Source organism: Acinetobacter tandoii DSM 14970 = CIP 107469 (genome assembly GCF_000400735.1).
Taxonomy (GTDB): Bacteria; Pseudomonadota; Gammaproteobacteria; order Pseudomonadales; family Moraxellaceae; genus Acinetobacter; species Acinetobacter tandoii.
The window spans coordinates 1-55549 of sequence record NZ_KE007371.1 but is presented as its reverse complement, the minus strand read 5'-3'; the positions used below and the strand labels follow the sequence as shown (position 1 = coordinate 55549).

67 protein-coding genes, 4 tRNA genes and 1 pseudogene (1 of these 72 cut by a window edge) are annotated in these 55549 nt (G+C 41.6%); 49 read left to right on the top strand and 23 right to left on the bottom strand.

Annotation, left to right across the window (positions count from 1 at the left end; all coding sequences use genetic code 11):
- From rplW to I593_RS15840, 26 genes and pseudogenes are all read left to right on the top strand, one after another.
- Positions 1 to 227, top strand: the 3' portion of a protein-coding gene (gene rplW / locus I593_RS15965) for a 50S ribosomal protein L23 (RefSeq protein ID WP_016168600.1). 94 nt of this gene lie to the left of the window's left edge; only the last 227 of its 321 coding nucleotides appear in the window; its start codon lies off the left edge, out of view; its stop codon occupies positions 225 to 227.
- Positions 228 to 238: 11 nt separating this feature from the next.
- On the top strand, positions 239 to 1063 hold the full coding sequence (gene rplB / locus I593_RS15960) for a 50S ribosomal protein L2 (protein ID WP_016168599.1): 825 nt from the start codon (positions 239 to 241) through the stop codon (positions 1061 to 1063).
- 13 nt (positions 1064 to 1076) lie between these two features.
- Positions 1077 to 1352, top strand: coding sequence for a 30S ribosomal protein S19 (gene rpsS / locus I593_RS15955; RefSeq protein ID WP_004641066.1), 276 nt, complete (start codon positions 1077 to 1079; stop codon positions 1350 to 1352).
- An 11-nt stretch (positions 1353 to 1363) separates the two neighbouring features.
- Positions 1364 to 1693, top strand: coding sequence for a 50S ribosomal protein L22 (gene rplV / locus I593_RS15950; protein WP_001982638.1), 330 nt, complete (start codon positions 1364 to 1366; stop codon positions 1691 to 1693).
- 1 nt (position 1694) lies between these two features.
- A pseudogene (gene rpsC / locus I593_RS15945) lies at positions 1695 to 2514 on the top strand (30S ribosomal protein S3).
- Positions 2454 to 2867 carry a 50S ribosomal protein L16 gene (gene rplP, locus I593_RS15940; RefSeq protein WP_016168597.1) on the top strand — a complete coding sequence of 138 codons (414 nt, stop codon included), beginning with the start codon at positions 2454 to 2456 and terminating at the stop codon, positions 2865 to 2867. Before rpsC ends, rplP begins: the two are co-directional and overlap by 61 nt.
- Positions 2867 to 3064, top strand: a complete 198-nt coding sequence (gene rpmC, locus I593_RS15935; RefSeq protein WP_004650482.1) for a 50S ribosomal protein L29 — start codon at positions 2867 to 2869, stop codon at positions 3062 to 3064. The genes rplP and rpmC overlap by 1 nt, the downstream gene beginning before the upstream one ends.
- On the top strand, positions 3061 to 3318 hold the full coding sequence (rpsQ, locus tag I593_RS15930; protein ID WP_016168596.1) for a 30S ribosomal protein S17: 258 nt from the start codon (positions 3061 to 3063) through the stop codon (positions 3316 to 3318). Before rpmC ends, rpsQ begins: the two co-directional genes overlap by 4 nt.
- Before the next feature lie 89 nt (positions 3319 to 3407).
- Positions 3408 to 3776, top strand: coding sequence for a 50S ribosomal protein L14 (gene rplN, locus I593_RS15925; protein ID WP_001982634.1), 369 nt, complete (start codon positions 3408 to 3410; stop codon positions 3774 to 3776).
- A 9-nt stretch (positions 3777 to 3785) separates the two neighbouring features.
- Complete coding sequence (gene rplX / locus I593_RS15920) at positions 3786 to 4103, top strand: 50S ribosomal protein L24 (RefSeq protein ID WP_016168595.1); 318 nt, start codon at positions 3786 to 3788, stop codon at positions 4101 to 4103.
- Positions 4104 to 4118: 15 nt separating this feature from the next.
- On the top strand, positions 4119 to 4655 hold the full coding sequence (rplE, locus tag I593_RS15915; protein ID WP_016168594.1) for a 50S ribosomal protein L5: 537 nt from the start codon (positions 4119 to 4121) through the stop codon (positions 4653 to 4655).
- 9 nt (positions 4656 to 4664) lie between these two features.
- Positions 4665 to 4970 (top strand): 30S ribosomal protein S14, encoded by a 306-nt coding sequence (rpsN, locus tag I593_RS15910; RefSeq protein ID WP_004754234.1) that lies wholly within the window; start codon positions 4665 to 4667, stop codon positions 4968 to 4970.
- A 13-nt stretch (positions 4971 to 4983) separates the two neighbouring features.
- Positions 4984 to 5379: a 30S ribosomal protein S8 gene (gene rpsH / locus I593_RS15905; RefSeq protein WP_016168593.1), complete on the top strand. Its 396-nt coding sequence runs from the start codon at positions 4984 to 4986 to the stop codon at positions 5377 to 5379.
- Positions 5380 to 5392: 13 nt separating this feature from the next.
- Positions 5393 to 5926, top strand: a complete 534-nt coding sequence (gene rplF / locus I593_RS15900; protein ID WP_016168592.1) for a 50S ribosomal protein L6 — start codon at positions 5393 to 5395, stop codon at positions 5924 to 5926.
- 14 nt (positions 5927 to 5940) lie between these two features.
- The gene (gene rplR / locus I593_RS15895; RefSeq protein ID WP_016168591.1) at positions 5941 to 6291 is read left to right on the top strand and encodes a 50S ribosomal protein L18; all 351 of its coding nucleotides are present in this window, start codon (positions 5941 to 5943) and stop codon (positions 6289 to 6291) included.
- A 2-nt stretch (positions 6292 to 6293) separates the two neighbouring features.
- A complete protein-coding gene (gene rpsE / locus I593_RS15890; RefSeq protein ID WP_004657688.1) occupies positions 6294 to 6791 on the top strand; it encodes a 30S ribosomal protein S5 in 498 nt (165 codons plus the stop codon).
- Positions 6792 to 6797: 6 nt separating this feature from the next.
- On the top strand, positions 6798 to 6974 hold the full coding sequence (rpmD, locus tag I593_RS15885; protein ID WP_000849088.1) for a 50S ribosomal protein L30: 177 nt from the start codon (positions 6798 to 6800) through the stop codon (positions 6972 to 6974).
- Positions 6975 to 6977: 3 nt separating this feature from the next.
- Positions 6978 to 7418, top strand: coding sequence for a 50S ribosomal protein L15 (gene rplO, locus I593_RS15880; protein WP_016168590.1), 441 nt, complete (start codon positions 6978 to 6980; stop codon positions 7416 to 7418).
- 45 nt (positions 7419 to 7463) lie between these two features.
- Positions 7464 to 8783, top strand: coding sequence for a preprotein translocase subunit SecY (secY, locus tag I593_RS15875; protein ID WP_171069615.1), 1320 nt, complete (start codon positions 7464 to 7466; stop codon positions 8781 to 8783).
- 20 nt (positions 8784 to 8803) lie between these two features.
- Positions 8804 to 8920: a 50S ribosomal protein L36 gene (gene rpmJ, locus I593_RS15870; protein WP_000867907.1), complete on the top strand. Its 117-nt coding sequence runs from the start codon at positions 8804 to 8806 to the stop codon at positions 8918 to 8920.
- Between the two features lie 107 nt (positions 8921 to 9027).
- Positions 9028 to 9384 (top strand): 30S ribosomal protein S13, encoded by a 357-nt coding sequence (rpsM, locus tag I593_RS15865; protein ID WP_016168588.1) that lies wholly within the window; start codon positions 9028 to 9030, stop codon positions 9382 to 9384.
- A 19-nt stretch (positions 9385 to 9403) separates the two neighbouring features.
- The gene (rpsK, locus tag I593_RS15860) at positions 9404 to 9790 is read left to right on the top strand and encodes a 30S ribosomal protein S11 (protein ID WP_004281491.1); all 387 of its coding nucleotides are present in this window, start codon (positions 9404 to 9406) and stop codon (positions 9788 to 9790) included.
- A 12-nt stretch (positions 9791 to 9802) separates the two neighbouring features.
- Entirely contained in the window at positions 9803 to 10426 is a 624-nt protein-coding gene (gene rpsD / locus I593_RS15855; protein WP_016168587.1) for a 30S ribosomal protein S4, read from the top strand.
- Between the two features lie 17 nt (positions 10427 to 10443).
- Positions 10444 to 11451 (top strand): DNA-directed RNA polymerase subunit alpha, encoded by a 1008-nt coding sequence (locus I593_RS15850; protein ID WP_016168586.1) that lies wholly within the window; start codon positions 10444 to 10446, stop codon positions 11449 to 11451.
- An 18-nt stretch (positions 11452 to 11469) separates the two neighbouring features.
- Entirely contained in the window at positions 11470 to 11835 is a 366-nt protein-coding gene (gene rplQ, locus I593_RS15845) for a 50S ribosomal protein L17 (protein ID WP_016168585.1), read from the top strand.
- 195 nt (positions 11836 to 12030) lie between these two features.
- Positions 12031 to 13521: a flavin-containing monooxygenase gene (locus tag I593_RS15840; protein WP_016168584.1), complete on the top strand. Its 1491-nt coding sequence runs from the start codon at positions 12031 to 12033 to the stop codon at positions 13519 to 13521.
- Positions 13522 to 13568: 47 nt separating this feature from the next.
- Here I593_RS15840 and I593_RS15835 read toward each other — a convergent pair whose 3' ends face one another.
- On the bottom strand, positions 13569 to 14741 hold the full coding sequence (locus I593_RS15835) for an acyl-CoA dehydrogenase family protein (RefSeq protein ID WP_016168583.1): 1173 nt from the start codon (positions 14739 to 14741) through the stop codon (positions 13569 to 13571).
- A gap of 184 nt (positions 14742 to 14925) precedes the next feature.
- On the opposite strand from I593_RS15835, the gene I593_RS15830 reads away from it, so the two are divergent.
- The 5 genes from I593_RS15830 to I593_RS15810 all read left to right on the top strand — a co-directional run bounded on the left by I593_RS15830 (position 14926) and on the right by I593_RS15810 (position 20229).
- Entirely contained in the window at positions 14926 to 15183 is a 258-nt protein-coding gene (locus I593_RS15830; protein WP_016168582.1) for an FAD assembly factor SdhE, read from the top strand.
- Complete coding sequence (locus I593_RS15825) at positions 15176 to 15559, top strand: hypothetical protein (RefSeq protein ID WP_016168581.1); 384 nt, start codon at positions 15176 to 15178, stop codon at positions 15557 to 15559. Before I593_RS15830 ends, I593_RS15825 begins: the two co-directional genes overlap by 8 nt.
- 517 nt (positions 15560 to 16076) lie before the next feature.
- Positions 16077 to 17141 (top strand): hypothetical protein, encoded by a 1065-nt coding sequence (locus tag I593_RS15820; RefSeq protein WP_016168579.1) that lies wholly within the window; start codon positions 16077 to 16079, stop codon positions 17139 to 17141.
- Between the two features lie 58 nt (positions 17142 to 17199).
- On the top strand, positions 17200 to 17781 hold the full coding sequence (gene rrtA, locus I593_RS15815) for a rhombosortase (protein ID WP_016168578.1): 582 nt from the start codon (positions 17200 to 17202) through the stop codon (positions 17779 to 17781).
- Between the two features lie 162 nt (positions 17782 to 17943).
- Positions 17944 to 20229 (top strand): TRAP transporter large permease subunit, encoded by a 2286-nt coding sequence (locus I593_RS15810; RefSeq protein ID WP_016168577.1) that lies wholly within the window; start codon positions 17944 to 17946, stop codon positions 20227 to 20229.
- A gap of 36 nt (positions 20230 to 20265) precedes the next feature.
- On the opposite strand, the gene I593_RS15805 is transcribed toward I593_RS15810, so the two are convergent.
- Genes I593_RS15805 through rnr form a run of 6 tightly spaced genes read right to left on the bottom strand, consistent with a single transcriptional unit; the run spans position 20266 to position 27384 of the window.
- Positions 20266 to 21141 (bottom strand): DMT family transporter, encoded by an 876-nt coding sequence (locus tag I593_RS15805; RefSeq protein WP_026441158.1) that lies wholly within the window; start codon positions 21139 to 21141, stop codon positions 20266 to 20268.
- Positions 21142 to 21199: 58 nt separating this feature from the next.
- The gene (locus I593_RS15800; protein WP_016168575.1) at positions 21200 to 21643 is read right to left on the bottom strand and encodes a hypothetical protein; all 444 of its coding nucleotides are present in this window, start codon (positions 21641 to 21643) and stop codon (positions 21200 to 21202) included.
- Between the two features lie 16 nt (positions 21644 to 21659).
- Entirely contained in the window at positions 21660 to 21866 is a 207-nt protein-coding gene (locus I593_RS15795) for a YheV family putative metal-binding protein (RefSeq protein WP_016168574.1), read from the bottom strand.
- 38 nt (positions 21867 to 21904) lie between these two features.
- Complete coding sequence (locus I593_RS15790) at positions 21905 to 23944, bottom strand: M3 family metallopeptidase (protein WP_016168573.1); 2040 nt, start codon at positions 23942 to 23944, stop codon at positions 21905 to 21907.
- A gap of 58 nt (positions 23945 to 24002) precedes the next feature.
- On the bottom strand, positions 24003 to 24890 hold the full coding sequence (locus I593_RS15785) for a VanW family protein (RefSeq protein ID WP_016168572.1): 888 nt from the start codon (positions 24888 to 24890) through the stop codon (positions 24003 to 24005).
- Between the two features lie 52 nt (positions 24891 to 24942).
- Positions 24943 to 27384: a ribonuclease R gene (gene rnr / locus I593_RS15780; protein WP_016168571.1), complete on the bottom strand. Its 2442-nt coding sequence runs from the start codon at positions 27382 to 27384 to the stop codon at positions 24943 to 24945.
- Positions 27385 to 27649: 265 nt separating this feature from the next.
- Here rnr and I593_RS15775 point away from each other — a divergent pair.
- The 7 genes from I593_RS15775 to I593_RS15745 all read left to right on the top strand — a co-directional run bounded on the left by I593_RS15775 (position 27650) and on the right by I593_RS15745 (position 30213).
- Positions 27650 to 27739: transfer RNA gene (locus I593_RS15775), tRNA-Ser, on the top strand.
- Positions 27740 to 27753: 14 nt separating this feature from the next.
- A tRNA-Arg gene (locus tag I593_RS15770) sits at positions 27754 to 27830 on the top strand.
- 48 nt (positions 27831 to 27878) lie between these two features.
- Positions 27879 to 27955: transfer RNA gene (locus I593_RS15765), tRNA-Arg, on the top strand.
- Positions 27956 to 28027: 72 nt separating this feature from the next.
- Positions 28028 to 28642 (top strand): HAD-IB family hydrolase, encoded by a 615-nt coding sequence (locus I593_RS15760; protein WP_016168570.1) that lies wholly within the window; start codon positions 28028 to 28030, stop codon positions 28640 to 28642.
- Between the two features lie 100 nt (positions 28643 to 28742).
- Positions 28743 to 28819: transfer RNA gene (locus I593_RS15755), tRNA-Arg, on the top strand.
- A gap of 210 nt (positions 28820 to 29029) precedes the next feature.
- A complete protein-coding gene (locus I593_RS15750) occupies positions 29030 to 29533 on the top strand; it encodes a YcxB family protein (RefSeq protein ID WP_016168569.1) in 504 nt (167 codons plus the stop codon).
- A 32-nt stretch (positions 29534 to 29565) separates the two neighbouring features.
- Complete coding sequence (locus tag I593_RS15745; RefSeq protein WP_265596870.1) at positions 29566 to 30213, top strand: fumarylacetoacetate hydrolase family protein; 648 nt, start codon at positions 29566 to 29568, stop codon at positions 30211 to 30213.
- Between the two features lie 43 nt (positions 30214 to 30256).
- Here I593_RS15745 and I593_RS15740 read toward each other — a convergent pair whose 3' ends face one another.
- The gene (locus I593_RS15740) at positions 30257 to 31063 is read right to left on the bottom strand and encodes an AraC family transcriptional regulator (protein ID WP_016168567.1); all 807 of its coding nucleotides are present in this window, start codon (positions 31061 to 31063) and stop codon (positions 30257 to 30259) included.
- Between the two features lie 117 nt (positions 31064 to 31180).
- On the opposite strand from I593_RS15740, the gene I593_RS15735 reads away from it, so the two are divergent.
- A complete protein-coding gene (locus tag I593_RS15735; RefSeq protein ID WP_016168566.1) occupies positions 31181 to 32116 on the top strand; it encodes a DMT family transporter in 936 nt (311 codons plus the stop codon).
- A gap of 64 nt (positions 32117 to 32180) precedes the next feature.
- Here I593_RS15735 and I593_RS15730 read toward each other — a convergent pair whose 3' ends face one another.
- The 4 genes from I593_RS15730 to I593_RS15715 all read right to left on the bottom strand — a co-directional run bounded on the left by I593_RS15730 (position 32181) and on the right by I593_RS15715 (position 36476).
- On the bottom strand, positions 32181 to 32666 hold the full coding sequence (locus I593_RS15730) for a hypothetical protein (protein ID WP_016168565.1): 486 nt from the start codon (positions 32664 to 32666) through the stop codon (positions 32181 to 32183).
- A 77-nt stretch (positions 32667 to 32743) separates the two neighbouring features.
- Positions 32744 to 33793, bottom strand: a complete 1050-nt coding sequence (locus tag I593_RS15725; protein WP_016168564.1) for a linear amide C-N hydrolase — start codon at positions 33791 to 33793, stop codon at positions 32744 to 32746.
- Positions 33790 to 34953 (bottom strand): DUF389 domain-containing protein, encoded by a 1164-nt coding sequence (locus I593_RS15720; RefSeq protein WP_016168563.1) that lies wholly within the window; start codon positions 34951 to 34953, stop codon positions 33790 to 33792. Before I593_RS15720 ends, I593_RS15725 begins: the two co-directional genes overlap by 4 nt.
- A 272-nt stretch (positions 34954 to 35225) precedes the next feature.
- The gene (locus tag I593_RS15715; protein WP_016168562.1) at positions 35226 to 36476 is read right to left on the bottom strand and encodes a YihY family inner membrane protein; all 1251 of its coding nucleotides are present in this window, start codon (positions 36474 to 36476) and stop codon (positions 35226 to 35228) included.
- Between the two features lie 112 nt (positions 36477 to 36588).
- Between I593_RS15715 and wrbA the strand changes: the two genes are divergently transcribed.
- On the top strand, positions 36589 to 37191 hold the full coding sequence (gene wrbA / locus I593_RS15710) for an NAD(P)H:quinone oxidoreductase (protein ID WP_016168561.1): 603 nt from the start codon (positions 36589 to 36591) through the stop codon (positions 37189 to 37191).
- A 62-nt stretch (positions 37192 to 37253) separates the two neighbouring features.
- Here the strand turns inward: wrbA and I593_RS15705 are convergent, their stop codons facing one another.
- The 5 genes from I593_RS15705 to I593_RS15685 all read right to left on the bottom strand — a co-directional run bounded on the left by I593_RS15705 (position 37254) and on the right by I593_RS15685 (position 41440).
- The gene (locus I593_RS15705) at positions 37254 to 37622 is read right to left on the bottom strand and encodes a hypothetical protein (protein ID WP_016168560.1); all 369 of its coding nucleotides are present in this window, start codon (positions 37620 to 37622) and stop codon (positions 37254 to 37256) included.
- A 251-nt stretch (positions 37623 to 37873) separates the two neighbouring features.
- Complete coding sequence (locus I593_RS15700; RefSeq protein WP_016168559.1) at positions 37874 to 38938, bottom strand: sensor domain-containing diguanylate cyclase; 1065 nt, start codon at positions 38936 to 38938, stop codon at positions 37874 to 37876.
- Between the two features lie 273 nt (positions 38939 to 39211).
- Positions 39212 to 39787 carry a xanthine phosphoribosyltransferase gene (locus I593_RS15695; protein ID WP_016168558.1) on the bottom strand — a complete coding sequence of 192 codons (576 nt, stop codon included), beginning with the start codon at positions 39785 to 39787 and terminating at the stop codon, positions 39212 to 39214.
- Positions 39788 to 39876: 89 nt separating this feature from the next.
- On the bottom strand, positions 39877 to 40590 hold the full coding sequence (locus tag I593_RS15690) for a DUF3108 domain-containing protein (protein ID WP_016168557.1): 714 nt from the start codon (positions 40588 to 40590) through the stop codon (positions 39877 to 39879).
- A 166-nt stretch (positions 40591 to 40756) separates the two neighbouring features.
- Positions 40757 to 41440 carry a hypothetical protein gene (locus I593_RS15685; protein WP_016168556.1) on the bottom strand — a complete coding sequence of 228 codons (684 nt, stop codon included), beginning with the start codon at positions 41438 to 41440 and terminating at the stop codon, positions 40757 to 40759.
- 229 nt (positions 41441 to 41669) lie between these two features.
- Here I593_RS15685 and I593_RS15680 point away from each other — a divergent pair, with 229 nt between their 5' ends.
- Positions 41670 to 42551, top strand: a complete 882-nt coding sequence (locus I593_RS15680; RefSeq protein WP_016168555.1) for an energy transducer TonB — start codon at positions 41670 to 41672, stop codon at positions 42549 to 42551.
- On the opposite strand, the gene I593_RS15675 is transcribed toward I593_RS15680, so the two are convergent.
- From I593_RS15675 to miaB, 4 genes are all read right to left on the bottom strand, one after another.
- Positions 42548 to 42853, bottom strand: coding sequence for an antibiotic biosynthesis monooxygenase family protein (locus I593_RS15675; protein WP_016168554.1), 306 nt, complete (start codon positions 42851 to 42853; stop codon positions 42548 to 42550). The genes I593_RS15680 and I593_RS15675 overlap by 4 nt on opposite strands.
- Positions 42854 to 42931: 78 nt before the next feature.
- Positions 42932 to 43414, bottom strand: coding sequence for an rRNA maturation RNase YbeY (gene ybeY, locus I593_RS15670; RefSeq protein WP_016168553.1), 483 nt, complete (start codon positions 43412 to 43414; stop codon positions 42932 to 42934).
- 18 nt (positions 43415 to 43432) lie between these two features.
- On the bottom strand, positions 43433 to 44509 hold the full coding sequence (locus I593_RS15665; RefSeq protein WP_016168552.1) for a PhoH family protein: 1077 nt from the start codon (positions 44507 to 44509) through the stop codon (positions 43433 to 43435).
- 39 nt (positions 44510 to 44548) lie between these two features.
- Positions 44549 to 46006, bottom strand: a complete 1458-nt coding sequence (miaB, locus tag I593_RS15660; RefSeq protein WP_016168551.1) for a tRNA (N6-isopentenyl adenosine(37)-C2)-methylthiotransferase MiaB — start codon at positions 46004 to 46006, stop codon at positions 44549 to 44551.
- A gap of 411 nt (positions 46007 to 46417) precedes the next feature.
- On the opposite strand from miaB, the gene I593_RS15655 reads away from it, so the two are divergent.
- From I593_RS15655 to I593_RS15635, 5 genes are all read left to right on the top strand, one after another.
- Positions 46418 to 48313, top strand: a complete 1896-nt coding sequence (locus I593_RS15655; RefSeq protein ID WP_016168550.1) for a lytic transglycosylase domain-containing protein — start codon at positions 46418 to 46420, stop codon at positions 48311 to 48313.
- 37 nt (positions 48314 to 48350) lie between these two features.
- Positions 48351 to 49016, top strand: a complete 666-nt coding sequence (locus I593_RS15650; protein WP_016168549.1) for a ribonuclease T2 family protein — start codon at positions 48351 to 48353, stop codon at positions 49014 to 49016.
- A gap of 171 nt (positions 49017 to 49187) precedes the next feature.
- The gene (locus I593_RS15645) at positions 49188 to 50174 is read left to right on the top strand and encodes a malate dehydrogenase (RefSeq protein ID WP_016168548.1); all 987 of its coding nucleotides are present in this window, start codon (positions 49188 to 49190) and stop codon (positions 50172 to 50174) included.
- Between the two features lie 163 nt (positions 50175 to 50337).
- The gene (locus tag I593_RS15640) at positions 50338 to 50595 is read left to right on the top strand and encodes a DUF2789 family protein (RefSeq protein ID WP_026441153.1); all 258 of its coding nucleotides are present in this window, start codon (positions 50338 to 50340) and stop codon (positions 50593 to 50595) included.
- A 145-nt stretch (positions 50596 to 50740) separates the two neighbouring features.
- A complete protein-coding gene (locus I593_RS15635; protein ID WP_016168546.1) occupies positions 50741 to 50992 on the top strand; it encodes a DUF2789 family protein in 252 nt (83 codons plus the stop codon).
- Between the two features lie 84 nt (positions 50993 to 51076).
- On the opposite strand, the gene I593_RS15630 is transcribed toward I593_RS15635, so the two are convergent.
- Positions 51077 to 51604, bottom strand: a complete 528-nt coding sequence (locus I593_RS15630; RefSeq protein WP_016168545.1) for a hypothetical protein — start codon at positions 51602 to 51604, stop codon at positions 51077 to 51079.
- A gap of 59 nt (positions 51605 to 51663) precedes the next feature.
- On the bottom strand, positions 51664 to 52266 hold the full coding sequence (locus tag I593_RS15625; protein WP_016168544.1) for a 2OG-Fe(II) oxygenase: 603 nt from the start codon (positions 52264 to 52266) through the stop codon (positions 51664 to 51666).
- A 115-nt stretch (positions 52267 to 52381) separates the two neighbouring features.
- Here I593_RS15625 and I593_RS15620 point away from each other — a divergent pair, with 115 nt between their 5' ends.
- Genes I593_RS15620 through I593_RS15610 form a run of 3 tightly spaced genes read left to right on the top strand, consistent with a single transcriptional unit; the run spans position 52382 to position 55215 of the window.
- Positions 52382 to 53239: a 23S rRNA (adenine(2030)-N(6))-methyltransferase RlmJ gene (locus I593_RS15620; protein WP_016168543.1), complete on the top strand. Its 858-nt coding sequence runs from the start codon at positions 52382 to 52384 to the stop codon at positions 53237 to 53239.
- 46 nt (positions 53240 to 53285) lie between these two features.
- Entirely contained in the window at positions 53286 to 54110 is an 825-nt protein-coding gene (gene pssA, locus I593_RS15615; protein WP_016168542.1) for a CDP-diacylglycerol--serine O-phosphatidyltransferase, read from the top strand.
- Positions 54111 to 54141: 31 nt separating this feature from the next.
- Entirely contained in the window at positions 54142 to 55215 is a 1074-nt protein-coding gene (locus I593_RS15610) for a DUF6670 family protein (protein ID WP_016168541.1), read from the top strand.
- The last annotated feature ends 334 nt before the right edge of the window (positions 55216 to 55549 follow it).

Below are 55549 nucleotides of genomic sequence, written 5' to 3'. Positions count from 1 at the left end.
AGGTTGCACTTGATGCAAACAAACTTGAAATCAAAAAAGCAGTTGAACAACTCTTTGGTGTTCAAGTTGTTAAAGTTAACACAACGATCACTAAAGGTAAGTCTAAGCGCTTTGGTAAAACATTAGGACGTCGTTCTGATGTTAAAAAAGCATACGTCACCCTGAAAGCTGGCCAAGATGTAGAAATGGCTGACTTGGGCGATACCGCTGAAAGCGCAGCGGAATAAGGACGAAAATTATGCCGATTCAAAAATGTAAGCCAACGTCTCCTGGACGTCGCTTTGTAGAGAAAGTCGTTCACGACCATCTTCATAAAGGCGCTCCGTATGCTCCGTTGGTTGAAGCTAAAAAACGTACTGGTGGTCGTAACAACAACGGTCACATCACGACTCGTCACGTTGGTGGCGGTCACAAGCAGCACTACCGTCTTGTTGACTTTAAGCGTAACAAAGATGGTATTCCTGCTGTAGTTGAACGTATCGAATACGATCCTAACCGTACTGCACACATCGCTTTGTTGAAGTATGCTGACGGTGAGCGTCGTTATATCATCGCACCTAAAGGTTTGCGTGCTGGCGATAAAGTACAATCTGGTAACGATGCTCCAATTCGTCCAGGTAACTGCTTGCCACTTCGCAATATGCCTATCGGTTCTACACTTCACAACATCGAACTTAAAATCGGTAAAGGCGCGCAATTAGCTCGTTCTGCTGGTGCTTCTGTTCAGTTGTTGGGTCGTGACGGTTCTTATGCAATCATCCGTCTTCGTTCTGGTGAAATGCGTAAAGTTCATGTTGAATGTCGCGCTGTGTTGGGTGAAGTTTCTAACCAAGAAAACAACCTTCGTTCACTAGGTAAAGCTGGTGCAGCACGCTGGCGTGGTGTTCGTCCTACCGTTCGTGGTATGGCGATGAACCCAGTTGACCACCCACACGGTGGTGGTGAAGGGCGTAACAAAGGTATTCAACCTGTAAGCCCATGGGGTCAAAAAGCTAAAGGGTACAAGACACGTACCAACAAGCGTACGACTAAGATGATTATTCGCGATCGTCGCGTCAAGTAAAGGAATCTGATTAATGCCTCGTTCATTGAAAAAAGGTCCATTCGTCGATGCGCACTTGTTCGCTAAAGTTGAAGCGGCTATTGCTGCTAACAACCGTAAGCCGATCAAGACTTGGTCACGTCGTTCGATGATCCTCCCGGATTTTGTTGGTTTAACAATCTCTGTACATAATGGCCGTAACCACGTTCCAGTAATTGTTACTGAACACATGGTTGGTCACAAACTAGGTGAATTCGCGCCAACTCGTACCTATCGTGGTCACGGTGTTGACAAGAAGTCTAAACGTTAATAGGTGCTATGATGGAAGTAACTGCTAAATTACGCGGTGCCGCTATCTCGGCACAGAAAGCTCGTTTGGTTGCAGATCTTATCCGTGGCAAATCAGTTGCTCACGCGCTTAATATCTTAAACTTCAGCAACAAAAAAGCTGCAGTTTTAGTTAAAAAAGCATTGGAATCTGCAATTGCGAATGCTGAACACAATAACAGTTTAGATGTAGACGACCTTAAAGTTTCTACGATTTACGTTGATGAAGGCATGAGCCTTAAACGTATTATGCCACGTGCTAAAGGCCGTGCAGATCGTATTACTAAGCGTACTTGTCACATCACCGTTAAGGTAGGGGTTTGATATGGGTCAGAAGGTTCATCCAATCGGTATCCGCCTAGGTGTTGTGAAACGTCATAACGCTAACTGGTATGCGAATCCGAAACAATACGCTGAATACTTGCTTAAAGATTTGCAAGTTCGTGAGTTTTTAACTAAAAAACTTAAGAATGCAATGATCAGCAATATTCTTATCGAACGTCCAACAGGCGCTGCTAAAGTAACTATTAGCACTGCTCGTCCTGGTATCGTTATCGGTAAAAAAGGCGAAGACATTGAAAAATTACAGCGCGAACTTACCAGCATTATGGGCGTTCCAGCGCAAGTAAGCATCAACGAAATCGATCGCCCAGACTTAGACGCTCGTTTAGTTGCTGAAGCAATTGCTTCTCAATTAGAAAAGCGTGTTATGTTCCGTCGTGCTATGAAGCGTGCGGTTCAAAACACTATGCGTGCTGGTGCTAAAGGTATCAAAGTTGAAGTTTCTGGCCGTTTAGGTGGTGCAGAGATCGCTCGTACAGAATGGTATCGTGAAGGTCGTGTACCTTTACATACGCTTCGTGCGGACATCGACTACTCAACTATGCGTGCTGAAACGACTTACGGTACGATTGGTGTTAAAGTTTGGATCTTCCGTGGCGAGATCTTGGGTGGCATGAAACAAGTCATGAACCCAGCTCCAGCTGAAGAGCGTCCAGCTAAACGCGGTCGTGGTCGTGGTGAAGGTCAAGAGCAACGTCGTGGACGTCGTAATGACCGTGCTGCTGACAAGGGAGAATAATCCATGTTGCTACCTAAACGTACCAAATTCCGTAAAGTGCAAAAAGGCCGTAACACTGGTCTAGCGCACCGTGGTAGTACAGTATCATTTGGTTCAATCGCGCTTAAAGCAACTGAACGTGGTCGTATGACTTCACGTCAAATTGAAGCTGCGCGTCGTACCATTAGCCGTCGTGTTAAGCGTGGTGGTAAGATCTTTATTCGTGTATTCCCAGACAAACCAATTACTGAAAAGCCATTAGAAGTTCGTATGGGTAACGGTAAAGGTAATGTGGAGTACTGGGTTTGTGAAATCAAACCAGGTAAGATCCTGTACGAAATGGAAGGTGTGAACGAAGAATTAGCACGTGAAGCATTTACGCTTGCTGCTGCTAAGCTTCCGTTTAAAACCACTATCGTGACTCGGACGGTAATGTAATGAAAACTAAAGATCTACGTGAAAAGTCGGTAGAAGAGTTGACAGCTTTGCTTGATGAGCAACAGCTTAACCAATTCCGTCTTCGTATGGCTAAAGCAACTGGTCAATTGGGTAAATCGCACGAAGTTGCACTTACTCGTAAAACTATTGCTCGTATTAAGACCCTCCTTACCGAAAAACAGGGGAACGGACAATGAGTGAAAAAACAGTCCGCACGTTAACCGGCAAAGTCGTAAGTGACAAAATGGACAAGTCTATTGTTGTACTTATCGAACGTCGTGTTCAACACCCGTTGTATGGCAAATCAATCCGCCGTTCAACTAAATTACATGCTCATGATGAGAACAACACAGCTAAATTAGGCGACGTTGTGACAATCAAAGAAAGCCGCCCAATTTCTAAAACTAAGTCTTGGACATTAGTTGAAGTTGTTGAAGCTGCTGCTGAGTAATTAAACGTTCTTGCATCATCGGTCAATTTCGAGTACTCTTTGAGCCTTTCGAAATTGCGACCGGTGATGCACGGTTTTGGAGTAGGGCAATGATTCAAACCGAAACTATGCTCGACGTAGCAGACAACAGTGGTGCCCGCCGCGTACAATGTATTAAAGTACTTGGTGGTTCGCATCGTCGTTATGCTTCAGTTGGCGATATTATTAAAGTTACTGTAAAAGAAGCTATTCCGCGCGCACGTGTTAAAAAAGGTGACGTGATGAATGCTGTTGTAGTTCGTACAAAATTCGGTATCCGTCGTCCAGATGGTTCTGTGATTCGTTTCGACGATAACGCAGCTGTTATTTTGAACAACAACAAAGCGCCGATTGCAACTCGTATTTTCGGACCAGTGACTCGTGAACTTCGTACTGAACAGTTCATGAAAATCATTTCATTGGCTCCTGAAGTTCTATAAGAGGCAATCATGGCTAAGATTAAAAAAGGCGATCAAGTAATTGTGATCGCAGGTAAGGAAAAAGGCAAACAGGGTACTGTTCTGTCTGTTTCTAATGACCGTGTTATGGTTGAAGGCCTTAACTTGGTTAAGAAGCATCAAAAGCCGAACCGTGCAACAGGTGCTGAAGGCACTATCGTTACACAAGAAGCTTCGCTTCATATTTCTAATGTGGCAATTTTTAATGCTACAACCCAAAAGGCTGACCGTGTTGGTTACCAAGTGATTGAAGGCGTGAAAACTCGCGTTTACAAGTCAAATGGTGAATCAGTGGCGGTAGCGAAGTAATAGGTTGAGAAGGCAATGGCCAGACTTAAAACGCGTTACAATGACGAACTTAAAGCTCAATTACAAGAGACTTTAGGCGTTAAAAATGTGATGGATATTCCACGCATCACTAAAATCACGATCAATATGGGTGTTGGTGCAGCAGCTGCTGACAAAAAACTCCTTGATGGTGCTCTTGCTGATATGCAAGCAATTGCTGGTCAAAAACCAGTGCTTACATTAGCTCGTAAATCAATCGCTGGTTTCAAAATCCGTGATGGTTGGCCGATCGGTTGTAAAGTTACTTTACGCGGCGAACGCATGTACGAATTCTTAGACCGTTTGATCTCTATTGCGATCCCTCGTATCCGTGACTTCCGTGGTTTCTCTTCGAAATCATTTGATGGTCGTGGTAACTACTCTATGGGTCTTAAAGAGCAAATCGTTTTCCCTGAAATCGATTTCGATAAGATTGATCGTATTCGTGGTATGGATATTACCGTTACTACGACTGCTCGCACCGATGACGAAGGCCGTGCGCTTATGCGTGCATTCGGCTTCCCGTTCAAATAAGAGGTCGATATGGCTAAGAAAGGTATGATTAATCGCGAATTGAAACGCGAAAAGACAGTTGCTAAATTTGCTGCAAAACGTGCTGAATTAAAAGCTACGATTGCAAATGTAAATGCAAGCGACGAAGAGCGTTTCGAAGCGATGATGAAGTTACAAGCATTACCACGTAATGCGTCTCCAGTGCGTCTTCGTAACCGTTGTGGTTTAACTGGTCGTCCTCATGGTTACTTCCGTAAGTTCGGTTTAAGCCGTAACAAATTACGTGACACAGTAATGCAAGGTGATGTACCGGGCGTTGTTAAGGCAAGCTGGTAAGGAGCGACTATAAATGAGTATGCAAGATACCGTTGCCGACATGTTAACTCGTGTTCGTAACGCACAAATGGCTAAGAAACAAGCAGTTTCTATGCCTAATTCTAAGTTGAAGGTTGCAATTGCTAACGTACTTCAACAAGAAGGTTATGTTTCAAACGTAGAAGTTGCTGAAGTTGAAGGCAAAGCTACTTTGACCATCACTTTAAAATATTTCGAAGGCAAGCCAGTTATCGAAACTGTGAAGCGCGTAAGCCGTCCAGGTCTTCGCCAATATCGCGGTAAAGATGCACTTCCGAGCGTTAAGCAAGGTTTAGGTATTGCAATTGTTTCTACAAGCAAAGGCATCATGACTGATCGCGCTGCACGTGCTGCAGGCGTTGGTGGTGAAGTTATTGCTTTTGTTTCTTAATAGGTGATTCCTCATGTCTCGTGTGGCTAAAGCCCCAGTAACTGTACCTAATGGTGTTACAGTTACTCAGAACGGCCGGCAGGTCGAAGTGAAAGGCAGTAAAGGTACATTGTCTTTCAACCTGCATGCGCTGGTCGAGCTTAAACAGGAAGACGGTATTGTAGCTGTTGCTCCAAAAGCTGAGTCGAAAGACGCTTGGATGCAAGCTGGTACTGCTCGCGCTGTTCTTAACAACCTTGTAAAAGGTGTTAGCGAAGGCTTCGAACGTAAGTTACAACTTATCGGTGTTGGTTATAAAGCTGCGGTTAAAGGTAACGTTGTTAACCTTAACCTTGGTTTCTCTCACCCGATCGACTATACGCTTCCTGAAGGTGTAACTGCTGAAACTCCTACAGCTACTGAAATTATCCTTAAATCTGCTGATAAAGCACGTTTAGGTCAAGTTGCTGCAGATATCCGTGGTTACCGTCCGCCAGAGCCTTATAAAGGTAAAGGTGTTCGTTATTCTGACGAAGTTGTACTTCGTAAAGAAGCTAAGAAGAAATAAGGCGCGAGGTTCTTATGAACGAAAAGAAACAATCCCGTTTGCGTCGTGCGAAAAGCACACGCTTGCACATTCGTGCATTGGGTGCGACTCGTTTGTGTGTAAACCGCACTCCGCGTCACATCTATGCTCAAGTTATCTCAGCAGATGGTGGCAAAGTTTTAGCGCAAGCTTCAACTTTAGATGCTACTTTACGTGCTGGTGCAACTGGTAATATTGAAGCAGCGACTAAAGTAGGTGCTTTAATCGCAGAACGTGCTAAAGCAGCTGGTATTACTAAAGTTGCGTTTGACCGTTCTGGTTTTAAATATCATGGTCGTATCAAAGCCTTGGCTGATGCTGCTCGTGAAAACGGCTTGGAGTTCTAATCATGGCTAAAGTTGAACAAAACGAAGGTCTTGTTGAAAAGCTGGTTGCCGTTGATCGTGTAGCCAAAGTTGTTAAGGGTGGTCGTATCTTCTCTTTCACAGCATTAACTGTTGTGGGTGATGGTAACGGTCGTGTAGGTTTTGGTCGTGGTAAAGCGCGTGAAGTTCCAGCTGCTATTTCTAAAGCACTTGAAGCTGCACGTCGTAACATGATTACTGTAGACCTTGCTGGTACTACTTTACAACACCCTGTGAATGCACGTCATGGTGCGAGCCGTGTGTACATGCAACCTGCTTCTGAAGGTACTGGCGTAATCGCTGGTGGCGCTATGCGTGCCGTTCTTGAAGCTGCAGGCGTACATAACGTACTTGCTAAATGTTACGGTTCTACAAATGCTGCGAACGTTGTAAATGCAACTTTCAAAGGTTTGCGTGATATGACTTCTCCAGAGAAAGTAGCTGCTAAACGTGGTCTTTCTGTAGAACAAATTCAAGGGTAATCAATCATGAAAACGATTAAAGTTACCCAGACTAAATCTTCTTCTCATCGCTTGAAAAATCACAAGCTTTGTTTACAAGGTTTAGGTCTGCGTCGTATTGGTCATACTGTAGAAGTGCAAGATACGCCTTCTAACCGCGGTATGATCAACAAAGTCTACTATATGGTTAGTGTAGAGGAATAAGCCATGACTCTGCGTTTAAATGAACTTGCACCTGCGGAAGGTGCGAAGCGTGATAATCTTCGTCTAGGCCGTGGTATTGGCTCTGGCGTAGGTAAGACTGGTGGTCGTGGTATCAAAGGTCAAAACTCACGTAAAAGTGGTGGTACTCGTCCAGGCTTTGAAGGCGGTCAAACTGCGTTATATCGTCGTTTACCTAAATTCGGTTTCACTAGCCAAATCGCTTTAAAAACTGCTGAAGTACGTTTATCAGAGCTTGCTAAAGTTGAAGGTGATATTGTTTCACTTGAAACTTTAAAAGCGGCGAATGTTGTACGTAAAGATATGCTTCGTGCTCGTATCGTACTTTCTGGTGAAATTACTCGTGCATTCACTGTACAAGGTGTTGCATTGACTAAAGGCGCTAAAGCTGCTGTTGAAGCTGCTGGCGGCAAAGTCGAGGAGTAATCGCGAGTGTCTATGTCTCCTAGTTCTTCAGGTCATGTTCACATGATGAAAGGGCAACCATTTTACGTGAAATATCGTGAAATTATTCGCCGAATGACATTTCTCTTCGGTGCATTGTTGGTTTTTCGACTAGGAGCGCATATTCCAGTACCGGGCATTAATAATGCTGCACTTGAAAACCTTTTTAATGCAAACCAGGGCACAATCCTTGGTTTGTTTAATATGTTTTCAGGTGGTGCCTTAGAAAGAATGTCAATTCTTGCCTTGGGGATTATGCCGTATATTTCTGCATCAATTATTGTGCAGTTAATGTCGACTGTGATTCCATCACTCGAAGCTTTGAAAAAAGAGGGAGAGCAAGGGAAGCGTAAGATTAACCAATATACACGTCAAGGTACGTTGCTTTTAGCTTTGGTACAGGCAACTGGGATGTGTGCAGGTTTGATCAGTCAAGGGATTACCCTTTCAGCTGGTTTAGCCTTCTATGTTCCTGCTGTAACCTCACTGGTTGCAGGTACTATGTTCTTAATGTGGTTGGGTGAACAAATTACCGAACGCGGAGTGGGCAATGGTATTTCCATGATCATTTTCGCGGGTATTGTTGCTGGATTGCCTAATTTGATTATGCAATCTATTTCATCCGTAGATAATGGGCAAACCAGTCTGATTGGCTTGGTTATTTTTGGCTTATTGTCTCTCGGTGTATTATCAGCAATTGTGTTTATTGAGAAAGCGCAGCGTCGTATTCCAGTAAATTATGCTCAAAAACAACAAGGTCGTCGTGTCTTTACTGCACAACAAACGCATTTGCCATTAAAAATTAATATGGCAGGTGTAATCCCAGCAATCTTTGCCAGTTCTTTGCTTTTGTTTCCAGCGAGTTTAGGACAGTGGGTAGGTAGCTCAGATCCGAGTGCAGGTATAATCAAACGCAGTCTTCAAGATTTGGCTCTTTTATTGTCGCCTGGACAGCCGTTGTATTTGGTGCTCTTTGGTGCGTTAATTATCTTTTTCTGTTATTTTTATACGGCGCTAGTATTTAGTCCTAAAGAAGTATCAGAAAACTTAAAACGCAGCGGAGCTTATGTGCCTGGTATTCGCCCAGGTGAGCAAACTGCTCGTTATTTAGATCATATTCTCAATCGTTTGACGTTTATTGGTGCGATTTATATTGCGATCGTGTGTTTAATGCCGATGATTTTGCAAAGTTCTTTTGGTATTCCATTCTATCTGGGTGGTACATCTTTGCTAATTGTTGTTGTTGTTGTTATGGATTTCATGGCGCAACTGCAAGCACACCTCACATCTCATCAATACGATAATCAAACGTTAATGAGAAAAACGACTGCTCATCCGAAGGGATAAGCGCACTTAGAGGTTTCATCATGAAAGTACAAGCTTCTGTAAAGAAAATTTGTGGTAGCTGTAAAGTTATCCGTCGTAATGGGGTTATTCGCGTAATTTGCAGCGCAGAACCTCGTCATAAGCAGCGTCAAGGTTAATCTGATCAAGACCTGTTGATTTCAGTAGGCTAATTAGGTTATTATCCGCCCCTCAAGATTTTTGTGGGGCGGTTGATTATCTCTACTGCCTTTTTGGAGAAAATTGAATGGCTCGTATTGCCGGTGTAAACATTCCGGATAACAAGCATGCTGTTATCTCTCTCACTTATATCTTTGGTATTGGTCGCCACACTGCTAAGAACATCTTGGCTGCTGTTGGTATCGCTCCAACAACAAAGATTCGTGAATTAGATGATGCTCAGCTTGATGCGATTCGTGCAGAAGTTACCAAGGTTCCAACCGAAGGTGATTTACGTCGCGAAATTTCCATGAACATTAAACGTTTAATGGATTTAGGCTGCTACCGCGGTCTTCGTCATCGTCGCAGCTTGCCTGTCCGCGGACAACGCACTAAAACTAACGCACGTACCCGTAAAGGTCCGCGCAAACCTATTAAGAAATAAGATTTCTGGAAGCTAAAAGATGGCTAAAGATACTCGCGCACGCAAGAAGGTCACTCGTACCGTCTCTGAAGGTGTCGCACACATTCACGCTTCTTTTAATAACACCATTGTAACGATCACTGATCGTCAAGGTAATGCATTGGCTTGGGCTACTTCAGGTGGACAAGGCTTCCGTGGATCACGTAAATCAACTCCGTTCGCTGCTCAGGTAGCTGCTGAAGTTGCTGGTAAAGCTGCTTTAGATTACGGTTTGAAAAACTTGGACGTCCTTGTAAAAGGTCCTGGTCCTGGTCGTGAGTCTGCGGTTCGTGCATTAGGTGCAGTGGGTTATAAAATTAACAGCATTACCGATGTGACTCCAATTCCGCACAACGGTTGCCGTCCACCTAAAAAACGTCGCGTGTAAGGAGAAACATTCATGGCTCGTTATATTGGTCCAAAATGCAAACTCTCTCGCCGCGAAGGGACAGACCTGCAATTAAAATCTGGCGTTAAACCATTTGACGTTAAGACTAAAAAACATGCTAAAGCTCCTGGCCAACATGGTCAAAGCCGTGCAAAACAATCTGAGTATTCACTACAATTACGTGAAAAACAAAAAGTACGTCGTATGTACGGTGTTTTAGAGCGTCAATTTAGTAACTACTATAAAGAAGCTGCTCGTGTTAAAGGCGCAACAGGTGAAAACTTGTTGAAATTGCTTGAAAGCCGTCTAGATAATGTTGTTTATCGCATGGGTTTTGGTTCTACACGTGCAGAAGCTCGTCAGCTTGTATCTCACCGTTCTATCACTTTAAATGGTCGTCGTGTTAACATTGCGTCTATCCAAGTTAAAGCTGGTGACGTGATTGCAGTTCACGAAGGCGCTAAGCAACAATTGCGTATTAAAAATGCAGTTGAATTAGCTGCTCAACGTGGTATTCCTTCTTGGATGGAAATTGACCATTCTAAGTTGGAAGGTACATTTAAAGCTGCACCAGATCGTTCTGATTTACCTGCTGAAATCAACGAAAGCTTGATTGTAGAATTGTATTCTAAATAATCCTTGAGGTAGCAATAATGACGCGTACTGCAAATGAGTTTCTAACTCCGCAAGCGATCAAGGTCGAAGCGGTTAGCGGGACCTCGGCAAAAGTTATTCTAGAACCCTTAGAGCGTGGCTTTGGTCATACTCTTGGTAATGCTTTACGTCGCATCCTTCTTTCTTCTTTACCTGGCGCAGCTGTGGTTGAAGTTGAAATTGAAGGTGTTGAGCACGAGTACAGTACTTTGGAAGGCTTGCAGCAGGACATCGTCGAGCTCTTGCTGAACCTAAAAGGATTGTCTATTAAGCTGTTCGATCAAAATGAAGCTTATTTGACATTAGAGAAACAAGGTCCTGGCGATGTTACTGCTGCTGACCTTCGTTTACCTCATAATGTTGAAGTGGTTAACCCTGAACACTTGATCGGTACATTAAGTGCAACTGGTTCATTAAAAATGCGCCTTAAAGTTGCTCAAGGCCGTGGTTATGAAACTTCTGATTCACGTTTCCCAGAAGGCGAAACTCGCCCAGTGGGTCGTTTACAGTTAGATGCTTCTTATAGCCCAATCAAACGTGTGTCTTACATCGTAGAAAATGCGCGTGTAGAACAACGTACTGACCTTGATAAACTGATCATTGATCTTGAGACAAACGGTACAGTTGATCCTGAAGAAGCAATCCGCAAAGCGGCGACAATTTTGCAACAACAAATTGCAATTTTTGTTGACCTTCAGAAAGATCAAGCTCCTGTTGCTCAAGAACCTCGTGAAGAAGTTGATCCAATTTTGCTTCGTCCAGTAGATGATCTAGAGCTTACTGTTCGTTCTGCGAATTGTTTAAAAGCAGAAAATATTTACTACATTGGTGATCTTGTACAGCGCACTGAGGTTGAGTTACTTAAAACTCCTAACCTTGGTAAAAAATCGCTTACTGAGATCAAAGATGTTCTGGCTTCTAAAGGCTTACAGCTCGGCATGCGTTTAGAGAACTGGCCACCAGCTAGTCTCCGTATGGACGATCGTTTCGCCTATCGTAGCCGTTAATTAAGTAGGACTATCACCATGCGTCATCGTAATAGTGGTGTGAAATTAGGCCGTACAAGCAGTCATCGTAAAGCGATGTTCCAAAACTTGGCTAATTCTTTGTTCGAACACGAGTTAATTAAAACTACTGTTCCTAAAGCTAAAGAATTACGCCGCGTTGCTGAGCCTTTAATCACTTTAGCTAAAAACGATACTGTTGCAAACCGTCGTTTGGCGTTTGCTCGTACTCGTTCAGCAGCAACTGTTGGTAAATTATTTACCGTTCTTGGCCCTCGTTACAAAGAACGTAACGGCGGTTATCTACGTGTTCTTAAAGCGGGCTTCCGTGCAGGTGATGCTGCACCGATGGCTTACGTTGAACTAGTAGATCGCGAAGTTAACTAATTTCGCAGGATAACTCAGTTGTTCTTAAAAAAAGGTCGGTTTTTAACCGACCTTTTTTATTGTCTTTTGTTTGACAATATTTACTTTTGTCCTGAAATGACATGATTTTCATCTGAATTTAGTTAACTTGACATTGATCATTGTCAGATTTGTGCTTTAATAAAATGGAATTATCAGTCAGGTTATAAAAACAACATGGAAAAACAAATTGATATATTGATTATTGGTGCAGGTATTTCAGGGATTGGTCTAGCTGCTCATTTATCTAAGAATAATCCAAATCGTTCTTATGAAATTATTGAACGACGTGAGAGTATTGGCGGAACATGGGATCTGTTCAAATATCCTGGTATCCGTTCTGATTCTGATATGTCTACCTTTGGTTATAATTTCAAACCTTGGCAGCAATCGAGCGTATTGGCTGATGGGGCTGCAATTAAAGGTTATTTAGCAGAAGTTGTAGAAGAATATCAACTTGCTTCTAAAATTCATTTTAAACACAACGTCATTTCTGCCAATTATGATTCAAGTATTCAAAAGTGGGTGGTTGAAATTGAAGATGATCATCAAAAGAAGCAGACTTGGGTGGCCAATTTTATTTTAGGTTGTACGGGTTATTATAATTATGAACATGGCTACCAACCGAAATTTCCGAATCAGCTTGAGTTCAAAGGTGAGTTTATTCATCCCCAACACTGGCCAGAAAATTTAGATTATCGTGGAAAAAAGGTGCTTATTATTGGGAGCGGTGCTACGGCAATCACTTTAGTCCCGGCTATGGCAAAAGGTGGAGCAGGGCACGTGACGATGCTACAACGTTCACCGACTTATATCGCGTCAGTTCCTTCGGTTGATATTCTTTATAATAAAATGCGTAAAATTTTACCTGAAGACCTTGCGTATAAATTGACTCGTGCACGTAATATCGGGATGCAGCGTGGTATTTATGCCTTGGCACAAAAGCAACCAAAACTCTTGCGTAAATTGCTATTAAAATCGATTGAGTTGCAACTGAAAGGTAAAGTGGATATGAAGCACTTTACCCCAAGTTATAATCCTTGGGATCAGCGTTTATGTGTCGTGCCTGATGGTGATTTGTTTAAAATTTTACGTTCTGGTCAAGCCAGTGTAGAGACAGATTTAATTGAGCGATTTACTGAAAATGGGGTTTTGTTAAAGTCGGGTAAACATCTTGACGCAGATATTATTGTTTCAGCGACAGGCTTGGATATTCAAATTTTAGGTGGTCTCAAGGCAACGCTGGATGGTCAGCCAATCGATACCTCAAAACATATGCTCTATCAAGGGGTGATGGTAAGTGATGTACCGAATATGGCGATGATTATTGGTTATATTAATGCCTCATGGACATTAAAGGTGGATATTGCGGCTGATTATATTTGTCGTTTGATCAATTATATGGATCAAAAGGGTTATGTAGAGGTGATCCCACAGGGTGATCAAACAGAACTACTTGAAGATACGGTGATGGGGAGTTTAACTTCTGGTTATATTGCCCGCGCAGCGAATGTGATGCCAAAACAAGGAAAGCACGCACCATGGAAAGTTACCAATAACTATTTGGCGGATCGTAAGGAGTTAAAAAATGCAACTTTCGAAGATGCTGTATTAAAGTTTAAGAAAGCATTACCGCACGATCAACGGAAGCCTAAATTGGTCTCTTGAGCTATGAAGTAATCAAAAAGGAGCATTAAGCTCCTTTTTTTATAATGTTATAAAGTTCGTGAAATGAGCTCTTTCATAATTTCATTGGTGCCTGCATAAATGCGATTGGCGCGGTTATCGATATACGCCCGTGCAATTGGATATTCCAACATATAGCCATATCCCCCATGCAGTTGTAAGCACTCATCGACCACTTTAGAAAACATCTCTGAAATTTTGTATTTTGCCGCTGCTGCGGCATCGACACCTAAGTTTTCTGTGAGTTGTAACTGCATACAGCGATCAAGGTAGGTACGACAGAAATCGATTTCAGTTCTGAGTTCAGCTAATTTAAAGCGAGTATTTTGAAAACTGGAAATGCTCTTACCAAATGCCTGACGTTCTTTCGTATATTTAACAGTATGTGCAAATGCTGCCTCGGCACCAGCTTGGCAGATAATAGCAACTAACATGCGTTCCCATGCCAATTCTTTCATCAGCATCATAAAGCCCATTCCCTCGGCGCCAAGAAGATTTTGCTTGGGTACACGAACGTTATCAAAGAATAACTCGCAAGTGTCTTGGCCTTTCATGCCGATTTTATGCAGTGGCTTGCCTTTACTAAAACCGACACGGTCAGCTTCAACAATAATAAGTGATAAATTGGCAGAGCCTTTATCACTGTTGCCTGTTTTACAGACGACAATTGCCATGTCGCACAAATAGCCATTGGTAATAAAAATTTTGGAGCCATTAATTATATATTCATCACCATCAAGGACTGCTGTAGTTTTTATCGCTTGCAAATCAGAGCCTGTACCTGGTTCGGTCATTGCAATCGCGGTGACCATTTCACCTGTCGCCATTTTAGGGAGCCAATGCTGCTTTTGTGCTTCATTTCCAAAGTTCAGAATATAATTAGCGACAATGTCCGAATGTAGTGAAAACCCTGTTGCAGAGTCCATCGCATAAGCTTGTTCTTCAATCAGGATCATGCTGTATAGGCGGTCGACACCAGAACCACCATACGCTTCGGGCATGGTGGCACAGAGTAAGCCTAAATGTCCTGCCTTAGTCCATAAGTCCCGATCAACATGTTGTTGTTGTTCATATTTTTCAGTATTGGGGATAACTTCTTGAGTATAAAATTTCCGTACGGTGTCACGGAAGGCTTCATGTTCCGCATTGAACAGTTGACTTGGTAGCATGTGGGGTAGTGGGCGAATGGCTCCAGATTGCATGATGATGTCCTTTAATTATCATTGTGAGGTTGAACTTAAAAGATCTGTTGTGACTTGGGCAATGTGAGCAATGCTCAATTCCATAAAAAAAATGGTAGATTTGGTCATTCAGGGGAAATGTCTCGAAATTTCGCCAATGATTCGGTTAAACTAAGGCACTTCTGTTTGGTCTAGGGGAAATACAATGAGCGAAGAAATGACGCTTGAAGAACGCAAAGTGATTTATCGTGCGCGTCGCGGTTTAAAGGAAATTGATGTGTATTTTGACCCATATGTTCGAAATTATTATTTAGCTGCATCTCCTGAAGAAAAAGCGTTATTTGCAGAATTAGTTGAACAAGAAGACCCTGATTTACTCGATTGGTTTATGGAAGTCGGCGAACCGCCGCGTGCTGAAATTAAGACGTTTATTCTTAAATTAAAGCATTACGTTCATGGCTAATACTGCATATTATTTGAAACGCAGTCGCATGGCGATTGTGTTTCAAATAGGTTTGTTGCTTCTTATTCAATATTTAGTTTCAGTTTTACTGCCTGCTTGGTTGGCAGTTGTTATTTTGATTATTCTGCTATTTTCATGGTGGATGCAATTTAAGCGCTCTACACTGCATTATTTTCAAGCATTTTCGACTGATGAATGGTCTATTCAGTCTATAGATCAAGCTGTAAAGCACATGCGGCTTACGCGAGTGGTTGATCATCATTTTTATATTGTGCTTTATTTCCAACAGCAGTCATCTTGTAGTTATGTCATCTGGTATGACCAATTAACGCTTGTGGAGTGGAAAAAACTGAAATTGTTGGCAAAAATGTTCTAATTGTTAGACAGTTAATAATTTTATTAAATTAATTAAAATATAAAAAACAAGTATTTAATATTAAGTTGTTAATACGTTGTTAGACAAAAAATAAATTTATTGGCATAAAGTATAAATTGTCAGACAATTTTTGCAGATACATTTGTGTTTTCTCTGTACATTAAAACCACCAAACAGCGAACGAGGAGATCAGTATGATTTTTCCAACGTGGTCGTTTCTAATGGTAGCGATTGTCTTGGCAATTGTTATAGGACGTTTAGGAACTGTGCTGAAGGATCGATTTGCACAAACATAAAGCCCATTGGGCGTTCATTTAATAGGTAGCATGTGCTGAACCGTCGCAATGCTACTTTTTTTTGCCCAAAATTTAATAATCCTGCCGCTAGAGTCAATTTTTCTCTTTATTTTTCATGGCAAAGTAATCCTTTGAATTAGAGTAAATACTCTTTTCTTCAAAAATGGCTTCTGCTATGTTTACTGCGAAGGACACAAACAAAAAATATAGAGGACAGGAAGATGTCGCAAGTCCAGAAAATTGGCCAAGGTATGGCGATTTTAATGATTACAACAACTGTACTTACAGGATGTTCGCATGTAGTGAAATCTGGTGCAAATGTCGCTTTAGGGTTTAGCGAAAAGCATATTGTTCCACCCATTCTAGCCATGGAAGATGCGGATATGGTGTGTAATTCGGGGAATGCATTAACTCCTGTAATTATGTCGACCCAAGATATGGGGGCAGACCCGACACGTATTGCAATTTTACTCTATTCTGCTGCGGGCACATGTGCCGAAAACAGAGCACTCGATGCTGAACTCCGTTATTTGCGTGCGTCTAAAGCTGGACAGGTCACAGAAGCACAAGATGCGCGTATTGAGCAAAAACGTTGGTCGGCTGTAGCTGCACAGCGGCAATATGCAGGTTATCAACTTTTAGAGAAGCGCTGGCAAGCCAAGTATAAGCAAGAATTGGGTGAGAGTTGCCCAAAAATGAAAAGTGACATTGATCAGACCGTGTATTTGCTGGGTTTGCTCAGTGGCGTACAAGCCATGACCAATGACATTAATGCAGGTGGTTCGGTGAATGTACCGAAAGATATCGCAGCAATTGTAGAGCGCGGGATGGTTTGCTTGAACAATGAAAAGTTCTGGGGTGCACCAGAAGCAACACGTGCGGCCATTTGGACCTTACTGCCAGGGGCTGGAGATGGTAAACCAGATCCATACCAAACCCTAAAACAATCCATGCAAATGGGTGAGCAAAAAGGTGTACGCTTATCTCATGCTCTATATGCGGTAGCAGCACAAGCCAGTGGCGATGATGCCAAAATTCGTGATGCTTTAAAACATTTCGTTGCAGCGCGTTCAGATGAAAAGCCTGTTAATCCCCAGTTCAAGTTGATTGACAGTATGGCGGCGAGTATGGTGCAAGGTATTTCAGACCGCTACTGGACGGAACACACAGGCAAACGTACAGCCGATGATGGCATGCAGCAATTCTGGGATGAACAGGACGTTAGCTCGGGTCTGGATGATTTATTTAATGCCTCGGAGGATGCTGCAAGTACTGCAAAAGAATAGGCTGTGGCGTGAAACTGAATGAAGCAAAGGATTTGCTGAGAGATCGAGGGAGATGCTGATGAATGTCCCATATTTTGTTCGAAAGGTGGTTTTTATTGCAGGAGTTGCCTCAATATCTGCCTGTTTACAGATTTTTGCAGATTATTTTATCTATTGGCGCCCAGATTTGTTAGAGCAATTCTGGCGTCTTTGGACGGCACATTGGGTGCATGTCGGATGGATACATTATTTGCTGAATATGCTTGCCTTTGCGTGTTTTCCTTTTATTTTTCCTCATGTCCGAATTTGGCAATTGGCTGCATTACTGCTAGTGCTTCCAGTGTGTATTAGCTTAAGTTTCTATTATGCTTTTCCTGATATTGAAGCTTATGCTGGGCTTTCAGGTGTATTACATGGTGCTTATGTTGCGGTAGCACTTGTCCATTTAACTTATGCACATGAACGTAAGTTTGCTGCGGGCGTGTTGGGACTGATTGTGCTGAAGTTAATTTGGGAAAATACAATAGGCAACACCAGCACCGCAGAATTGATAGGAAGTCCTGTTCTGATTGAAGCCCATTTACTTGGTGCACTCTGGGGCATGTTATTAGCTGCCGTCTATTTTCCTTTTCATTTACAGTTACTTCAGCCAAGGCGTTGACATTTTAAGCAGAAAGAAAATAAAAGCAGTCATTTTTTTCAATTTGAAAGTCATGCAGAGTGAAGTTGAAAAATAAAGATAGAATAGAATATGGAGATGTTCTGTTCATAGAGGATCTCTACGTCATCATTGATGATGAGTAAAATAAAAATAGGAACACATATGTATGATGCAGGACAGAAACGGTCTGGATTAGACCTGTTTAAATATATTTGGATAGAATGGATCTCTGCCTTTGTGATTTTGGTGTTACTGGTTTTGACACTGATTATTGGCACAGGTGAAATGATTCATGGACAATTATTGCGGATGGGTGAAAGCCTATATGGTGACCCTGACAAAGGCATGCAATATTCTTTTTTGAGAGCTGAGCCAAGCAAACCCGATTGTGACCGAAATCCTAATGTGGATGCTTTGGTTCAAACACAAATGAAAACCAATGCAGCTGATGAATTTGCTGATATTTTTGGTACAGCATCTGAGTCAGATGTCAGAGCTTCGATTATTGCGGCACGAAATTTATGTGAAGAAAAATATCAGTTTTATGATAAAGCAATGCAACATATGCAGGCACATCCAACCTTAAGAACCTACCGTACCGTGGAAACGACGTTCTTTGGTGCGTTTAAATTTGGTAGTGAGAATCGCGCCATTTTGTTGGTATTGATGGTGGTATTTGCGGCAATCAGTGCAACTTTAAAAACGCACCATATTGGCTTACGTAGCCCGACAACCAAAATTGATTTTCGGGTTTATAGTCTTTTTATGTTGCTGGCAAATGGTTTTCTGGCGGCCTCTAGTTTAAGTCAGTATCACTCTGTGCAAAACTCGGGTGTCCCAATGACAGGTGAAATGTTCAGTATTTATTGGATGTGGATCATTTTATTTGGTGTGTTGACAGTCATTAGTTTATTCCAAGTCGTGATACAACCCCAGCCGACTCAAGAGGGTGGGCGCTTGAGCATGGCATTTTTGAGTGTCTCTTTATATGCCTATATGGCGGTCATCACAGGAGTTGCCTTTACTTTCTTCATGGATTACCCGATGGGGCAAGGGATTTATTTAGGACAACTGGTCGAGTTTTCCAGTATCTTCCTGAATCTCGCACTCTTCATCTGGGCAGGGATGCTGTTAAAGCAAACTCGAATTGTGGATTTATTTCTGAATATTTTACGTCCATGGAATCTGGCACCTGAGACTTTAACTTGGCTCATTCTGATCGCAGCAGCATTGCCGACAGCTTACACTGGTGCATCGGGAATTTTCGTGATTGCCGCAGGAGCAATCATTTATAAAGAAGTCTGGAATGCAGGTGGACGTCGCCAATTTGCTTTGGCTGCAACAGCCATGTCAGGTTCTTTAGGGGTGGTATTAAGACCATGTTTGTTGATTGTTGTAGTCGCATCACTCAATAAAGAAGTCACCACAGACTGGTTGTATCAATATGGTAGTTATACCTTTTTGCTCACATCAACGCTGTTTTTAGTGGTGTCTTTGTTCCTCGCAGAGCAGAAGTTTCGTATCGCACCCTTGAATATTGCTGCTCCAAAGTCGGTGCGTGCGATTGCACCAGTCTTGCCTTATATTTTAATTTTTGTACTGATCTGGCTGTTTTATAAATATGCGTTATCGACAGATTTGAATGAATTCACAGCCCCAGTCATGATGCCAATCATTCTATTGGTTATGGTGTTATTCGATAAGTTACGCCATGAACCAGCGCCGATTCAAGCTGTAGGGCATTGGGATGAAACACTGGATTTGAATTATGCATCGTCTACACAACCTGTTATGGCTGGCGCAGATTTACTCAATACAGCAGAATATCGAGAGGGAATTCATCCTGCACATGCAGCAGATGAACTTGTGGTCAATCATACGGTTCAGCATTCAGAAAAATTAACCCCGATGCGTCAAGTGGGTTTCTGGAAAGCGATGCATATTTCGACCAGTGAAACGGTTGGTCATATTGGGGCGTTGGTCATCCTTATGGCGTTGTCAGTCAGCGTCGGAGGTTTCCTTGAGCGGGTAGAGGTCATGAGCCTGTTCCCAACAGATATTGGTAATATTTATTTGGTTATTACCATGATCGTAGCTTTGATGATTGTCGTTGGTATGATTATGGATCCGTTTGGTGCTGTTATTTTAATTTCTGCAACCGTTGCTCCTGTGGCTTATCAATATGGTATCCATCCTGTACATTTCTGGATGATTACCTTGATTGGTTTCGAGTTGGGTTATGTGACTCCTCCAGTGGCACTCAATCATTTACTGGCACGCCAGTCGATTGGTGATGCAGAAGTGGCTGAAGCCGATGCAGAAGTACGGTATGAATCGTTCTATTATCGATATGAACGTTGGATCTTACCGTTATTGGTGTTATTCCCTGCCATGCTGATTATTGCTTATATCCCTTACTTGTTTAAATTGTTCGGTTGGTATCATTAAGCGATTCGAATAACAGATAAAGCACCTTCGGGTGCTTTATGTTTTCTTACGTTGTTGAAATAGGGGACTACAAAACAGAATGCCAGCTAAGATTAAGCTGAAGCCAATTAAACTGTAATGATCAGGAATTTCCTGCCAGAAAATATAGCCCCAAGCCCCTGCAAAAATAATGGCAATATAGTTCACGGGACCGATCTGACCAGCAGGTGCCAATTGATAGGCTTTAGACATAAAAATCTGACTGATGTTGGCTAATACGCCTGCAGTTATTAAAAAACCAAGTTCGTACAGTGTATAAGGTCGCCATAACCAAAACATGGGCAGCATCGAAATGAGCGTGCCAATGAAGCAGAAGTAAAATACAATTCGTTCCGGAGGTTCGGTGCTGGTCAGCGCACGCACAGTAACAAATGCCATTGCTGCTAAAAAGCTTGCGATTAAGCCAATTAGGGAAATCTGGTTAAATAGCCCTGAATCTGGCTTTGCTACAAACAAAACGCCACCTAGCCCAATTGCCGCTGCCAATAACATGGAGCGAGTAATTTTTTCTTTTAAAAATAGCCATGCAATCGGTGGAATAAAGATGGGCGAGGAATAGGTAAAGACCATCGCATTGGAGAGTTTTAAGTGAGCAATCGCATAGAAAAAGCCATACATGGCAATTAGACCAACGACCGCGCGCCAAGTGTGCATCCAAATTTTGGTGGTTTTAAAAAATCCCAGTCCTTTATTGAACATGATCGGCAGAAAGACGAATAAGCCAATAAAATTTCGGAAAAAAACGATGGTGGGATTATCTACGCTATGAGATGCATAACGAATACAGACTCCCATCAGCGAAAATAAAAAAGCAGAGAGGGCAAGAAAACCAAGCGCTTTGACCAAATTGCGATTGGTTGGAGAGAGGTTCATGCGAAAATTCGGCATAATCATAAATCGATCTATTCTAGCCGAATTTGATCAGAATATTTTATTGAGCCTTGGCGAGTTGAGCTTCGAGTAATTTCACCTGTTCTTCTTTCAAGGCAATTAGGTCATCTGCATCAGTATGTTGCGCTTTCAATGTTTTCTCTTGTTCATTCAGTTGTGTCTGAATGTCATCCAATTTGGCAATTTCTTCTTTGGCCAAGCTGGCATTTTTCGGCACCTCTTGTTTTAAAATGGCTTCATCGACCAATTGAATCGGTGCTTCAGCCGTCGTATTTGCAACCGCCGTAGAAGCCGAATTTTCTACCACAGGAGCAGCCTCTTTCACGACTGGTTTTGCAGGAGTATGTACAACTTGCTGATCAATCTCATGTTTTGGTTGAGGGCTCGACATCCATTGGTAAGCTATAAAAATAGCCACCATTGCCACAAGCCCAGCAATAATCCCCATTAAAAGTTTTGAATTTTGTCTTTGATCTAACGTCATGACTTGAACCTTGTTGTTATTCAGGCTGACGAGGTTTGAATTGAATGACCCCAATTTCGTCTGGATGTTCAGGTTCAGCAGACTCGACATGGGTCGGGCGCTTTTCTGTATATTCACACGTTATACATTCAATCCACTCGTCATCCACAGTGATGATTTTAACCACACGATCTAAAGCTCCGCATTTAGGACATTTTGCGCCTGCGATAAACTGTCTTTTCATGTCAGTTAATAACACCCTGTGAACAATAATGACGTAGTTTAAGCGGTTTTATCTGCGTTCGTCCAACCCTGATGGCGTAATAATGCATCTATTTTTGGTTCGCGACCGCGGAAATTGATAAATGCATCAAGTGCTGTATCTTTTCCGCCAACTGCTAGAATAAACTGTCGAAACTCTTTACCAGTCTGGGTATTGAAAATACCTTCTTTTTCGAAACGATCAAAGGCATCACTGGCTAAAACTTCTGCCCATTTATAAGAATAATAGCCCGCAGCATAACCTCCCGCGAAAATGTGACTAAAGCTATGTTGGAAACGGTTATAAGATGCTGTTGGAGCAACGGCATAGTTCTGACGAATTTGATCTAACGTTGTTTGAATGCCTGCTGCATTTAATGCAGGCGTGGTGCGGTGAATGTTGAGATCAAATAAGGCAAATTCGATTTGACGAAGAGTTTGCATCCCTGACTGGAAGAAACGCGCATCAAGTAATGCTTTGAGCAAAGATTCAGGAAGCACGTCTTTGCTTTCAATATGCTCGCTAAGCAAATCTAAACTTTCTTTGTCCCATGTCCAGAATTCCATAAACTGACTTGGCAATTCTACCGCATCCCAAGCAACGCCATGTGTCCCTGCCACAGAAATATGATCGACTTCAGTGAGCATGTGATGCAAGCCGTGCCCAAATTCATGAAATAGCGTGGTGACTTCATCATGGGTGAGCAAAGCCGCTTGTCCTGCAACGGGTGGAGTAAAGTTACATACCATATAGCAGATTGGTTTTTGTAAACCCTGTGCAGTTTGCATGCGTGAGCGGAAACCACTCATCCATGCGCCACCGCGTTTTCCACTCCGCGCATAAAGATCGAAATAGAATCCACCAACCACTTTACCTTGATCTTCCAGTTCAAAATATTGTGCATCTGGATGCCAAACTGGAGCTTCACGCTGCACAATTTGAATGCCGTATAAGCGTTCAACAATGCTGAATAAGCCTTGTATGATTTTCGGTGCTGGGAAATAGGGTTTTAAATCTTCCTGAGATAGATTGAATTGCTGAACTTTAAGCTTTTCTGAGTAAAAACCTGTATCCCACGGTTCTAGGATTTGAACTCCATCTTGTTGTGCAATCGCTTTCAGCTCGGCAATTTCCTGCTCAGCAGGGCGACGTGCATGTTCAGCCAACTCGATTAAAAAGTTGGCGACAGTGTCGACATCAGGTGCCATTTTGCTCGCAAGGGACAATTCTGCATAGTTATTAAAACCGAGCAACTGTGCCATTTCCTGACGTAGGCTCAAGATTTCTTCCATCACCGCCGTATTATCAAATTCAGCTTGTTCTGCCTGATCGGAAGCGCGAGTGGTATAAGCACGATATAATTCTTCGCGCACTGCACGATCTTCGGCATAGGTCATGATTGCCAAATAGGCGGGAATATCTAGCGTCGCAACCGCTTGTTCAAGCTCACGTTGCTGACCATATTGTTTTAACAGTTCAACGCTGCTGTCGGGTAAGCCTTTTAGTTGATCTTCGTTCAAAGGTTTGAAATAGGCTTGTGAGGCATCCAAGACATGGTTAGAGAAATCGGAAGACAGTTGTGACAGTCGCGCTGAAATCTCAGCATAGCGTTTTTTTGCTTCACCTTCTAAGGCAACCCCAGAGAGTTTGAAATCTCGTAATGCCAGCTTGATGGCACTTTGCTGTGCTGCAGGCAGTTGATTAAATTCTGTCGAATCTTGTACTTGCTGATAGGTTCGGTACAGCACGGTGTGTTGCCCGAGCGCAGTGTAATATTCACTCAGTGCAGGGAGCAAAGACTGATAGACCTCACGGGTTTCAGCATTGTTCATGACCGCATTTAAATGAGACAGCACCCCCCAAGATTCGCTCATGCTATTTTCAAGTTCATCGACTTGGCTTAACACTTCAAGTTGAGCGGCATGCTGTTCAGGGACGGCTGTGAGTTCGGTTAAAAATTGCTGACCGTGTTGAATGGCTTGTTCGATTTGTTGTTTTAATTCGCTAAGTTGAATTTGATCAAACTGAGGAACAGGTAAAGTTGCTTGATCTAAGTGCATGTGCATTCGCCATTTCATTTTAAACTTAAACTAGATGTAGGGATTGTTGGCAGGGAAATCAAGTTTTTATTGTGGGAGTTTGTTGTTCGGCAGTAAATTCTGCCCAAGAAGCAAAGGATTGATCAATTCGCTGAGGGATATACAGGACTTTGGCAAAGTTACGGGTCATGCATTCGGTATCCAGAATTTCGCCACTTTTATATTTTTCTTTACGATGCCGCCAGATTTCATTCTGACGATAATAGTCAGAGCCGATTTTTAAAAAAGCATGCTGTTGTTCAAACACATGATAGACATAACCCAAATCTACCGAGCAGCGGAGTTCCCCCTCTAGACATTTGTCGCTAAACCATAAGCGGATTTGAAAGGTGTGTGGGGTCGGATTATAAAATTGATAATCGATGTAATTGTAAAAGATGGCCGCGCCACTGCCGAAAGGTAAAACCCGTCCTTGATCGGGGAAGGGGTCAAAGGAATGCTGCGCACGTTGTTTCACCTGTAGCGGGCTATGCAGCACCAGCCAATGGATCAGATTGGCAATCTGACAAATACCACCACCAATGCCACCACGTGCCTGACCAAAACTCAGTTCCATGCCTTCGACATAGCCTTTGGCGGCTGTGGGTTGCCCCACCAGTTGGCAGAAAGAAAAGGTCTGTTGAGGATAGATCAGAATGCCTGAAATACAGGGGCTGGCAATTTTCAAATTGATGACTTTGTTGTGTTGCCAGTGTTGCTCACTGTCCCCTAATTTTCGAATCAAGACTGATTGATGCTTTTTCACCCGATAGAGCAAGGGTGTAGAACATTTCTCTTGGGCATAATCTTGACCATCGGTTTTCCATTGCCAATAGCGCAGCGCCCGTCGGGTACGGGTCGATAAAAAGTAAAACAGGGGATGATATTGGCTAATCGGTTTAGGGATCAAACGTCGAATAAGGGTCATGATTTTTTATAAAAAAAGGTGTTAAGCCACGGGGCTTAACACCGATCTCAGGTTATTCGCTACGCACTTTGGCGTTGGCTTTTTTCTTTTTGGCTTTGCTCTTTTTCTTGGCTTTGTCTTTGGCTTTCACCTCGGCCTTGGCGGAGGTTTTCTTGTCGGCTTTTTTGCCATAAGAGCTCGGCTTGGACTTGGCTTTCTTTTTCGTAACAGGTTGATCGCCAGACTCACGTGCTTCAGCAGGTGCTTTTGCCGCGCGAGGATTAAAGGTTTCTTCCTTCACCTGTGCAGTGCCAGCTTTGGCCACTCGCGGTGCACGGCTACGGATGGCACGTCCTGCATGCGTCAGTTGCTGAATCAGTTCAAAATCAATCTTGCGCTCTTCCAAGTTCACGCCAGCCACTTTAATTTTGACTTCATCGCCTAAACCAAACGTTTGCCCACGGTTTTGTCCCACTAGACTTTGGCTAACTTGATCAAAGACAAAGAAGTCATCGCCCAATTGGCTGACATGCACCATACCATCGACATACAAGTCTTTCAGCGTCACGAATAAACCAAATTCTGCTACTGCTGAAATCACACCGACAAACTCATCGCCCAAATGCTGCTGCATGTAGTGGCATTTTAACCACATGGTCACAGAGCGAGAGGCTTCATCGGCACGACGTTCGGTTTGCGAGAAATGTTCGCCTGCATCATCCAGTGCCGCACCAGAAAGCGGGAATGGTTTATCCGCGAGTTTGGCTTTAATGGCACGGTGTAGCAATAAATCTGGGTAGCGACGAATCGGTGATGTGAAATGGGTATAGGCTTCATACGCCAAACCATAGTGTCCCGCATTTTTCGCGCCGTAATAGGCTTGCATCATAGAACGTAATAACACCGCATGAATACTCGGTGCATCAATACGGTCCTTGGTTGCTTCAATCACCGCCTGATAGTCAGCTTGGGTCGGTTGATCTGGGAATTTCAAACCAAGCAATTTGACAAAATCACGGACTTTTTGAATACGCGAGAATTCAGGTGGCTCATGCACGCGATATAGCATCGGCAAATCATGCTCGAGAGCAAACTCAGCCGCAGCCACGTTAGCCAATAACATACATTCTTCAATCAGCTTGTGTGCATCGTTACGTGTACGTGGCAGAATTTCGTTGATACCGCCCAAATCATCGAAAGTCATGTAGGTTTCAACGGTTTCAAACTCCATGGCATGACGTTTGGCACGCAAGTCTTTTAGTACTTGATACAGTTGGAACAGAGTGTTCAGTGATTTACGGACTTCACGGTCTTCGGGTACTGCGGCACTATCCCCATCAAAATACTGTGCTACTTGGGTATAGGTCAGGCGGGCTTTGGAATGCATCACCGAAGGATAGAATTCAAAGCCTGTCACGCGACCTGCACGCGAAAGTTTTAAATCACAGACCATACATAGACGGTCGACATGTGGATTTAAAGAACATAGTCCATTGGAAAGGGCTTCAGGCAACATCGGCAATACAAAGTGTGGGAAGTACACAGAGGTCCCGCGTTCTTGTGCTTCGTCATCCAAGGGTTTGCCAACACGCACATAATGGCTGACATCGGCAATTGCCACCACGACACGATAACCGCCACCCGAGCGTTTTTCGGCATAGACGGCATCATCAAAGTCGCGGGCATCTTCACCATCAATGGTGACCAAAGGCAGGTCACGTAAGTCGATGCGACCTTCACGGTCTTTGGCATTTGGCTCTTTAAAGCTCTCGGCTTCTTTCAGGACTTCTTCTGGGAATTCGTAAGGCAAACCAAATTCTAAAATGGTTTGCGGAATAATGATTTCGGTATCTGCTTTGTCTGCCATCGACTGAATCACATGTCCCGTTGCGAATTCTTCACGGGTAGGGTAGTCATCAATCGCGATACGAACTGAATCCCCAAGTTTGAGTTGGGCATGTTCAATCAGCTCTTTTTCTAAAGTAATCGGCTGATGCGCATTCGGATTTGCAGGTTGAATAAAGTATTCACCATCGTGTTGCGAGACTTTACCGATAATTTGTTTGACGCGACGTTGTACAACTTCAGAAATAAAGCCCCAAGCTTTACCTTTACGGTCGACCGAAGTTTGTTGCACTTTTACCCGATCACCATTAAACACCTGACGGAGTTCACGTTCAGGTAAGAGTAAATCGTCATGACCTGCAATACTGGCCGTACCAAAGCCTTTACTGTTGATATAAACCGTGGCTTCATGGCTGGGTTGATCTGCCATACGTTGAAATTTAAAGCCATCTTTCATCAGTTGACCATCACGCACCATCGCAATAAGTCGGTGGCTTAGCGCATCAATGCTCTTTTGATCGGCAATTTGGAAGTGTTCCACTAAATCGGCATGTGATTGTGGCGAGTTTAATTGTTCTATGGTTTCTAAAATGAGCGTACGGCTCGGAATAGGATTTTCGTAGCGTTCAGCTTCCGCTTTGGCTTCAGGATCGACCCAATTTTTCATCATGGATTTGGTTTTGTGTCAGAAGATAGGATTAGCATAAGACATGCAGCGTCAGACTGCACGTAAATGATTGCAATAATGTGTTTTTCCACGAGCAATAGTGCTCATCAAGTTAAATTCAGGACGTAATAACTGCTGATGTAGGGTAAATTCTACTCAAATCTGAGTAAATTGTTTAAAAAATATTTAATTGAGCAAAATAATGCAAAAAAAATAGCAGCTGTGCTTGCAGTACTAGGGTTAAGTTTGTATTATGGCGGCACGTTACGGTGAGATGGGTGAGTGGCTGAAACCACATCCCTGCTAAGGATGCATACGGGCAACTGTATCGAGGGTTCGAATCCCTCTCTCACCGCCAACTTTACTTATGTCGCGCTCATAGCTCAGCTGGATAGAGCACTTGGCTACGAACTAAGGGGTCGGGAGTTCGAATCTCTCTGAGCGCACCAATAAGTAAACTGTATGTAACGTATCGCCTGAATTGGCACACAAGTAATGCGCTCATAGCTCAGCTGGATAGAGCACTTGGCTACGAACTAAGGGGTCGGGAGTTCGAATCTCTCTGAGCGCACCAACTTGAACAATTAACCGCACATGTTGCGGTTTTTTTGTGCGTGAAATTTATAAAAATAGTAGATTAAATAATATGAACCTTGCACTTTTTGATTTCGATAACACCATTACCCATTCCGACAGTTTTAGTCATTTTTTAAAATATTCATTGTCCTATCGAAAACAGTTATTGGGTGGCATAAAAGTAGCACCATGGCTGATTGGTTTTCGCATGGGCTATGTCAACGATCAACAAATTAGAATCCGACTTTGTCGTGCTGCTTTTAAAAACTATCCTGCCATAATGCTTGAGCAACAAGGTCAGCAATTTTCGCAAACAATTTTGCCCAATTTAATGAATGAACATACATTGCAACAACTTCTGGCTCATCAACAAAAAGGAGATCAAGTGGTGGTGGTCTCTTCTTCTTTGGATGTGTATTTAAGCCACTGGTGTCAGCAACAGAGCATTGATCTGATCTGTAATCAGTTAGAAGTGCAAGAGGGCTGTTATACGGGAGAGTTACAACAGGGGGATTGTGGGTATATGGAAAAAGCTAAGCGTATACAACAGAAGTATTGTTTAAATGATTTTGATGCTGTGTATGCCTATGGGGATAGTCCGAATGATCATGCCATGTTGGCATTAGCCGATTACAAGTTTTATCAGGGAAAAGAAATAAACTTTTTGAATGAGTTGTCGGTTTAAGAAAATAATTTGCTTAATAACTACACATTCAGAATCATTTTTTGAAAAAAGACTAGGTATTTTAAAATAACTGCGTATAATGCCCAACCATCAAGACGTCGCGCTCATAGCTCAGCTGGATAGAGCACTTGGCTACGAACTAAGGGGTCGGGAGTTCGAATCTCTCTGAGCGCACCAACTTGATTGCATAGATCATTTATCTGTTCTATTGTATAAAGAAGAAACCGCATTTATTGCGGTTTTTTTGTGCCTAAAATATCGTAAAAGCATGTCGTTTTTGTGAAAATTCCAAAATCTGTTGTCGCTGAGTATTGGTGAAAAGCATAAAGAAAATCGGAAATTTGGTGTACTATGCTGTAGTCTCGTTTTCAGATTGATGATGGATTTATGTCAGACAGCAAGCCTGCCTTATCTTTACGTTATTATTTAAACCTTGAAGAGTCTCAGGATGGCTTTGCTTTAGCCACCTTTGGTAAAAAGTTGTTCACACGTTTTATTACCCCTTTAATTAGTATTGCTATTATTGGTTGGGGTATTTATTTGGGTTTTACAGGGGTGGGGCGTTATTACGTTGCGCTGGGCGTATTTTTCTTAGTTCTACAACTGGTTTTGCGCTATTGGTTCTTACCGATGATGTTTAAGCGTCAGTTTGTAAAATATCAATTTGGGAAAAGTGAGCAAGGCATCGATTTATATCAGGAACATGCTGATATTTATGCCAATGGGCGTAAAAAAGTCGTGAACTATCATGAAGTACAGAATTTTGCAGTGGGTAAGCTGACCTACATGCTCGAATTAAAAAATCGTACTGTGGTGATTGTACCCAAACGTGCCTTTGCAACAGCCGAAGATCAAGGCATATTTGAAAACACATTCAAGCATTCTAAATAAAAGATTTGTTGTCACAAAAAGTCGAAGGGAAGATCATGAGTACACGTCCATCTAAAATTGTTTGTGTCGGTCGTAGCTATGCAGACCATGCGAGAGAGTTGGGAAATGCTATTCCTGACAGTCCTGTATTGTTTATTAAGCCACCGAGTAGTTTAAAAGCACTGGAAGATGGCATTTCGTGGAACTCAGCATTAGGTAGTTGTCACTATGAGTGTGAACTAACCCTGCGAATTGATCGTGAATTGAAAGCCGAAACCGATCCGCTAAAAGCCCTGCAAGCGGTGGGTGCTGTGACTTTGGGACTGGATTTAACCTTGCGTGATGTACAGGATGACTTGAAAAAGAAAGGTCAGCCGTGGGAACGTTCTAAGGCTTTTGATGGTTCATGTATGTTGGCGGATTGGGTTGATGTGGCTGATGTGGTAGAGGACTGGTATGATGTGCATTACACCTTGCATGTGAATGATGAACTTCGCCAACATGGCAATACATCACATCTAATTTTTGATATTGGTACTTTATTGGCAGATATGAGTCAAGTCTTTACCTTAGAAGTAGGTGATGTGATCATGACAGGTACACCAGCGGGTGTTGCTGCATTGCAAGCAGGTGACCAACTTAAAATGACTTTGCAAGGTCAGCAACAAGACTATGTTTGGACTACTTTTGTACAGGCCTAAGTTGAGTTGAAGTTAAAAAAGGACTGTCAATACAGTCCTTTTTTCATCTGGATTGATTTGCTGCGGCATAGTCCTTGCGAAATTGATCAGGCGTACAGCGCATCCAGCGTTTAAATAAGTTAATAAAGGCTGAGGCATTGGCATAACCCAAATCCAGTGCGATGCTTTCTACCGTTTTGTTTTCATTCAGCATCGACATGGCTTTAATCACTTTCAGCCGTTGTCGCCATTCATTTAATGACATGCCTAATTCTTGCTGACAGTAACGCGCGAGAGTACGTTCGGTCATATTAATTCTTTGAGCCAATTGTGCCAGAGTGCTTTGATCGGCGGGATGCTGTTGTAAATAATCCAGTAAAGTTTGTAGTGCTGGGTGTTTACTTGAGGGTAAATAACTGCCAACCCATTTGGCATGTCGCAGTTGATCTAATAATACATGCAACAAACGTAAGTGTTCAGAGTCATGGTCAGGCAGAGGATGATGACGTAAATGATGTAAAAGCGCAGGGACTAAGGCCGAGGTCAGCAAGATACCTGCCTGTTTTGGCAATCCTTCACACAGGCTTTCATGTACATACAAAGTGGAATGAGTCACTTCGGTACGGTTAATGCCTGCATGTTTTAAATGCGGGGGTAACCAAATGCCATAAGGCGGAGGGGTCAGAAAATGAATTTGATCCACTTTGACTTCGAGCACGCCGTTGAGGGCATAGACAAACTCTCCCCAAGCATGTTCATGCGTGGGATAGCAAGACTCTGCGGGTGCATCGGAAATGCGAAACCATAGCGGTGCAGGAATATCATCATTGGTCGGCATGGGATGATAGTCATGTTGTAAACGTGTATGCATCTATTTCTCCCGTTGCTCATTTTGCCTGAATAATAGTATGAGTTGTCTGTTTTGAAGTATATCTTTTAAAAGTGACAGGTCTATAGTGGTCATTTATGAATTGAGCGGGAGTAGACCGTGAGTGAGCGTCGGGCACTAGACAGTAAAGCAGCAAGCATTATGTTTGTACTGTGTATTATTTGGGGCTTGCAGCAAGTAATTTTAAAAATGGCTGCACCAGATATTTCTGCGGTAATGCAAATTGCATTGCGCTCAGGCTTGTCTGCGCTGATGGTTTACCCCATGATTAAGCTTGCCGATGGAGTTTCTCTGTGGAGCCGGGATTATCTGGCTGCTGGTATTCTTGTTGGTGTGTTATTTGCCTCTGAATTCTTTTTGGTGGCACAAGCATTACGTTTTACCTCGGCATCACACACCGTGGTTTTGCTGTATACCGCACCAATCTTTGTGGCTTTGGGGCTGCATTGGAAGCTCCCTTCTGAACGATTGAGTGTATTGCAGTGGTCTGGGATCGCGCTTGCATTTTTCGGTATTATCATTGCTTTTCTATTTCATCCTGTTGGTTCGGCGGCGGCATCAAGCACTGCTTTGTGGGGAGATGCCTTGGCGTTACTGGCGGGAATTTTATGGGCGGCAACCACGATTGCAGTTCGTTTAACTAAGTTGGCGGAAGCACCTGCCACTCAGACTTTGTTCTATCAGCTTTTGATTGCATTTCTACTGTTATTTCCTCTGGCATTTGCCATGGGGCAGGCCAGTATTCATTGGACTCCGTTTACGATTGGCAGTCTGCTGTTCCATACCATTATTGTGTCTTTTGCTAGTTATTTAATTTGGTTCTGGCTATTAAAAGAGTATCTGGCTTCGCGTTTGGGTGTGTTTTCCTTTTTAACACCATTATTTGGTGTGCTTTTTGGAGTACTACTACTCAATGAAAAAATTGAACTGAACTTTATTATTGGTACGGTATTGGTGATGTTGGGGATTATGGTGGTAAGTATGCAAGGCTGGGTGCAATCACGAGGTTTCACAAAAGTTTTAAAATCTGACTAATTCTTGTTTAGGTATTGAGCAAAAAAGCCTGTCGTGAAGACAGGCTTTGCATTTAGTCAGAAAATTAAGGCTGATATAAATTGATAAAAGCACGATAAGCTGAAGATTGTTGCCCATTGCGATATACAGGACGAGTAATATTACCTTTGTCTGTCACTAGTTTTAATTCAATATCTTTGGCATTTTTGAAGGTGCTTAAGAAAGCGCTGGGTACTACAACATAATTGGATGAGCGATGTGGAACCATACGATTGATGTATTCATGTGTGGTTGCTGTCGTAGGAGCATAACTATAGGGCTTTTGATCAATTAAAAAGACAAATTGCTGAATATCATAATCATCTTTGGCACTTGGCAAATATGCCGTAACTTTTAAATTGTTACGATTTTGTTCGTTCCACGTCACTTTCACCGTTGGGCAAAGTTCATTTTGTACACAGATCAGCAGCCCTGCTGAAGCGATATTTTGAGGTTGTGTGTTTGAAGTGGCACAGCCTGCTAGCCCCATAGTCGTTATTATTGCGAATAGACTGGTTTTTAAAATATTCATGTTTAACCTTTATTGATATCGATAGAAAACTGACGGCGCAACATTTTCATAAATGAACGTAATGCGCTGTGCAGTATTTATTCTTTTCCTAAAAACTCAAATGCTTTCGTGGTCTTAAAGTATGGTGTGGCATCCCCAGCATAGACATTGGCTTGATCTGCACCTAAGTCAAGTTTCTGGAAGGGTGTAGTTTTAAAATTGATTTTCTTTAAATCTACCCAGAACGTATTGGGTGAAACCGCTGATTCAAAAAAGTATAACAAATTCTTATGGTCAACAACCGTCCGCCAGCGCGTTGATGAGATATTTGGTTCTTCTTCAGTATTGAGACCGAAGGGAACGGATGCATTGCGAATCACACTAAAGACACTGGCAAGGCTCTGTTTGCTGTTGGCATTTTTAGGAATAGCATTGATATAAAATGAGGCGCGGGCAAAACGATCCGAGGCACGGTTTGTACCAGGTAGGAAGGTTGTACCTCCAATCTTTTTCCAATATTCATTCAGTGCTAGCTGTTCGTCAAAAGTCGGTGAATTAGTCATGACCTGATATTTAGGATTATGATGAATGACCTGTTGACCATTAATGTATTCTACAATGGCACTATCTCCCGATGCATCTGAAAGAGAAAGGTGTAAGGTCGCAAGACGTTTTTCCCCAGGGACATCATCCGTGACCACAATAAATGGCTCTTTCTCCAGTGCACGAATCGCTTCATTCACTGTCGCATAATTATCCAGCACATATTGTGCCCATAGTGAAATACTTAAAGTGGGCTTTTTATTGTTTTTTACTTCTGGATATTCGGATTCAACTAGCCAAAGTAAATTGGCTGTAAGACCTTTTTCATTGATGCCATCGGTTGTGGAAATATCATAACCTGTTGCAATCACACTGCCATATTTAGCTTTCCAATGAATGGATTGGGGGCCTGCCAAACCATTTCGGGCGATGTTTTGCGGCATGATCCAGAGATTGGTCCCGATGTCGACTTTCCAGTCCATAGAACGTGCGGTCATGATGTTTTGATTATCACCATGAAAAACAACGCGGGTACAGGCTTGAAGCGATGAATGAATTAAAAGACCGCTGGTTAAAGTTGCTATAAGGAGTAGTTTTTTTGTCATGATGGATCCTGTTGTTTTAACATTTGAATGATGGATTTTTCAGACTCGGTTGTATTTAAAGGCACGATCTTTGTTGGTTGGGTTTGAATAATTTGAATAGGAATAAAACGAATTTGTACATAAGTCGGATGACTATTACGATCTGTCTTTAGTGTTCGGTTTAATTCGTCAATTTGATTGGTTGATGGCGGAGTAACCCCGCGTATAAAGACCCTTGCTAAGGTAAAGTTTGGATGTGGTTCAAATTCCACAGTATCAATAATATTGGTTTCGGTATTAAGCCCTTGTCCCAATTGGTCGCTGACGTGAGATTTATATAATTCATTTTGAACCGTATGGAGCAAATTAAAGGTCAAATAAACAGCCAGTATAAGTAGAATAATTAAGCTGACCCAATTACGTTTCGCAAACTCTAGATATTTACTGGAAACTTCCTCATTAGAACCACGTCTAAAACCTGCAATCCAGAGCACCATTGCAGAACTGATTTGAATCGCAATGATATTGGTAAAGGTCAGTAAAAAGGCATTGGCAGAAAGAGCAAACTCAGCTCGGGATAATAAAATACCACTGGCGACTAAAGGTGGAACTAACGCAGTGGCAACAGCAACCCCAACCACAGCAACTGAAAGTCGTGGTGAAACTGAGGCAAAAGCACCTGCAGCACCACCTGCCAGCGCAATCATTAAATCAAGCGAATTTGGATGCGTACGAGCCATGATTTCGTTGGTAATGGCAATATTGGGATGGATAATCCCGATAAGGAAACCAATCCCGTAAATCATCAAAATGCCCAAGGTTAAAGTTTTGAAAGCGGTTCGTAATAGTATCCAACGGCTATCAATTAAAGCCAAAGAAATACCTGCAATTGGTCCTAACATCATAGCAACCAACATGGCACCAATCACGACTGCGGTAGAATCACTAAGGAGTCCATAAGCAGCAATAACTGCTGCGAGTGCATTCATAATAAAAAAGGTTTTGCTGGGAAGAGCATCGACCTGAATATTCAGACGGACTTGCTTATGGTCAATTTGTTTAGAGCTTTCTCGTAGTGCCTGTTGATAGCGTAATTTTTCTTTTAGTGTTTCAAAGCGCTCTTTCCCAGGCTCAGCGTCATTAATAATAATGGTCGGTGTTTCTTTTTTTGGGTCCGTCATAGTGAATTCTCAACTGAATTACACAAATAAAAGTCTTGCTTGTGATGAACAGTTCTTCTTCTATATTTTGTTTTTAGATCATTTTATCATTCGGATCGAAATTTATATTAGCTTATTTTTTAAACGAGTTGTAGCTGGTAATTTGGAAAATTACATCATTAGCAATAGGGCTAATGTGATTTAAAAATAGATTGATAAAATGAGAATACGGGTATGAATGTTGAGTTGAGGAAGAGATGAAGTACGATTTCATCTCTTTTACTTAATGGGGTTTAACGCTGCTCAAAAATGCTCGCCAATGGTAGAGAAAGTTTGGCAGCCAGATAATCATCAGCTTCTTCAAACATGGGACCAATCCGCTGCATCCACTCATGGTCATCGAGATGAATATTTTTAACATCAGGTCGACGTGGTAGTGGGTAGGGAAGTGATTTGTAAAAACTCCAAAAATCAACCTGCGTTAAATTACGGACCAACACATATTCATTGTTATCGGTACGTTTCACTAAATTTTGCTGTTCTAGTAATAAAACATAGCTTGGCCAGTGGCCAATTTCTTCTCGACCTAAAACATCTAGCGCTTCTTTGTCTGACATACTCTCGCCATTTTGTTGCTTGAGATGAAAAAGTTGTAGGATATCGAGCAGCATAATCACAGGATGTCGTCGCTGTTCTTTTCCTGTATAAAAAGCAGTCAGTGCATAACTAATTTCAACGCCAAGCAGCACAATATTCCACGATAGAAAAATCCATAATAGGAAAATAGGTAGCGCGGCAAATGCACCATAAATAATTTCATAACTGGTGAAATTAGACATGATGTAACCAAATAAGTTCTTTAATAATTCAAAAACACTGGCGCTGAATATGCCTGCAAATAGGGCAGCTTTGATTGGAACACTACGATTGGGAATGGTCCAATATAAAATAAAAAAACCCAGTATCGAGAGTGTAAAGGAGATAAGCCAGAGCAAGAAGGCACCATTGACTTCATAGCCTGCCAAATGGCTACTCAGTAGATTCATGGAGGCTACAGTAGAAGATAATACAAAGGCACTGCCTAGTATAATTGGACCTAAAGAAATAATGGTCCAATAACGCATGAAGCCAATCATGCCACCCCGTTTTTCACGAACACGCCAAATACGATTAAACACGTTTTCAATACTGGTCAGCATCATAACGGTGGTAATGAACAGAAATAAAATCCCGATGACCGTCAAGTTGCTGGATTTATCGGTAAATGCGGTTAGGACTTTGTCAAAAGCAATGGTGGTTTTAGGTAAAAAATTACTATAAATCAACTGCTGTAATTGTTGTCGCGCAGGTTCGAGGGCTTTAATCGAAGAAATAATGACTAAAAATACGGTTAACATCGGAACTACCGCAAACAATGTAGTATAGGTCAAAGAACCTGCTTGTTCGCGGCAACGGTCTGCTTCAAAACGTCGAAGGACAAATAAAACAAACTGAAACCAAGTCTTGCTGTAAAAAGGCAGTCTTGTTAAATACTTTTCTATCATGCGTTTCTAGTCTCAATTCTTAATCACTTTATATATTTTTCAAACACAAGCTTAACCAAAAAGTGGGAAAAATACCGTATAGTTTTCATTTTTAGCTTAGATCATAAATGTCATGCAACCTTATGTCCTTGTTTTATATTACAGCAAATATGGTTCAACTAAAGAAATGGCGCATTTGATTGCCAATGGTGTCGAGTCGACAGGGATAGCCGTCAAGATTCGTACTGTTCCCAATTTGGCTACAGTGGTGACGGAGGCAGCAGCAAGCATTCCTGCTGAAGGAGATATTTACTGTACTTTGGAGGATTTACAGTATTGTTCGGGTTTGGCTTTAGGTTCACCAACGCGGTTTGGCAATATGGCATCAGAAATGAAATATTTTTGGGATCAGACCACCAGTTTATGGCTAAATGGTGCTTTACACGATAAACCCGCCTGTGTTTTCACGGCTTCGGGTTCTATGCATGGCGGACAGGAAAGTACACTGTTGACGATGCTTCCTCCATTATTTCATCATGGGATGATGGTGATGGGGTTAACCAATGCGCAGGCTGCATTATCGAATACCAAAACAGGGGGAACACCTTATGGTGCGAGTCATGTGAGTGGTCCACGCCATGATCAGCAATTGAGTCAAGATGAAAAAGTACTCTGTACTGAACAAGGACGCCGTTTAGCCACTATCGTACAAAAACTACAGACGACGCAAGTTTAATTTGAAAGGTCAGCATCATCAGAATGTTGACCTTTTGCTTTTAAAGCCTAGTGAGTAATAGCTTAAGTGTTCTCAATTTTTTGCTTAAAGCGATAATGACATTTTGAACATTTGTAATCGAGAAAAATATTCTTATCAATCACGACACCTGCTTTCTTGCCAAAATAGTTGCCTAGAAAGCCCCCTGTAATCCCGACACTAATTCCACCAATAAAAGTACCTACTGTACCGCCTACAATAACGCCCAAAGGGCCAGCTACAGCGCCAATAGCGGCGCCTGTTGAGGCTCCAGTTGCAGCACCACCGACAGTTCCTGCTGCAACGCCTGCTGAACCGAGTAAAACTCCACTGGCTTTTTTCAGGTGTTGGTCATGGTCACGTTTTTCAACGTCATTTGAACCACATTTAGGACAGAGAATCGTATTTTCCATAGATGATTTGCCTTTGCGTGCCGTAAACTCAATCACGAGATACAGCAATTTTCGTCAAGATTCACGTTTTAGCAGAACCACCATGTGCTGCTGTGACTTGTATGAATTTACTAAGTCTGTAAATCTAAGGTGAATTCTAGCGAAAAAGAACGGCAATGTGTTTAATTGAGTTGTAAGCACAGCGCTCTTCTATAATTAATAATGAAGAAAATATGAAGCAAGTATAAGAGCATTTGGTTTTGTATTTAAACTTATATGCTAAGAGTAGGCACATCGAAGTGGACTCGATTACGTCCTGCCAGTTTAGCTTGATATAACGCTTTATCCGCACGTTTGAAGACGGTTTCTGCATTCAAGTCTGTGATCTGTGCTTCGGCTACCCCAATACTGACGGTAAAACAGATGATTTCTTCTTGATATGGAAGTTTCATATCTTCGATGGCAGTACGTATTTGTTTAAATCGATTTACTGCATCTTTTACAGCATGGGTAGGAAAAATAATGGCAAATTGCTCCCCCCCAATTCGTGCAAGAAAATCATGCTCATTTAAATGAGATTGAATGTGTTCACACATTTGCTGAAGCACATAGTCTCCAGCTTGATGACCATAAAAATCATTTAAAGTTTTGAAGTGATCAATATCGAGGATACCCATACTAAAAGGGGTCTGGGTATTAAAAAACAGCAGCATGTGTTGGTTGCTTTGCTGAGTAAACATACGTCGGTTAAAAGTACCAGTCAATTCATCGGTAGAAGTGAGTTTTTGCATTTCTTGCACCTGTAGGTGCAACTTAATGTTTAATCCAATCCAGTTTGCTAAGCATTGTAATAATATGGCTTGTTGCTTTGTGTAATGAAACTTGGCTCGGTCGGCAACATTTAATGTACCTAAGCATTTCCCCTTATGCATTAAAGGCGCATCCATGCATGACCCCATGCCATTTTGAGCCAACATATGGCAATCTAATTCTTCAAATAAGGTGACATCATCGCAAATTCGAAGTGTCGCGGTACTAAAAACACGTCCAACAAATGTCTGTTGAATGGGAACTTTAAATTCAAGCGGAATCGCCTGATTACCTGATATGGAATACAGTTTAAGAAAATGAGCCCGATCATATAGGGTAATACTCGTACGTTCAGCTTGAAAGATCTGTGAAATCCAGAACGCAATTTTATCTAAAAGACTCTGTAGGCAATCTGCTTGTGCAAGATCATGAATGAAATTGATTGGAAGTTGAATGTAATCGTGTTCATTCAGTGGAGTTAATTGATTTGGAGGATATATTCGTTCAACCATTTTATTGTTGTTCATTGCAGCAAGATTCTCTAAATTCAACAACCCATTTAAGACGTTTTCTTATTGGAGTTGAATGTTGATAAAATGAGTTGTTCGGTGGTTGTATTTAAAGTGCAGATTCGATCTTAATACATCTGAAAACACAGGTAATTACATACTAAGCATTTTTTCTGAGTTTTTCTAAAAAAAGATGAAACTATTCAGGATAAAAACATCTTCGTGTTTACTCATACAGCCAGACAAAATAAAAAAGAGCGCTTAAGCGCTCTTTAAATACAGTATTTGCACTTAGTCGCGCTCAAATTCAACTGTACCAGTGGCTAAAGATTTTACACGTGCCAAAGATTCAACACGGTAACCTTTTTCCAAAAGTAACGCACGACCAGGCTGGAATGATTTTTCAATCACAATACCAATACCTACAACTTCAGCTTGGGCTTGGTGAATCAAATCGGCAAGACCTAAAGCAGCTTGACCATTCGCCAAGAAGTCATCAATCACCAATACTTTATCAGTAGAGCTGATGTGTTTATTTGAAATTGCAATGGTGCTTTCAATTTGCTTGGTAAATGAGAAGACTTTTGAACGGTATAAATCATCTTTTAAAGTTAAAGACTGATATTTACGTGCAAAAATGACAGGCACACCGAGTTCTAAACCAGCCATAACAGCAGGTGCAATACCTGATGCTTCAATCGTGATGATTTTGGTGATTCCCGCATCTTTAAATAGACGCGCAAATTCTTGACCAATTTGTTGCATCATAACTGGGTCAATTTGGTGGTTTAAGAAAGAATCGACTTTCAGAACTTGATCAGAGAGAACGATACCTTCTGCTAAGATTTTCTGTTCTAGTGCATGCACGGGAGAATCCTCGGGGGCAGGTGCTTTTTCAAGCAAAAGCGTATTTTAAAAAGCACCTGAAAAAATGCAAGTAAAATTGACTAAATGGTCTAATTAGTGGGGCCTTTATATCCAGTTAACAGTAGACCGTAAGATGATTTTCCATCCTGATGGGTTACTTTCACTGGAAGATAATCCAATTTAGGGGCCAACCAGAAAGTTGTATCGCGGCCTGGTTTATCATGTTTCATCACCACTTTAACTGTATCGAAAGTCCCATAAGAAGTTTTAACTTTTTCAGAACCTTGCTTAACAAACTGGCGAGATTCGACTTCTTTGGCATCAGCAATCAAATAAGACGATTTCATGCCAACACCTTTCAAGTCCTCACGGATTTGTAATTCAGCATTCAGCTCATCCAGTACGCCAGCTTTCCAAGCAAATGAACGCGCTTTATCATCTTTTTTAGTGTTAATGGTTTTGGCACTTGGATTGAAGTTGATGTTCATGGTGTTATTGTGCACCAAAATTTTGCTGGTTCGACTGAAGCTATTGGAATTAATTTTGCCCGCATTGAAACCAAAGCGACTAGTTTCAGATGCAGAGGCAATTGCCCCAGCTTTGGCTGCAAAAACATAGGTCCAGGTATTTCCTGATTTGCTTAAGGTACGAGTTGCCGAGCCCATGTTCTTGCCATTGTAGTTAAATTGATAACTTGCTTGGAAGGGACTCATGGCGAATGCTTGGCTTGAAAAGCCAGTAAATAACAATGTAGAGGCAATACCTGTCGTCATTGCTATTGTTTTCAAAACATTTTTAGCCATTAGTGAAAGTGTTCCTGTGAAGTTTAAAATAAGTGCAGTGTAAAATTACACTCGTTTATTATGCCTATGTATTATGAAGATAAAATCTGCTTTTTTGTGCAAAGTGTATCTTTCCTGTAGCATTTTTTCTTGGTATTTTGCGCCAATTTAGACGTGAAATTTGTCCCTATTTGTGCTTTTTTTTAATAGGTGTGACTTGGTTTTCAGGAATACCTTCATGTGCCCAATCTTCAATTTCATCTTCAGTCATTTTGCCAAATAAGGCGGCTAAATTAACATTACCTAAAACCAGCAATTCAGCTTCGCGCAAAACCGCATGATTAACATGTACTTTATTAAGTGTATCCAGAATCGAGCGTTTTTTACCTAGCCAGCGATTCAAATCTAGATGTAATAAATCATCTTTTACCTTAATCACATTCAATTTTTCAAGAATCATGCCTAAAGGATCTTTATTTAGAATTTTTTGATAGAAATAGATCGCAGCATTAAAACCAAGTTTATGGAACACATTTTGAAATTTAGCTTCTATGACCTGCGTATCGCTAATTTGCTCGAATACAATCAGTTGAATGTCTCTATTCATTTCCATTTGTACCAGCTTTAGATCTACAGAAAGGGTGGTATAAATCCCTTTAAACTCTAAAGTGGCATATAAACGTAACCAGTCATCATGTAGGTCGGCATGCAAATCTTTTAGCATTTTCACATTGTCTGTGACAAAGCGTTGGAAAGTCGCATTTAAAAAGACTTGTGAAAGTGGAAATTCACGTTCATCTTCAATAAAGCCTTCTGCTTTTTGGTACACTTGATGTAGCCGTTTAGAAATATTGGAAAGTAGCGTTTGCATAAAGGCATCCTAGCAAGTGAATCTACTGGCTTTTGATTAATTTTGCTGAATTGTATTTAAAATACAAAAATTCAATCTTGCAGTTTAGCAAAATTAATTGCACCATTTTCAGTATTTTAAGGCAGTGATTCTGTTGTATTGATGAACTTTGGGTTTTATCAACATAATAGCAACCAAGTCAAAATTTTACTGTATATGCAGTGTGGGGAAGGCAGTTTGTCGGTTAGTTATGATCCTGAATAAAATAAATTATACGCCTTTATTGCGCACGTGGTGGAAAGACCCGATTTTTACAACTGCGGTGGGTTTTGCGCTGGCTTTACACCTCGCTGTTTTAGCTATTGAATTTGCTGCACCCACACAACAGGATGCGGCGGTGAAGGAAATTGCAGTGACGTTACGACCAAGCGAACAGAAGGTTGAACAAGCTGATTTTCTGGCACAAGCAGATCAGAAAGGTTCAGGAACATTCCGCGAAGCACATCGAATGTCGAGTGACATGCCAGCACCCATGCTGGAGCAAAGTGCGGGTGAAAAGCAGATGGAAACCCTGCAAAAGACCCAACAAAAGCGTGAACTGAATTTTGAAGAAAAAGTCTTGATGACCACGCTGAGTTGGCAAAAGCAGGCTGAACAAACTCGTCGGAAAAAGGCGATGGATGAATTAAACAGTCAGTTCCAAGCCAAAGCCGCCATGGTAGCAAGTCTGGAAGCACAATATTTACAGCGTCAACAGAATTTTAGCCGCCAACAGAAAATTAAAACGGTCGATGGTATTCAAGCCAAGCAAGACGTTACAGCGGCATATTTAGAAAAATTTAGACAGAAAGTTGAATTTTACGGCAACCGTTATTATCCAGATCAAGCAAAACAACAGCGGTTGGCAGGTGAAGTTCGCTTGATGGTCATTCTGAACCGTAATGGTGGGATTCGGGCTATTCGTTTAATTGAAAGCTCTGGACATGACTTACTCGATGAAGCCGCGAAAGCATCGGTACGTAAAGCAGCACCATTTACTGGATTTGACCGTAATATGAAAGATATCTCCGAGTTACGCATTGTCCGAACATGGCGTTTTGACCCTGCGGAAGCCGAGTTTGAAGTCCATTAAATTGAATGGGCTGAATGAGCATAGTGGCGCTCAATCTTACAAATTTCTACACTAAAGGATTGATACCATTGTTCTTTGCCTAATTGCTGTGCCACTTGATGTTCGGCATCGTGATGCCATGCTTGAATGTCTGCCAAGCTGTTCCAGTAAGACAATGCAATTTCAAAGTCTTGCTCGGAAATGGCTTCAAACTTTTGACAATTAAACTGACTCAGTGCTTTTTCGCGTAACAACTGCGCTGTTTGAGAATATTGTTCATCTAGGGCTTTAATTTTGGCTTTAAAAATGACCACGTACTTCATGGTTGTCCTGTCTTCGCTAATTGATATTTGTCATTATTGTTGACATAAAAAAGCGAGCCGAAGCTCGCATTTTTGGATCTACGCTTGTTCTAAATAGGGATTGTCAAAACCCAGTTTAGCCAATATTTCAATTTCTAAGGCTTCCATTTCTTCGGCATCTGCTTCAGAGGTTTCATGGTCGTAGCCCATTAAGTGTAAAGTGCCATGCACCAGCATATGTGTAAAATGAGCAAGCGGTGTCTTGTTTTGCTCCTGTGCTTCTAAAAGCACAACTGGAATACAAATGACTAAATCACCAATTGGAAATGAATCAAGAACTTGAGCCATTTCATCAGGTAGGTCGCTTGGAAAAGATAAGACATTGGTCGGTTTATCTTTACCGCGATATTCCAAATTCAATTTATGGCTTTCATCATTATTGACACAGGCAATACCTATTTCACAGTCACTTTGTGTATCGATATGGCGTAAGCTGGTTTCTACGATTTTTTTGAGATAAGCGCGTTTCAGTACCAACGCTGGGGACTGAAACGACTGTTGTAGAGAAAGACTAAGTTTCAAAATGAATCCTTAAAGCGGTTAATCTTGTGCATCCGCAGCAGCATCATTTTCAGCAATTAAGGCTTCTTGACGCGCTTTACGTTCTGCACGTGCTTCGGCACTCAGGCGTTGTTGTTCGCTATCCCAACCTTCGTAAGCTTCTACGATTTTTTGTACCAGTTGATGACGGACCACATCACGAGAATGGAAGCGGGTGATGTGAATTTCTTTCACATTTTCAATGACACGTAGTGCATGCGCGAGACCTGACTGCTGACCACGTGGTAAATCGACTTGCGTGACATCACCAGTAATCACCGCACGTGAACCAAAGCCTAAACGAGTCAGGAACATTTTCATTTGTTCAGGCGTAGTATTTTGTGCTTCGTCCAGAATGACAAAAGAATGATTTAAGGTACGACCACGCATGTAGGCCAGTGGAGCGACTTCAATCACTTGACGTTCAATCAGTTTAGCCACTTTTTCAAAACCGAGCATTTCATACAAGGCATCATATAAAGGACGCAGGTATGGATCGATTTTCTGGCTTAAGTCACCCGGTAGGAAACCGAGTTTTTCACCTGCTTCAACCGCAGGACGCACCAGTAAAATTCGTTGGATTTCATTGCGTTCTAACATGTCGACTGCTGCAGCAACGGCAAGATAGGTTTTACCTGTCCCCGCAGGGCCAATACCAAATGAAATATCGCTTTGCAGAATCCGCTGAACATAGCGTCGTTGGTTTGCACCGCGTGGATTAATCCGACCTTTACGGGTTTGTAGATAAACGTCCTCTAAACCTGTGTGGCCATTATCAGAAAAGTCTTCTTGAATTTCACGGTCAGTTTGACTGCCTTGAATCATCATGTGGATGACGTCGGCAGTAATTTGTTGAGAGGTTTCAGCTTCTTCATGCAGACGTTGCAAGAGTGTCTCGGCTCTTTCGACTGCGTCAATCTCCCCATCGATGTAGAAATAATCACCTCGATGGGAAATTTGGACATCTAGACGTTGTTCAATTTGTTTCAAGTGACCGTTATAAGCACCGAGCATGCTCTTTAAACGCTCCATTGAAATACCAGGAAAAGTTACTGTACGTCGAATCGCTGCAGTCAAGAGAGTTCCTTTATGGTAGCTTGAATCTATACCCTTACATTACGCCACGTCAGGCTCAAGATTCAAGAGTTCACCATAAACAAAATTCAAAGTTTTAATCTCAGTAATTTCGATTTCTGCGAAACGTCCAACCCATGTTGCATCACCAATGAAGCTCACGTAACGGGTGTTATCTGCTGTACCAATCAATAAGTTTGGATCTTTATCCGAAACTTTTTCGATCAAAACTCGTTGAATGGTGCCGAGCATGGCATCTGTCTTTTCAATACTAGATTGCTTAATCCACTTTTGAACCTTGGCTAAGCGCTCCTTTTTCACCTCTTCAGGAGTCGTATCCTCAAGGTCAGATGCAGGTGTACCTGGGCGTTTTGAATACACGAAACTATAAGAATGGTCGAAGTCCATATCTTTGATAAATTGATAAGTTTCTTCAAAATGAGCATCAGTTTCGCCTGGGAAGCCGATAATGAAGTCACTTGATAAATGCATATCAGGACGCACTTTACGTAACTTAGCAATTTTGTCGATATAGACATCAATGGTGTGGTTTCGTTTCATCGCTTGCAGTACATCGTTTGAACCACTTTGTACAGGCAAATGCAGATGCGATACCATTTGTGGTAAGTCACGGTAGCATTGAATCAAATCATCGTTAAACTCAAGCGGATGTGAGGTGGTATAACGCAAACGACCAATCCCCGGAATTTCTGCAACAAGACGTAACAAGTCTGCAAAAGTACAGATATTGCCTTCGAAAGTTTCACCGCGGTAACCATTTACATTTTGACCGAGCAAAGAAATTTCTCGTACGCCTTTTTCGGCTAAGGTGGCAATTTCTGCTAAAACATCATCCAGTGGACGTGAAACTTCTTCACCACGGGTGTAAGGCACCACACAGAATGAACAATATTTTGAACAACCTTCCATAATTGAAACAAAAGCCTTGTAACCTTCCACACGTGGTTCAGGTAAAAAGTCGAATTTTTCAATATCTGGGAAAGAAATATCCACCAGTTTGATTTTTTCTTTCTTGGGTTTTTCGATTTGTTCGAAGTGCTGATCGAGCATTTGTGGCAAACGGTGCAAAGTTTGTGGACCAAAAATCATGTCGACATAATTGGCACGTTTTTGAATGTTGTCGCCTTCTTGAGAGGCCACACAACCACCTACACCAATAATCAGGTCTGGATTTTTATCTTTCAGCTTGCGCCAGCGCCCCAACTCGGAAAACACTTTTTCTTGGGCTTTTTCACGAATAGAGCAGGTATTCATCAGTAGAATATCCGCTTCTTTCGGGTCTTGAGTCAGAACATAGCCGTGTGAGTCGCCAAGTAAGTCTGCCATACGGTGACTGTCATACTCATTCATCTGACACCCTTGCGTTTCGATATACAGTTTTTTAACTGATCCATCGGTGGCTGGGGTGTGCTGTGGCTGGTTAACAGTGTTTTCTGAGGCAGCGTTGGCACCATTCGGGATGAAGGTTTGAACCGTCATGTAGGCTCCTAACAGGATAAAACGGAAAAACGTGTAAAAACTGTATCTGCGTGATGCGTTGGCGATAAAAATCGACAGTGGCGAGCGCAGAAACACGACTAAACACGAGAGCAATATAAGGAAGGCACATATTTTAGCAGGATTTACAGAAAAACGGTCAGCTTTAAATATCGAAGCAAAAATATTGATTTATGAAGCAAAAATGTTTGAAAATTAATATTGTCTTATCAGAAGGTTACATAACACAACAACAGAGTAGTTGGAGAATATTCTAAACTAGCTGCATGAACGAAGTGTTTATATTGAGATTGGGTCGAATAGGTTAAAATAAAGGATGAAGGCACACATATGTTAAATCGGTGGATACATAAAAAAAATTATTATCACGTACTTGCATGGAGTGTGGCTTCAATGGGCATATTGGGTCATGCCTATGCAGCAGATGAACAATTTAATGATGCTTTACAAGCGGCCAATTCTGGCAATACTCAATTATTACAACAATATCAAATGTCCATGCAAAATGATGTATTGGGCTATTACCCAGAATATTGGGCTTTAAACGCCAATTTGGGCTTTCAGCCAGCAAATAATATTATTGATTTTGCTCGCCGTTATCCTCAATCTGCGATGGCGGAAAAATTAGCCGCCGATTATGTAGAAGAAAAAGTCAAGCAAGCCGATTTTAGTACTGCACAGCCTGTTTTACCTTATGTGACCAATCCAGATCAGGCAGAAAGTTGTGCAGTTGCACAAGTGCGGGCGAAAACAGGGGATAGTTTAGTTTTTGCAGAATACAAAGATGTTTGGCTAACAACAAATTCTCAACCTGAATCCTGTACAGGTTTAGCTCGACAAATGCTGTCGAGTCCTTTAATGACTCAGCAAGATAAGCAACAACGCTTATGGAGCTTGTTACGTGCGGGTCAATCTGGACAAGCTATTGCCACAGCACAAACCTTGGGGTTGAATTTAAGCCTTGCGCAGTTGAACAAGATTCAAGCTGATCCATTGAATTATGTCTGGTCTGCACCTAAAGCAACCGCAGAAGACCATGCGTATTTAATCTTTGCAATGGGACGCATGGCAGACAGTGATTTGGATGCAGCAATTTCATCTGTACAGCGTGCTGCGCAGGGAACACCAGAGGCTATACAAAAAGCTTTGTATCGTGTAGTCGGTTATATTGGTGGTACGACTGTAATGAAAAATAATTTCAAGCGTGAAGTGTTAAATAATTTGGATGCCAGTTATGGCTTGCCATTTAGTCCAGAAGAAGCAGAAATCTATGCGCGTCAAGCCATCCGTTTCAGTGCTTGGGAAAGTCTGATTCGTGCTATTGATGCCATGAGTGTCAATCAAAAGCAAGAAGATCGTTGGCAATATTGGTTGGCTCGTGCTTATGAACAGCGTAATGATGCACATGCAAAACGTAGCGCGCAGGAAATTTTCCGCAAATTGGCTCAAGGAGACCAGTATCATAATTTACTGGCCAAAGACCATGTGGGGCAACGATACAGTACGATTCCGAATAATGTACAGCCAAGCAACAATGACATGCAGCGCTTAAGTCAAGATATTCACTTTAATCGGGCTTTTGCTTTACGTAATGTTAATGCACCTGATAGCTATGTGAACCGTGAATGGAATTGGGCGGTGCGTCAAGCCTATTTAAAACATGATGATGGTCTATTATTAGCAGCAGCGAAACGTGCAACCGATATGGGCTGGTATGATCGTGCCATTTATGCAGCAGATCGTACCGAGAATAAGCATAACTATGCCTATCGCTATGCGATGCCTCATCAAAGTTATGTGGTTAGCCATAGCCAGAATGCAGGAATTGACCCAGCATGGGCATATGGCCTAATGCGTCAAGAAAGTCGTTTTGTTTCGAGTGCTCGCTCACATGTCGGCGCAGGTGGTTTAATGCAGATCATGCCAGATACAGCGAGATTGGTTGCCAAGCAAATGGGGGAAACTTATAATCCTGCCGCGTTATCGGATATGAATACCAATATTCGTTATGGAACGTTTTATTTGTCGATGATTAATAGCCAATTAAGCAGTAACCCAGTGTTGGCGACTGCAGGATATAATGCTGGACCGAATCGGGCGCGTCGTTGGCAACCTGATGATCGACCACTGGCTGCAGATCAATATACGGAAACCATTCCTTTGAACGAAACTCGAGACTATGTCAAACAAGTCATGACCAATGCCACGCATTATGGGGTCTTGTTGGGGCAGGGAGCACAGTCTATTGGAAATCGTATGCAGGTTATTCCTTATCGCGGTACGCCATAAATTTATTGTGTAAGCAGCATGAGAAGGGCGAGTATTCATGTGGTTTGATGTAGTTGAAAACATTCAGATTAAAGTGTCCTGCCTAATCATAGGTGGCTTAGGTCTGGCTGTTTGTACACAAATCACCCGTGCCGCTTCTTCTGTTGCACCACATGGCTATGTCATGGAAATCCAAATGACACCTGCTGCATGTATGATGGACAGTCAACGCAATAAACGCCGTAAATGTTTAGAGGGGTATTCCTTAAATATTCTCGGACTATTACCTGAAACAGCACAGCGAGAATGTGAAACCTCATCTTCAGCAAACTTGTCTCCATTACAAGCCAAAGTCGTAGCTAGAGTCATGCCAGATGAAAATGCACGCGTTCAGCTTTGGCAGTCTATTGGTGGTTGTGTGCCAATGGGAGCGAGTCAATATTTCCGCACCATTATTAATTATGCAGAACGTTTAAAGATTCCAGCGGAACTATCAAGCCCAGAAACACGAACTTTGCCGCAGAATCAAATCAAATTACAGTTTTTGCGTTTAAACCCGACTTTGCCAAGTAATGGAATACAGTTGGGATGCCAGAGTTATCGTGGTGAAAACTATCTAACCAAAGTCAATATTTGCTATAAAACCAATGGGCAATATAAACAATGCTCTACTGCTGTAGTTGGTAATTGCCCAAGTCAGATCACAATTAAAGGGTCATACTAAGTTTTTTATGACTGGCGATTTATATTTCCTATCAGACTTTTGTTGAAATTCATGCTCTTTTTTATGCATATGCTTGAGGATTGGAGTACAATCTTTGCCGTTTATGATAATTCGATGAAAACGGACAGACCCGTTTAATCATATTAACGATCCTCAATTGGAGATAATTACATGAAGCAACCTGTTCGCGTTGCCGTTACTGGCGCAGCTGGTCAAATCGGTTACAGCTTATTATTCCGTATCGCTAGCGGTGAAATGCTTGGTAAAGACCAACCCGTTATTTTGCAATTGTTAGAAGTTCCATTTGAGAAAGCTCAAGCTGCGCTTAAAGGCGTAATGATGGAATTAGATGACTGTGCTTTCCCATTATTGGCTGGCATGATCGGTACTGATGATCCTAAAGTTGCATTCAAAGATGCTGACTACGCGTTATTGGTTGGTTCACGTCCACGTGGTCCTGGTATGGAACGTGCTGACTTGTTAAAAGTGAACGGCGAAATCTTTATTGGTCAAGGTCAAGCACTTAACGAAGTTGCTAGCCGTGACGTTAAAGTATTGGTTGTAGGTAACCCTGCAAACACTAACGCTTACATCGCAATGAAATCTGCTCCAGATCTTCCAGCGAAAAACTTCACAGCAATGTTACGTCTTGACCACAACCGTGCATTAACTCAACTTGCGCAAAAAGCGGGTGTTGCAGTTTCTGACATCGAAAACATGACAGTTTGGGGTAACCACTCTCCAACAATGTATGCTGACTACCGTTTTGCAACTGTAAACGGCGAAAGCTTAAAAGACAAAATCAACGATGCAGCTTGGAACAAAGATGTATTCCTTCCAACAGTAGGTAAACGTGGCGCTGCGATCATCGAAGCACGTGGTTTATCTTCTGCTGCATCTGCTGCGAATGCTGCAATCGACCACATGCGCGATTGGGCTCTTGGCACAAACGGCAAATGGGTAACAATGGGTATTCCTTCTGACGGTTCTTATGGTATCCCTGAAGGTGTAATGTTCGGTTTCCCTGTAACAACTGAAAATGGCGAATACAAAATCGTTCAAGGTTTAGAAATTGACGAATTCAGCCGTGAGCGTATCAACTTCACTCTAAATGAGTTAGAAGAAGAACGTGCAGCAGTTGCTGATATGGTGAACTAATTTAATCTTTAATGATTAAGTTAAAAAAGCACTCCATTTAGGGGTGCTTTTTTTATGGATGAATAGAACCAACAAAAAATAACATGCTGAAAAAATATACAGAATGATTTTGTGATGTTATTCAGTTACCTTGAAAAGAGAACAAGGATGCGAGGACAGAATGATGTTTGATGTACAACCCACCTTAGAACTGCTATTTGAACAGTTAGGTTTAAACGCCAGTGAAAGTGATATCGATCAATTTATACGTGAGCATCAATTGGCTGCAGGCGTTGAACTGCATCAAGCCAGTTTTTGGACAGAAGCACAGCGTGAATTTTTACATAGCCACTGGGATAAAGATGATGAATGGGCGATTGTGATTGATACTTTAAATGAGCAATTACATGAAGATGTTGGAGGCATGAATTTCTCAGGTTAATAACAAATAAATACAGGCTGTCGCGCTTTCCTGTAGTTCACAAAAAGCTACAACAAAATCGCCACAGCCTCTTTTTTTGCCTACAGAATTCTTATAACTTAAGTGAATAATAAATTACAGATGAATTGATAAGGGGTAGGAAAGAATGAAAAATAATCCATCCTTAGAGCTACTGTTTTCACAATTAGGTCTGGCGAACAGTCTGGCTGCAATAGAGCTGTATGTTCGTACACATCAACTGCCAGCACATTTATCTTTGCATGAAGCACCATTCTGGAATCGCTCACAACGTGATTTTCTCATTAGTCATTTGGTACAAGATGATGATTGGGCGATCTGGATTGATGAACTCAACCAGCAACTGCATATGGATGCTTATAAATTACAAACGGCTTAAAACCTCAAGCTACTTGTATGCATGTCCACTCTCTACAATAAAAAAGCGCCAAGAAGGGCGCTTTTTAAATACAGCTTTTGACATTTAATGTGGTTTTTGTTGGGTAAGTTGTATGAACCAGAGTGCTTCATGATAAGGTGCAAATGCAGCATGTTGCTGTAACAAGAAAGCATCAAATTCGGAGGTTTGACTATATTTCTTTAACCAATGGCGGCTCAGGGCAGTATCATTTTTACATGCGCTGGCGTAGGCGAGGAAGAAATAGACATCACCATGCTCATGTACAGTTAAAGGCTTTAAAATCTGCTGAGTAATTAAAGCAAAGCGCTGTTCTTTGGTAATTTCAAAGTACAGCATATAAGCCTTCGCTAAATGCAAGGACAAATTTAAATAGGTGCGTAGTGGCATTTCTTCAAATTCAATACGACCTTGTTCAAGCAATACAATCGCTTCTTGTAAAAAGTGAATCTGCTCTTGACGTACACGACTTAAGGTTACCAATGCCAAACGTAAGTCTGCACGTTCTAGTGCTAAATCGGGTGTGTTGCCTTCCAAATATATTTGGTCAGTCTCGCCAATTCGCGCAATAATTTGCTTTGCATCTTTTAGCATTCGTGCAGTCCTCTCAAGTTAAGCCATTTATATAAGGTCGTTTAGAAAGATTTAAAGGTCTACCAAATGCTATTACCACTTCTTAACCAAGCAGTAATTGAAAGACGTTGTTGTTTGGCTTCTATGACTTCATGCAGAAGATCACTCTGAAACAGGGCAATTCGATTCGGTTGAGGCTGAATAATATGCCACTCACCATTTTTATCCTGAAGTCGAAGTTGCCCACCCCAATCGTCTTGCCATTGCTCATGTAAATAATAAACTGTTGAAACAACACGATCATTTTTCTGTTGAGGATTGTCACGATGTAACGCATAAAACTCACCTGCATGGTAACAAGCAAAATGCGCTTCAACTTCACGAATCCCGAGATAAAAGGCCTGATTCAATTGTTCAGATAAAAGCGATAGGGTTGCAACATGGTGTTGAGCGACTGCTAATTCTGGATGAATCCATAAAATATGATCACTGCGAATTTTACTGACTACACCATTTTGAATGGCAGCTTCACGAAACTGATTTAAGTGAGTGGTACATTCATTGACTAAGTTGGTCACATAGTCAGCAGGATAGGCGTGATCAATCAGTGCAAAACCATGTTGGTCAAGATCATCGAGAACTTGATCGATATTCCACGATGCAGGAAGCTTGGAAACAAGCATAGAAGCACAACTCAAAACTAGAAAACTTAACTGCTTTATTCTAGAACAACATATCCGTCGGAATGAAACTATTTTTCATGCTAAAATATCCATTGATTTTAGGAATTAAATAGAAATGAATTACCGTCACCATTTCCATGCAGGCAACTTTGCCGATGTCATGAAGCATGTTTTATTGCTACAGCTTTTGACTCGACTCAATGCAAAAGATAAACCATATCGCTATGTTGATACGCATGGTGGTGCGGGTAAATATGACTTATCTTCCTCAGAAGCACAAAAATCAGGTGAGTTTTTAAATGGTATTCACCGTTTAGTTAAATTGGATGATTCAGTTAAACGTACTGCGCCAGAAGGCGTTCAACAATATTTAAAAATTGTTGAAAAAATGCGTGGGAATTTTGGTAAAGGTGCATATCCAGGTTCACCATGGTTTGCACTGGAAGGTATGCGCGATATTGATAAAGCGACCATTTTTGAAATGCAGCGTGATGTATTTCAACAATTGCGCCATAACATTCATGACAAACGTGCAGGTTTGCATGAACGCGATGCTTACGAAGGTTTACTTGGTGTAATTCCACCGAAAGAAAAACGTGGTTTGGTCATGATTGATCCACCATATGAATTAGAACGTAAAGATTTCCCACAATTGGTTGAGCTTTTGGTTGCAGCTTATAAAAAATGGCCAACAGGTATCTTTGCAGTTTGGTACCCGATTAAAGATCGTGCCATGATTGAACGTTTTGAGAAAAAAATGTTTAAAACAGGTATTCGCCGTCAGCTGGTTTGTGAAGTATGTGTATGGCCAGATGACACCCCAGTGGGCTTAAATGGTTGCGGTTTATTGGTCATCAATCCACCATGGAAGTTCTCTGAAGATGCTGACGAAGCACTACAATGGTTGTTCCCGCATTTACGTATGCAAGAAAATGGCGGTCATGCCGCAGTACGTTGGTTAGTTGGCGAATAATTGCCTTAGATAAAATAAATTAGGTTGCAGATTAGGACATAAAAGAATGACAAATAGCTCTAAACCCGAAGGTGAGTTACATGCTCCAGACCATGACTACGATGGGATTACCTTCGAAGTTGTTGAAGAGGAGCATACTCAAGAAGGGCAAAAGGTCAAACGTCGTGGTATCTATCTGTGGCCGAATTTAATTACCACAGCCGCATTACTCTCGGGTTTTTATTCCATTATTGCTAGTATGAATGGTGAATTTACTCAAGCTATTTATGCCATTTTTATTGCAGCATTGTTTGATGGTTTAGATGGTCGTGTTGCACGTGCAATTGGAGCACAAAGTGCATTCGGAGAGCAGTTTGACTCGCTTTCCGATTTGTTGGCTTTCGGTGTTGCGCCCGCTATCCTTATGTATAGCTGGAGTTTGCATGACTTGGGGCGTATTGGGTTAGCTTGTTGTTTTATCTACACAGCTTGTGCTGCATTTCGTCTTGCTCGATTTAATGTGCAAATCGGTGTCGTCGATAAGCGATACTTTATTGGAGTCGCCAGCCCATTAGCTGCTGTTATGATTATTTCAATGGTTTGGGTTGGTCGTGACTTTCCTAATATTTTTGATCTAAATGAGTTAGGTATTCAGATTGTCAATGCTGCCATTATTGTAGCAGTTGGGCTGTTGATGATTTCTAATATCAAATATTATTCATTTAAAACGGTCGACCGTAAGCGAGTCCCATTTGCGGTATTACCAATCGCGGTATTTATTCTGGCTGCAATGACTTACAATATTCCTGTAGGCATATTAGTGATTTCAATCATTTATGCACTTTCTGGTTTTGTCACTACCTTTCTAGCTCGTAAGCAAACTGCGAGCTAAACATGAGATAATTGTGATGAGGAGCTAGGTTATGCAATTGTTTCAAGATTTTTTAGATCGTTCCAAACAATTGAATCTGGCTCCGAAAAAGTCACACTTAAACTTTCATATCCCTACACGTCAATATACGTTTGTCTATTTCGGCATTATTCTGCCAAATCTTCCAGCACCCCTGCATTACTTTAATTTTATTGGATTGATGGGGGCAGCACATGCGCCGATGTTACGCAATGAGAGTGCAATTCATAGCACTGCAATAGATACGGCAACTATTTTGTGTAGTAGCAGTCCACACATGGTGGGGCAATTGCACAGTTATGCCATGCAACGAGATTGTCATTTTTCCAAAAACTTGTGGCAGTTTTCAAATCATGAGCAAATTTTAGGAAATTTACCAAACTTCCAAATCCAACGTGATGATGATGAATTAAGTTGTCAACTTTCTGTTCAGATCACGACGCAAGTCAGTTACTTTAATAAAATGCGTCTGGGACTTGGAGAACATTGGTCTACACGGTGTTTTTTTGAGGGGCGTATTGCTTATAAAGAACAAATTTTTTCGATTGCACAGCATGGCGTATTCGAGTTTGCGCGTGCAGTCCAGTTTCCTTACCTACCTTTAGCATTTTTTACTTATCAAATTATTCAACTCAACAATGGTGATCAAGTGTTGATGGCGCAAACACGAGATCACTTTAATCGAATTGTTCAATCTCGTATTTATCTTAAATATGCCAATGTTGAACGCACAGAACTTTTTGATGAACAAGTACAGTTCAAAGTACATCGCGTCTATCCCAAAGTAGTAACTCCAAATGGACAAGTCATGTATTTACCAAGAGAGTTTGAATGGAATTATCAAAATAAAACTGGCGATATCATTCAAATACAAGCGCAAAGCCGAGGAGATTTTAAATTCGGATTGGCTGCGGGTTATGTGGGGAGTTTTAAATATCAAATTAAAATCAATGCTCGAGAAGAATATGGTGAAGCAGGCTATTGTGAATATGTGGATTGTCGAGCATTAAAGTGGCAAGAAAAAAATCAAGATGAAAAAATACTCGATGATTTGATGAATACCGTACCTTTTATGCTTAAAAAATAACTTAAAATGCGAATTTTGATTATAAAATGAGCTTATAAACCATATTTTTCAAATAATTTTCGGATAGGGGTTGTGTTGAGTTGAGAATGCTGTAGAATGCACATCCATCGGCGGTGATGCAGATAAAAACTTGTTGATTAACAAGGATTTAGCTTAAGGGTTGAATTTTTGAATTGATTGAATGAGTTTTAAAAAATATCGAAATTACCTGTTGACTTTGATTTAAATTAGAGTAACATAGCCGACCTAGCTTGATGATGATGAATCATCGAGAAGATCATTAAGAGATTATGAAGAACAACTTGTGTGGATTTTTACTGATTGATTGATCGAA

Bases quoted from the DNA above. Each gene is read 5' to 3' on its own strand.
- rplB (WP_016168599.1), top strand. From the start codon at position 239: ATGCCGATTCAAAAATGTAAGCCAACGTCTCCTGGACGTCGCTTTGTA.
- rpsS (WP_004641066.1), top strand. From the start codon at position 1,077: ATGCCTCGTTCATTGAAAAAAGGTCCATTCGTCGATGCGCACTTGTTC.
- rplV (WP_001982638.1), top strand. From the start codon at position 1,364: ATGGAAGTAACTGCTAAATTACGCGGTGCCGCTATCTCGGCACAGAAA.
- rplP (WP_016168597.1), top strand. From the start codon at position 2,454: ATGTTGCTACCTAAACGTACCAAATTCCGTAAAGTGCAAAAAGGCCGT.
- rpmC (WP_004650482.1), top strand. From the start codon at position 2,867: ATGAAAACTAAAGATCTACGTGAAAAGTCGGTAGAAGAGTTGACAGCT.
- rpsQ (WP_016168596.1), top strand. From the start codon at position 3,061: ATGAGTGAAAAAACAGTCCGCACGTTAACCGGCAAAGTCGTAAGTGAC.
- rplN (WP_001982634.1), top strand. From the start codon at position 3,408: ATGATTCAAACCGAAACTATGCTCGACGTAGCAGACAACAGTGGTGCC.
- rplX (WP_016168595.1), top strand. From the start codon at position 3,786: ATGGCTAAGATTAAAAAAGGCGATCAAGTAATTGTGATCGCAGGTAAG.
- rplE (WP_016168594.1), top strand. From the start codon at position 4,119: ATGGCCAGACTTAAAACGCGTTACAATGACGAACTTAAAGCTCAATTA.
- rpsN (WP_004754234.1), top strand. From the start codon at position 4,665: ATGGCTAAGAAAGGTATGATTAATCGCGAATTGAAACGCGAAAAGACA.
- rpsH (WP_016168593.1), top strand. From the start codon at position 4,984: ATGAGTATGCAAGATACCGTTGCCGACATGTTAACTCGTGTTCGTAAC.
- rplF (WP_016168592.1), top strand. From the start codon at position 5,393: ATGTCTCGTGTGGCTAAAGCCCCAGTAACTGTACCTAATGGTGTTACA.
- rplR (WP_016168591.1), top strand. From the start codon at position 5,941: ATGAACGAAAAGAAACAATCCCGTTTGCGTCGTGCGAAAAGCACACGC.
- rpsE (WP_004657688.1), top strand. From the start codon at position 6,294: ATGGCTAAAGTTGAACAAAACGAAGGTCTTGTTGAAAAGCTGGTTGCC.
- rpmD (WP_000849088.1), top strand. From the start codon at position 6,798: ATGAAAACGATTAAAGTTACCCAGACTAAATCTTCTTCTCATCGCTTG.
- rplO (WP_016168590.1), top strand. From the start codon at position 6,978: ATGACTCTGCGTTTAAATGAACTTGCACCTGCGGAAGGTGCGAAGCGT.
- secY (WP_171069615.1), top strand. From the start codon at position 7,464: ATGAAAGGGCAACCATTTTACGTGAAATATCGTGAAATTATTCGCCGA.
- rpmJ (WP_000867907.1), top strand. From the start codon at position 8,804: ATGAAAGTACAAGCTTCTGTAAAGAAAATTTGTGGTAGCTGTAAAGTT.
- rpsM (WP_016168588.1), top strand. From the start codon at position 9,028: ATGGCTCGTATTGCCGGTGTAAACATTCCGGATAACAAGCATGCTGTT.
- rpsK (WP_004281491.1), top strand. From the start codon at position 9,404: ATGGCTAAAGATACTCGCGCACGCAAGAAGGTCACTCGTACCGTCTCT.
- rpsD (WP_016168587.1), top strand. From the start codon at position 9,803: ATGGCTCGTTATATTGGTCCAAAATGCAAACTCTCTCGCCGCGAAGGG.
- I593_RS15850 (WP_016168586.1), top strand. From the start codon at position 10,444: ATGACGCGTACTGCAAATGAGTTTCTAACTCCGCAAGCGATCAAGGTC.
- rplQ (WP_016168585.1), top strand. From the start codon at position 11,470: ATGCGTCATCGTAATAGTGGTGTGAAATTAGGCCGTACAAGCAGTCAT.
- I593_RS15840 (WP_016168584.1), top strand. From the start codon at position 12,031: ATGGAAAAACAAATTGATATATTGATTATTGGTGCAGGTATTTCAGGG.
- I593_RS15835 (WP_016168583.1), bottom strand. From the start codon at position 14,741: ATGCAATCTGGAGCCATTCGCCCACTACCCCACATGCTACCAAGTCAA.
- I593_RS15830 (WP_016168582.1), top strand. From the start codon at position 14,926: ATGAGCGAAGAAATGACGCTTGAAGAACGCAAAGTGATTTATCGTGCG.
- I593_RS15825 (WP_016168581.1), top strand. From the start codon at position 15,176: ATGGCTAATACTGCATATTATTTGAAACGCAGTCGCATGGCGATTGTG.
- I593_RS15820 (WP_016168579.1), top strand. From the start codon at position 16,077: ATGTCGCAAGTCCAGAAAATTGGCCAAGGTATGGCGATTTTAATGATT.
- rrtA (WP_016168578.1), top strand. From the start codon at position 17,200: ATGAATGTCCCATATTTTGTTCGAAAGGTGGTTTTTATTGCAGGAGTT.
- I593_RS15810 (WP_016168577.1), top strand. From the start codon at position 17,944: ATGTATGATGCAGGACAGAAACGGTCTGGATTAGACCTGTTTAAATAT.
- I593_RS15805 (WP_026441158.1), bottom strand. From the start codon at position 21,141: ATGAACCTCTCTCCAACCAATCGCAATTTGGTCAAAGCGCTTGGTTTT.
- I593_RS15800 (WP_016168575.1), bottom strand. From the start codon at position 21,643: ATGACGTTAGATCAAAGACAAAATTCAAAACTTTTAATGGGGATTATT.
- I593_RS15795 (WP_016168574.1), bottom strand. From the start codon at position 21,866: ATGAAAAGACAGTTTATCGCAGGCGCAAAATGTCCTAAATGCGGAGCT.
- I593_RS15790 (WP_016168573.1), bottom strand. From the start codon at position 23,944: ATGCACTTAGATCAAGCAACTTTACCTGTTCCTCAGTTTGATCAAATT.
- I593_RS15785 (WP_016168572.1), bottom strand. From the start codon at position 24,890: ATGACCCTTATTCGACGTTTGATCCCTAAACCGATTAGCCAATATCAT.
- rnr (WP_016168571.1), bottom strand. From the start codon at position 27,384: ATGATGAAAAATTGGGTCGATCCTGAAGCCAAAGCGGAAGCTGAACGC.
- I593_RS15760 (WP_016168570.1), top strand. From the start codon at position 28,028: ATGAACCTTGCACTTTTTGATTTCGATAACACCATTACCCATTCCGAC.
- I593_RS15750 (WP_016168569.1), top strand. From the start codon at position 29,030: ATGTCAGACAGCAAGCCTGCCTTATCTTTACGTTATTATTTAAACCTT.
- I593_RS15740 (WP_016168567.1), bottom strand. From the start codon at position 31,063: ATGCATACACGTTTACAACATGACTATCATCCCATGCCGACCAATGAT.
- I593_RS15730 (WP_016168565.1), bottom strand. From the start codon at position 32,666: ATGAATATTTTAAAAACCAGTCTATTCGCAATAATAACGACTATGGGG.
- I593_RS15725 (WP_016168564.1), bottom strand. From the start codon at position 33,793: ATGACAAAAAAACTACTCCTTATAGCAACTTTAACCAGCGGTCTTTTA.
- I593_RS15720 (WP_016168563.1), bottom strand. From the start codon at position 34,953: ATGACGGACCCAAAAAAAGAAACACCGACCATTATTATTAATGACGCT.
- I593_RS15715 (WP_016168562.1), bottom strand. From the start codon at position 36,476: ATGATAGAAAAGTATTTAACAAGACTGCCTTTTTACAGCAAGACTTGG.
- wrbA (WP_016168561.1), top strand. From the start codon at position 36,589: ATGCAACCTTATGTCCTTGTTTTATATTACAGCAAATATGGTTCAACT.
- I593_RS15705 (WP_016168560.1), bottom strand. From the start codon at position 37,622: ATGGAAAATACGATTCTCTGTCCTAAATGTGGTTCAAATGACGTTGAA.
- I593_RS15700 (WP_016168559.1), bottom strand. From the start codon at position 38,938: ATGAACAACAATAAAATGGTTGAACGAATATATCCTCCAAATCAATTA.
- I593_RS15690 (WP_016168557.1), bottom strand. From the start codon at position 40,590: ATGGCTAAAAATGTTTTGAAAACAATAGCAATGACGACAGGTATTGCC.
- I593_RS15685 (WP_016168556.1), bottom strand. From the start codon at position 41,440: ATGCAAACGCTACTTTCCAATATTTCTAAACGGCTACATCAAGTGTAC.
- I593_RS15680 (WP_016168555.1), top strand. From the start codon at position 41,670: ATGATCCTGAATAAAATAAATTATACGCCTTTATTGCGCACGTGGTGG.
- I593_RS15675 (WP_016168554.1), bottom strand. From the start codon at position 42,853: ATGAAGTACGTGGTCATTTTTAAAGCCAAAATTAAAGCCCTAGATGAA.
- miaB (WP_016168551.1), bottom strand. From the start codon at position 46,006: ATGACGGTTCAAACCTTCATCCCGAATGGTGCCAACGCTGCCTCAGAA.
- I593_RS15655 (WP_016168550.1), top strand. From the start codon at position 46,418: ATGGGCATATTGGGTCATGCCTATGCAGCAGATGAACAATTTAATGAT.
- I593_RS15650 (WP_016168549.1), top strand. From the start codon at position 48,351: ATGTGGTTTGATGTAGTTGAAAACATTCAGATTAAAGTGTCCTGCCTA.
- I593_RS15645 (WP_016168548.1), top strand. From the start codon at position 49,188: ATGAAGCAACCTGTTCGCGTTGCCGTTACTGGCGCAGCTGGTCAAATC.
- I593_RS15640 (WP_026441153.1), top strand. From the start codon at position 50,338: ATGTTTGATGTACAACCCACCTTAGAACTGCTATTTGAACAGTTAGGT.
- I593_RS15635 (WP_016168546.1), top strand. From the start codon at position 50,741: ATGAAAAATAATCCATCCTTAGAGCTACTGTTTTCACAATTAGGTCTG.
- I593_RS15630 (WP_016168545.1), bottom strand. From the start codon at position 51,604: ATGCTAAAAGATGCAAAGCAAATTATTGCGCGAATTGGCGAGACTGAC.
- I593_RS15625 (WP_016168544.1), bottom strand. From the start codon at position 52,266: ATGCTTGTTTCCAAGCTTCCTGCATCGTGGAATATCGATCAAGTTCTC.
- I593_RS15620 (WP_016168543.1), top strand. From the start codon at position 52,382: ATGAATTACCGTCACCATTTCCATGCAGGCAACTTTGCCGATGTCATG.
- pssA (WP_016168542.1), top strand. From the start codon at position 53,286: ATGACAAATAGCTCTAAACCCGAAGGTGAGTTACATGCTCCAGACCAT.
- I593_RS15610 (WP_016168541.1), top strand. From the start codon at position 54,142: ATGCAATTGTTTCAAGATTTTTTAGATCGTTCCAAACAATTGAATCTG.